The following is a 56663-nucleotide window of genomic DNA, read 5'->3' on the forward strand; positions in this document are numbered from 1 at the left end:
TGATGCCGACTGGTTCCGGGAAGCGTTGAAAGACAAGGGGATAAAGCCTTGCATCCCAGGTCGGAAGTCCCGAGGAAGGGCTGTCCGCTACGACCGACGCCGCTACAAACGCCGCAACCGGATCGAGATCATGTTCGGCAGGCTCAAGGACTGGCGCCGCATCGCCACCCGCTACGACAGGTGCCCCAGGGGGTTCCTCTCTGCCGTCACCCTCGCCGCTACCGTCCTGTTCCGGCTTTGACAATCAATGAGCCTGGAGCCTAAAGCGACAGTCCGATCCCCAGCCCCGCCGCCAGCGCCAGCGCTGCGATCACCGCCAGATCCCATCCCGACCGGCGGCGCGGGGTGCGCGCAGCGGCGGCCTGTTCGGGATGGGCGCGTTCCCACAGCGCCTGTTCCACGATGCGCGGCAGAAGCGGCCCATAGCGCCCGATGGTCTGCACGATCTGGCCCATATCGCCGATCGCGGCCCTGGGTCCGATGCTGGCCTTGATGTAATCCGACACGACGGGCTTTGCGGCCTGCCAGATGTTCAGTTGCGGGTCGATGGACCTGGCCACGCCCTCGACCACGACCATGGTGCGCTGCAACAGGATCAGTTCGGTCCGGGTGGGCATCCCGAAACGTTCCGTCACCTCGAACAGGTAGGCCAGCAGGTTGCCCATGCTGATGCGGCTGGCATCGGCGCCGAAGATCGGCTCGCCCACGGCCCGTAGGGCGCGGGCAAAGGCCGCCTCGTCGCGGTCGCGAGGGACATAGCCCGCCTCGAAATGGACGCGGGCGACCATGCGGTAATCACGCTGGATGAAGCCATAGAGGATCTGGGCATAGACGCGGCGGGTATAGTCGTCGATCTCGCCCATGATACCGAAATCATAGGCGATGATGTCGCCATTCGCGGCTACCTTCAGGTTGCCGTGATGCATGTCGGCGTGAAAGAAGCCGTCGCGCAGCGCGTGCGACAGAAACAGCTGGATCACCCGCCGCGCCAGATCGCGCGTGTCGTGACCCGCCGCGATCAGCGCCTCGCGGTCGCCCATCGGCAGGCCCTCGGCCCAGTCTGCGGTCATCACGCGGCGGCTCGACAGCGACCAATGCGGCAGCGGCACCCGAAAACCCGCATCCTGCGCCGTGTTCTCGGCGAATTCCGAAGCGGCGGCGGCTTCGAGCCGCAAGTCCTGCTCGGCCGTGACGGTCTGCTCGAAATGGCTGACCACATCGCGCGGGCGCAGGCGACGGGTGCCGGGAGACAGAAGTTCGATCAGCCGCGCGCCGAAATGAAAGGCGTCGATGTCGCGCTTGAAGGCCGCGCCGATGCCGGGACGCACGACCTTGACGGCGACTTCGCGGCCCGTGCTGCGCACACGGGCGCGGTGGACCTGCGCGATCGAGGCGGCGGCGACGGGATCGGAAAACTCGCTGAAAAGCTCATCGACCGGGGCGCGCAATTCGGCCTCGATCACGGCCTTGGCGATGGCGGTCGGGAAAGGTGGCAGGCGATCCTGCAACATCCGCAACTGTCCCGCCAGTTCCGGCCCGACCACATCGGCGCGAGTCGAGAGAATCTGCCCGAACTTGATATAGGCCGGTCCAAGCGCGGTAATCGCTCGCGTGATCGGCGGCAGGGTCGGATCGCCCTTGTAGCCAAGCCAGCGGAAGGGCCATCCCAGGACGCGGGCGGCGACCCGCAGCCGGATCGGCGCGTCCACCGCGTCCAGCACCGCGGCCATCGCGCCGGTGCGCTCGAACGTGGCGCCGGTGCGGATCAGGCGCCATATCTGGTGAGGACCGCGCATCAGGCTACAGCTTCCAGCCGGAATGGATTGCCGCAATGCCAAGCGACAGGTTGCGCCATTGCACGCGGCCAAAGCCCGCCTCGCGGATCATCTGGGCAAAGCTCTCCTGATCGGGGAATCTGCGGATCGATTCGACCAGGTATTGATAGCTGTCGCGGTCGCCCGTCACCGCCTGACCCATGGCCGGGATGATGTTGAAACTGTAGCGGTCATAGGCCCATTGCGCGGCCGGAACCGGGATCTGGCTGAATTCCAGCACCATCAGCCGCCCGCCGGGGCGCAGGACGCGGTAGGCCTCGGCCAGGGCGTCCGGGATGCGGGTGACGTTGCGGATGCCGAAGCTGATCGTGTAACGGTCAAAGCTGTCATCGGCGAAGGGCAGCGCCATCGCATCGCCCGTGACCCAGGCCAGCCGGTCGGCCTTTTCCATGGCCTCGGCGCGTTTGCGGCCCTCGACCAGCATCTGTTCGGTCATGTCGCAGACGGTGACACGCGCGCCCGGTGCCCGGTCCAGGAAGCGGAAGGCCACATCGCCCGTCCCGCCCGCCACATCCAGCAGGTGCTGGCCGTCGCGCGGCGCAAGCCAGTCGATCAGCGCAGCCTTCCACAGCCGGTGAATCCCCGCGCTCATCAGGTCGTTCATCAGATCATAGCGCGAGGCCACGGACGAAAAGACGCCATGGACCATCCGGGCCTTCTGATCCTCGTCCACGGTCCGGAAACCGAAATGGGTCTGTCTGCTGTCGGTCATGCGCTTGCCGTTTCCCCGTTGCGTTGCCAGATATGCCCGGCCCGCGCCCGGCACAATGGCCGGGGCACGCGGCAGGCACAATGCGACGAAAGGGACGGAATTGCCAGAACTGCCAGAGGTCGAGACAGTCCGCCGCGGCCTGGCCCCTCATCTGGAGGGTGCCCGCATCACCCGCGCCGAGGCGCGCCGCCCCGATCTGCGCTGGCCGCTGCCGCCCGATCTGGTGCAGGTGCTGACCGGCGCGACCGTGGTGGCGCTGCGGCGGCGGTCGAAATATCTGCTGGCCGATCTGGACCGCGGCGGCAGCGTCCTGTGGCATCTGGGCATGTCGGGCCGGATGCTGGTCGAGGGCGCGGCGCCCGGCCAGTTTCACCGCGACCCGGCCATCCATGCGCGCCACGATCATGTCGTGCTGGTGACGGAGGCGGGGACGACCATCACCTTCAACGACGCGCGCCGCTTCGGCATGGTGGACCTGATCCGCGAGGGGCAGGCCCATCCGCTTCTGGATCATCTGGGGCCGGAACCCTTCGATCCGGTCTTTGACGCGGCCTATCTGCGCGCGGTCCTTGCCGGGCGGCGCGTGCCGGTCAAGCAGGCGCTGCTGGATCAGCGCATCGTGGCCGGGCTGGGCAACATCTATGTCAGCGAATCCCTCTGGCGGGCGGGGATCGACCCTCGGCGCGCAGCGGGCCGGATCGGGCCTGCGCGCATCCAATCGCTGGTCGGCCATATCCGCGACGTTCTGGCCGAGGCGATCCAGGCCGGCGGCTCGTCCCTGCGCGATCACCGGCAGGCCAGCGGAGAACTGGGCTATTTCCAGCACAATTTCCGCGTCTATGGCCGCGCGGGCCAGCCCTGCCTGCGTCCGGGCTGCGGCGGGCAGGTGGCGCGGATCGTCCAATCGGGGCGCTCCAGCTTCTACTGCCCGGGCTGCCAGCGTTGAGGTCTTGGATTTCCGACCCCTGACCTGCTAGGGTCCGCGCCACTGACATTGTCAACGAGGTCCAAGGCCATGGCTTACGAAACCATCATCGTCGAGATCGAGGATGAGGTCGCCCTGATCCGGCTGAACCGTCCCGAGGCGCTGAACGCGCTGAACTCGACCCTTCTGGCAGAGCTGTCGCAGGCCGTGACCGAGGCCGACCGCAACGACAAGGTCCGCTGCATCGTGCTGACCGGCAGCGAAAAGGCCTTTGCCGCGGGCGCCGACATCAAGGAAATGTCCAGGAAAACCTTCGTCGATGTCTATGACGAGGATCTGTTCGGCCCCCAGATCGACGCGATCAGCCGTGTCCGCAAGCCGATCATCGCCGCCGTCAGCGGCTATGCGCTTGGCGGCGGCTGCGAATTGGCGATGGTCTGCGATTTCATCATCGCCGCCGAGAACGCCAAGTTCGGCCAGCCCGAGATCAATCTGGGCGTCGTCGCGGGCATTGGCGGCACGCAGCGCCTGACGCGGCTGATCGGCAAGTCCAAGGCGATGGACATGAACCTGACCGGCCGCTTCATGGACGCGGCCGAAGCCGAACGCGCGGGCCTTGTCAGCCGCGTCGTGCCGACCGCCAAGCTGATTCCCGAGGCGATGGCCGCCGCCCGCAAGATCGCCGAAAAGTCCCGGATCGCCGCCCGCACAGTCAAGGAGGCCGTGAATCGCGCCTACGAGACGACCCTGCGCGAGGGCCTTCTGTTCGAGCGCCGCGCCTTTCACGCGCTGTTTGCCACCGAGGACCAGAAAGAGGGCATGGCCGCCTTTCTGGAAAAGCGCGAGGCGCAGTTCCGCGACCGCTAGGGCGTTCTTGTGCCGATCGGGGGCTTTCCTTTTCGGCGCGCCTGCCCTATAGGCCTGCGTCACATGCGCGTGGGCCCGCTTAGGCAAGAATCATGGCTATCCCCGATCGGGGTGGCGCCTTGGGGCTTTTGTGCAACCGAAACGCAAGAAAAGACCGCAAGGAACCAGGATCATGGCCAATACGCCCCAGTCCAAGAAACGCGCCCGCCAGATCGAGCGCCGCACCAACATCAACAAGGCCCGCCGCTCGCGCATCCGCACCTTCCTGCGCAAGGTCGAGGCCGCGATCGCCTCGGGTGATGCCGATGCGGCGAAGCTGGCTCTGCAGAACGCCCAGCCCGAGCTGATGCGGGGTGTGACCAAGGGCGTCGTCCACAAGAACACTGCCGCGCGCAAGATCTCGCGCCTGGCTGCCCGTGTGAAGGCCCTGTCGGCCAGCTGATCGCACATCGCGCCATCAGCCACAGGACATTGAAAATCCGGCCCTTGCGGGTCGCCGACCATCCATGGGGCGCGCATCCATATGCGCGCCCTTTTTGCCTGCGCGACCGGCCACATTGCCGATAAATCGTTCAGAAACAGACGGCTCGGGAAATTGTCAGCAGAGTCAACGGCCTTGCAGATTCGCGCGCGAGTCGGGCCTGTCAAGCGCATAGTTCGGTTGCAGCGAGGCGCAGGCTGGGGCTAGTTTCCCTCCTGCGATTCACGTCGCCTTGGGGGATGGGTCGGCTGTCCGGCATCACGTCGGAAAAGCGGCCGGTTGCAATGCAACATGCATTTGCTGCTCTCGGGCCGTTGATTGCCGGCTGCCACCGGTTATCGACGTTCCAGTGCTTGTGAAGGGAACGGGCTTTGCCCCGGCAATCGGCCATTGGGCCGATCGGGTCGGCTTTTTCGTTTCGCACCCCGGGGACATTCGCAAGGGCCTGCGGATCAATCGCAGGTTTCGGGGACAGGTATGGGGCTAAGGGTCGGATGATGGACAGGATCTGGGTGGCGGCGTGCGCCGAGCTTGAGCAGAGCGTGGGGCCGAACAACTACAACCACTGGATCAAGCCTCTGCGTCTGACCGGCATCGAGGATGGCGCCGCGCGGCTTGCCAGCCCGACGCGCTTCATCTCGGACTGGGTGAACCGCCATTTCGCCAAGGATATCGTCGCCGTGCTGAACCGCGCCGGCGCCGAGGTCGAGCGCCTGCGGTTCGAGGTTGCTCAGGCAGCCCGCCCCTCGGCACAGTCGGCCCCGATCTCGACCGCAGAGGCTGCGCCCGCGCCCACCACCCGCGCACCGCGCGCGGATCTGGGCGCGCCGCTGGATCCGCGCTACACCTTCGCCAATTTCATCGTGGGCAAGCCCAACGAGCTGGCCCATGCCGCCGCCCGCCGCGTGGCCGAGGGCGGGCCGGTGGGCTTCAACCCACTGTTTCTCTATGGCGGCGTGGGTCTGGGCAAGACGCATCTGATGCACGCCATCGCCCATGAGTATCAATTCCGCCACCCTTCGGCGCAGGTTCTGTATCTCTCGGCCGAACAGTTCATGTATCGCTTCGTGCAGGCGCTGCGCGAAAGCGCGATCATGGATTTCAAGAGCATGTTCCGCAATGTGAACATGCTGATGGTCGATGACGTGCAGTTCATCGCCGGCAAGGACAGCACGCAGGAAGAGTTCTTCCACACCTTCAATGCCTTGGTCGATCAGGGCAAGCAGATCGTCATTTCCGCCGACCGCGCCCCGGCCGAGATCAAGGGCCTTGAGGAACGCATCAAGTCGCGCCTGTCCTGCGGGCTGATCGTGGACCTGCATCCCACGACCTATGAACTGCGCCTGGGCATCCTGCAATCCAAGACCGAGGTGTTCCGCGCCCAGCATCCCGACCTGGAAATCGGCGCGGGCGTGCTGGAATTCCTGGCCCACCGGATCAGCACCAACGTCCGCGTGCTGGAAGGCGCGCTGCAGCGGCTCTTTGCCCATGCCAGCCTGCTGCGCCGCGAGATCACGCTGGAGGTCGCGCAGGAATGCCTGACCGACATTCTGCGCACGAATGACCGCAAGGTCTCGATCGACGACATCCAGCGCAAGGTGGCCGAGCATTACAACATCCGCCTGGCCGACATGATCGGTCCCAAGCGCGCCCGCAATGTCGCGCGCCCGCGCCAGATCGCCATGTATCTGTCCAAGCAGATGACCAGCCGGTCCCTGCCCGAGATCGGCCGCCGCTTCGGCGGGCGCGATCACACCACGATCATGCACGGCGTGCGCAAGGTCGAGGAACTGATCGCCGAGGACAGCAGCCTGGCCGAGGATATCGCCGTGCTCAAGCGGATGCTGGAAGCCTGATCACGAAAATCTTGTGACCGCTTCGCCGGACCGCTAAAGATCAGGTCCGACGCATGGCCGCAGGGCCAAAGGGACAGGGGAAGCTGATGAAATTCGCCATCGAACGTGCCGTTCTGGTCAAGGCCGTGTCTCAGGCCCAGTCCGTCGTCGAGCGCCGCAACACCATCCCGATCCTGGCCAATGTTCTGATCGAAGCCAGGCCCGAGGGCGTCAGCTTCCGCGCCACCGATCTGGACACCGAGGTCGTGGACCGCGCCATGGCCCAGGTGGACCGCCCCGGCGCCACCACCGTCAGCGCCGTCATGCTGAACGAGATCGCCCGCAAGCTGCCTGATGGTGCGCTGGTCCAGATCAGCAACGACGATGCCTCGGGCCGGCTGTCGGTGCAGGCCGGACGGTCGTCCTTCAGCCTGGCGACCCTGCCACGCGAAGATTTCCCCGTGATGGCCAGCAGCGAATACAGCGCCAATTTCAAGGCCAAGGCCGGGCTGCTCAAACGTCTGTTCGACAAGTCGAAATTTGCCATTTCGACCGAAGAGACGCGTTATTACCTGAACGGCGTCTATATGCATGTGGCCCAGACCGAGGCCGGCCCGATGCTGCGCTGCGTGGCGACCGACGGGCACCGCCTGGCCCGCATCGACGCCCCTCTGCCTGTCGGCGCCGAAGAGATGCCCGGCGTGATCGTGCCGCGCAAGACCGTGGCCGAACTGCGCAAGCTGCTGGATGACGACGATGCCGATATCGCCGTCTCGGTCAGCGAGACCAAGGTCCGCTTCGCCACCGCCGAGATCACCCTGACCTCGAAGGTGATCGACGGCACCTTCCCCGATTACAGCCGCGTCATCCCCACGGCCAACCAGCGCAAGCTGGAGGTGGACGCGACCGATTTCGCCCGCGCCGTGGATCGTGTGGCCACCGTCAGCAGCGAACGCTCGCGCGCCGTCAAGCTGTCGCTGGATCAGGACCGGCTGATCCTTTCGGTGAACGCCCCCGATGCGGGCGCCGCCGAAGAGGAACTGATCGTGGCCTATGCCGACGACGCGCTGGAAATCGGCTTCAACGCCAAGTATCTGCAAGAAATCGCGGCTCAGGTCGATCGCGACAATGCGGTCTTTCTGTTCAACGGCCCCGGCGATGCCGCGTTGATCCGCGAAGGCAGCGACGACAGCGCGGTCTATGTCGTCATGCCGATGCGCGTGTGACGCTGTCGCGCCTGTCTCTGGCGCAGTTCCGGTCCTGGAGGCGGCTGGACCTGTCGCTGGACGCGCGGCCCGTGGCGATCTTCGGGCCGAACGGCTCGGGCAAGACGAATATCCTTGAAGCCGTCTCGATGCTGGCGCCCGGTCGGGGCTTGCGGGGCGCGCCCGCGCCCGAACAGGCGCGGCAGGGACTGGATGCAGGCTGGCGCATCCGTGCGAGGGCCGATGGACGCGCGGTCGAGACGGGTGCCCTGCCCGGCCAGCCGCGCATTGTCCTGCTGGACGACAAGCCCGTGCCACAAACCGCTCTGGCGCGGCTGCTGCGTGTCATCTGGCTGGTGCCGGCGATGGACCGGCTGTGGACCGACACGCCCGAGGGACGGCGCCGCTTTCTGGACCGGATCACGCTGTCGCTGATGCCCGATCACGCCGATCTGTCGCTGGCCTATGACAAGGCGATGCGCGAACGGAATCGTCTCTTGCGCGACCAGATCGGCGATCCCGGCTGGTATCGCGCGCTGGAATCGCAGATGGCCGAGGCAGGCGGCGCAATCACGCGCAACCGCCTGAAGGCGCTGGCCGCCATCATGGCGCATCAGCAGGGCGGCGACTTTCCTGCCGCGCGGCTGGTGCTGATGCCAGGCGAGGGCTTTGCCGACGATTCCGACCCCGCCAGCATCGCGGCACGCCTGGCCTCGATGCGGGGGCGCGATCTGGCGGCGGGGCGCACGCTGACGGGGCCGCATCGCGCCGATCTGGGCGCAAGCTGGGGGCCGCAGGACATGCCCGCCGCCCTGTCCTCGACCGGGGAACAGAAGGCGCTGCTGCTGTCGCTGATCCTGGCCAATGCACGGGCTTTGGCGGATCAGCCTGTCCTGCTGCTGCTGGACGAGGTCGCAGCGCATCTTGACGCCGACCGCCGCGCGGCGCTTTACGACCTGATCTGCGCGCTTCCCGCACAGAGCTTGCTGAGCGGCACGGGGGCCGAATTGTTCGAGGCGATGGGCAGCCGGGCGCGACGCCTGGCGGTGCACCGCGAGGACGGCGCATCCGTCGCAACCGAGGAAACGGAATGACCTTGGGCTTCGATGCGCCAAGACTCTGGGCAGGCGTCCTTGTGGCGATCATGGTGCAGGGCCTGCGGGACGCCTGACTGGGCCGGATCCATCCCGTCCGAAGGGCAGCGAATTGCGGGGTGACGGGAAAAACCCCGTGATCGCGTGACTTTGCCTTGGCAGGTGGCTATATCGGGACAGGATTTACAGGAAACCTGACGCATGAGCCAAGCCGCATCCCAGCCTGTCGAATATGGCGCCGATTCCATCAAGGTTCTCAAGGGCCTGGAAGCTGTGCGCAAAAGGCCCGGCATGTATATCGGCGATACCGATGACGGATCGGGCCTGCATCACATGGTCTATGAAGTCGTCGATAATGGCATCGACGAGGCGCTGGCCGGACATGCCGATTTCGTGCGCGTCAAGATCCATGCCGACAACAGCGTCAGCGTGCGCGACAATGGCCGCGGCATCCCGGTGGACATGCACCCGACCGAGGGGGTCAGCGCGGCCGAGGTCATCATGACCCAGCTTCACGCGGGCGGCAAGTTCGACCAGAACAGCTACAAGGTCTCGGGCGGTCTGCACGGCGTGGGCGTGTCGGTGGTAAACGCGCTCTCGGACTGGCTGGAGTTGCGAATCTGGCGCAACGGCAAGGAATATTACGCCCGCTTTGAAAAGGGCGACACGGTCGAGCATCTGCGGGTGGTGGGCGATGCGCCCGGCCAGTCGGGGACCGAGGTGCGCTTTCTGGCCTCGAGCAAGCAGACCGACCCGAACGGCACCTTCAGCAACCTGGACTACAGTTTCAAGACTCTGGAAAACCGCCTGCGCGAACTGGCCTTTCTGAACAGCGGCGTCCGCATCATCCTGGAGGACGAGCGTCACGCCGAGATCCAGAAGACCGAATTGTTCTACGAAGGCGGCGTCCGGGAATTCGTGAAATATCTCGACCGCTCGAAGACCGCGATCATGCCCGAGCCGATCTTCATCACCGGCGAGAGGGGCGGCATCGGGGTCGAGGTCGCGATGTGGTGGAATGACAGCTACCACGAGACCGTGCTGCCCTTTACCAACAATATCCCGCAACGCGACGGCGGCACCCACCTGGCAGGCTTTCGGGGCGCGCTGACCCGTGTCATCGGCAAATACGCGCAGGACAGCGGCATTGCGAAAAAGGAAAAGGTCGATTTCACCGGCGACGACGCGCGCGAGGGGCTGACCTGTGTGCTGTCGGTGAAGGTGCCCGACCCGAAATTCTCCAGCCAGACCAAGGACAAGCTGGTCTCGTCCGAGGTGCGCCCTGCGGTCGAGGGGTTGGTGAACGAAAAGCTGGCCGAATGGTTCGAGGAAAACCCGAACGAAGCCCGGCAGATCGTCGGCAAGATCATCGAGGCGGCCTTGGCCCGCGAGGCCGCACGCCGCGCGCGCGAGCTGACGCGGCGCAAGACCGCGATGGATGTGGCCTCGCTGCCCGGCAAGCTGGCCGATTGCCAGGAAAAGGATCCTGCGCTGAGCGAATTGTTCATTGTCGAGGGTGACTCGGCCGGCGGTTCGGCCAAGCAGGGCCGGTCGCGCCAGAACCAGGCCGTGCTGCCCCTGCGCGGCAAGATCCTGAACGTGGAGCGCGCGCGGTTCGACCGGATGCTGTCCAGTGACCAGATCGGCACGCTGATCACCGCGCTTGGCACCGGGATCGGTCGCGACGAGTTCGACCTGAAGAAGCTGCGCTATCACAAGATCGTCATCATGACCGACGCCGACGTGGACGGCGCGCATATCCGCACGCTGCTGCTGACCTTCTTCTTCCGGCAGATGCCCGAACTGATCGAAGCTGGCCATCTCTATATCGCGCAGCCGCCGCTCTATAAGGTCGGACGCGGCCGGTCCGAGGTCTATCTGAAAAACGAGGCCGCGCTGGAGGATTATCTGGTCCAGCAGGGGATCGAGGGCGCCAGCCTGCGCCTTGCCTCGGGTGAGGAGATCACCGGCAACGACCTTGCGCGCGTGGTGGACGAGGCCCGCACCGCCCGCCGCTATCTGCGCGCCTACCCCACGCATTACCCGCCCCATATCACCGAACAGGCCGCCATCGCGGGGGCGCTGGTGCCGGGCCGGGTGGACGAGGATGCGCAGGGCGTGGCCGATGCGATCGCTGCCCGTCTCGACATGATCGCCGCCGAATACGAGCGCGGCTGGCAGGGCCGCCCAACGCAAGATGGCGGCATCCGTCTGTCGCGCACCCTGCGCGGGGTCGAGGAGAACCGCAGCCTTGACGGTCAGATGCTGCGCAGCGGCGAAAGCCGTCGCCTGGGCGAGATGACCGCCAGCCTGCAAGAGGTCTATGGCCAATCGGCCAGGCTGATCCGCAAGGATCGCGAACAGGCAATCCACGGACCGCTGAGCCTGCTGCAGGCGATCTTCCTGGAAGGGGAAAAGGGCCTGTCGCTGCAACGCTACAAGGGTCTGGGCGAGATGAACCCCGAACAGCTCTGGGAAACCACCCTGGATCCGGCGGCGCGCACCATGTTGCAGGTGCGAATCGAGGATCTGGCCGAAGCCGAGGATCTGTTCACCAAGCTGATGGGTGACGTGGTCGAACCCCGCCGCGAATTCATCCAGCAGAACGCTCTCAGCGTCGAGAACCTGGATACTTAGCCTAACCTTGCGCATTTGTTGCCCAAATCACACGGGCGCGTTCTGAAGGCCGCGGTCGTGGCGCGGATCGGCTGAGGTTTCGTTTGCCTCCGGGGGGAAAACGGCGTTAATCTTTCGGCGATGTTTCCGCAGTTGTCCCGCATTCGTGCGGCCGTATTGTCCAAGGGGTTCTCCATGAAAATCAAAACCGTCCTTGCCGCTCTTGCCACATCGGTCGCCTTCGGCTCGACCGCGGCTCTGGCCGGTGGCGTCGTCGCGCCCATCGTCGAGCCGGCTCCGGTCGTCGCGCCAGTCGCCGAAATCGGTGCCTGGGAAGGCGCCTATGCCGGCGGCTCGCTGGGCTATTCGTTCCGCGGTAATGACCGCGTCGGCCTTGCGCTGCGCGAGGACGGTGTGCAGACCGGCCGCGAAACCGACCTGACGCGCCTGCGCGTGTCGGGTCCGACGGCTGGCCTGCATGTCGGCTATCGCTGGCAGCGCGACCGTTGGGTCTTTGGTCCCGAACTGGCCATCGAGGGCGGTTCGGTCAAGGATGACGGAGATTTCGTCGTGGACGGCGTGCCCGGCAATGCCGAAAGCCGCGTGAAGAACACCATCGCCCTGGTCGCCAAGACCGGCTATGCGATCGACCCGCAGACGCTGTTCTTCGGCACCTTCGGCGTCACCCGCATGAGCGGCGAATACACACTGACTGGCCCGGCTGGCTCGCAGAGCGAAAGCTACAGCGCCTCGGGCCTGACCGCAGGCTTTGGCGTCGAGCGCATGATCAACCCGACAACCTCGGTCTTTGCGGCCTATGAATATCGCGACTATGGCAGAACCGATGTGGATTTCCCGGTCGATGGCGCCGTGCTGCGCACCGTGGCCACGCCGCGCCACAACAACATCAAGCTGGGCGTGAACTTCCGCTTCTGATCCGCGAATGCCATGACGATGGAAGGCCGGTCCCCGTGGGGTCGGCCTTTTTCACGCCTTGCGCCTGTGGGAGTTGCGGCCCACGGGCACGGCAAGGGCACGCGCTGCGCAGACAATGGCCAGCCCCTCGGGGACCAGCGCGGCCAGGGCACGGTCTGTGACCTCGAGCCCGCCCGTATAGGTGCCGAAGGCCGGCAGGATCAGGTGGTCGCGCCCCACCAGAAAACAGCGCCGCCGCTGGCCCGCCAGGCGGATACAGGGATGGAAATGCCCCGAAATGTCAGGACCATGGCCTGGCAGGGCCTCGTGCCGCAGGGTCAGGCCGTCGCGGACCTGATCCAGGTTTTCGCCGGGCAGGCGCGGGCAGATCCGGCCCGGATCGTGATTGCCCGCCACCCAGATCCAGCGCCGCCCCGCGGCCATGGCGACCAGGCGGACGCAGTTGTCGTCATTCAGCCCGCGCCCCGCCGCGTCATCGTCGAAGCCGTCGCCCAGGCTGACCACGGTGCGTGGATCGGTGGCCGCGATCTCGGCTTCAAGGCGGTCCAGCGTGGCGCGGGTTTCATACGGAGGCAGCAGCGCGCCCCCGCGCCGCGCCATGCGCTCGGACTTGCCCAGATGCAGGTCAGCCAGGATCAGCCAGCGCCGCGCGGGCCAATAGAGCGCCCCGGACGGGCGCGCAAACAGCCTCTGTCCGCCGAAGTCGAAACCGTAATCCGTCATGTCAAGCCTGCCTCTGCCATCAGGGCCGCCGCCTCGGCTTCGGCCAGCCTTTCGCGACCCTGCCCGGCGATCGGCACCCGGCCGACCTCCAGCAGCAGGGGCGCCGCCAAGGGCGAGACCCTGTCCAGCATACGGTGATCGCGGCCGGGCGACCGGGCCAGCATCTCCTCGATCCGGTCGAAATCCACAAGGCCCCGCCGCGCCTCGTCGGCGGTGATCCGCAGCAGCAGATGATCGGGATCGTATTTCCGAAGCGTGTCATAGAGGATGTCGCTGGAGAAGGTCGCCTGCTTGCCGGTCTTGCGCTGGCCGGGCAGGTTCCGCTGGATCAGGCCCGCGACAATGGCCACGTTGCGGAAACTGCGCTTCATCACCGCATTGCCCGCCAGCCACTCGCCCAGCCCCTCGCGCAGGCCGACCGGGTCCAGCAGGGGCGCGGGATCGGTGACCGGGTCCAGAGACCAGATCAACAGCGCATAATCGGTGGCCAGAAAGCCCAGGGGGCCAAGCCCGGCATCTTCCATCAGCCGGGTCATCAACAGGCCAAGCGTCTGCAGCGCGTTCCGCCCGGCAAAGCCATAGAGCACGAATTGCCAGCGGCCCCGATGGGGAAAGGTCTCGCTGACCAGCACACCCGCGCGCGGCAGGGCGCTGACGCGCGCCTGTAACGCCAGCCAGTCGCGACAGGTCTGGGGCAGCGCGGCATGGGCGTCAGGATCGCCGATCAGCGCCTGCACCCGTCGCGACAACTGCGTCGATGTCGCCAGTTTCAGCCCCGAGAACACCGCGATGCGCGGCTCTTTCGAAGGCTGTTTCGTCACTTCGACGACCATATCGCGCAGGCCGTCATAGCGCACGGTCTGGCCGCCGATCAGGAAGGTGTCACCCGGCAGGAGGGTCGCGGCAAAGCTTTCCTCGACCTCGCCCAAAGGCGCGCCACCCCGCCCCCGAAGCCGGACCTTGAGCATCCCGGCCTCGATGATGGTGCCGATATTCATGCGGATGTCGCGCGCCGCGCGCGGATCGCGCAGCCGCCACAGCCCGTCGCGCTGCATCAGCCGCTGCCAGCGGTCATAAGCCCGCAGCGCATAGCCGCCCGTGGCCGCGAAATCCAGGCAGGCGTCGAAATCCGCGCGGCTGAGTCCGGCATAGGGCCCCGAGCGCGTGACCTCGGCGTAAAGCGCATCCGCATCGAAGGGCCCCGCGCAGGCGGTCAGCAGGATATGCTGGCAGAGCACATCCAGCGGCCCCGGTCCGCGCGGATCGCCGTCAAGGTCGCGTTCGGCCACAGCCTGGAGGGCCGCGACACATTCCACGACCTCGAACCGGTTGGCGGGCACGATCCGGGCCCGGCTGGGAGCGTTGTAGCGATGATTCGCCCGCCCGATCCGCTGGACCAGCCGCTTGACGTTGCGCGGTGCGCCGACCTGGATGACCAGATCGACCGCGCCCCAGTCGATGCCCAGGTCCAGCGACCCCGTCGCCACCACGGCGCGCAGCGCGCCGGCGGCCATCGCGGCCTCGACCCGTTCGCGCGCCTCGCGCGAGAGGCTGCCGTGATGCAAGCCGATCGGCAGGTTCTGGTCGTTCGCCGCCCAGAGCGCGTGAAAGAACAGCTCGGCCTGTGCGCGGGTGTTGATGAAGATGATCGTCGTCGTCGCCTCGGCCACGGCCTTCAGCACGTCGGGAATGGCGTAATGCCCGCCCGCGCCGGACCAGGGCGGCGGCTTGGCCGTGTCCAGCATGGCGATGTCGGGATCGGGGCCGGGATCGGCATGGATCACCTGCGCGCCCCCCATGAATCGGGCCAGCGCGGCGGGATCCTCGACCGTGGCCGAAAGGCCGGTGACGACCAGATGCGGCGCAAGGCTCCGCAATCGGGCCAGCGCCAGCATCAGCTGATCGCCCCGCCGGCTTTCGGCCAGAGCGTGCAATTCGTCCAGCACGACGCGCCTGAGCCCGCCAAAGATCAGGGGCGCCTGTTCGTAGGACAGCATCAGCGCCAGCGATTCCGGCGTGGTCAGCAGGATGTCGGGCGGATCGACGCGTTGGCGGGCGCGCTGCGCGGGGCGGGTGTCGCCAGTGCGGTCCTCGATGCGGATCTGAAGACCCAGATCAGCCACGGGCCGCGCCAGATTGCGCGCGATATCCGCCGTCAGGGCCTTGAGGGGCGAAACATAGAGCGTGTGCATCCCCCGATGCGGCACGGTCAGATCGACCAGCGAGGGCAGAAAGCCTGCCAGCGTCTTGCCGCCCCCGGTCGGCGCGATCAGCAGGCTGTCGCCGGTGGCCTCAAGCAGCGCAAGCTGATGCGGGTGGGGCTGCCAGCCCTGACGCACGAACCAGTCCTGAAAGGCGGGGGGCAGGGTCACGGGATCAGCGCCCTCAGGCTGTCCAGCCGGTCGGCCTCGGCTGCGGGCTTGTCCCACCGGATGCGATTGATGCGGGGAAAACGCATGGCCAGGCCCGATTTGTGACGCGCCGAAGCGTTCAGGCCCTCGAACGCTATTTCCAGCACCAGCCGAGGCGCGACCGCGCGGACCGGGCCGAAGCGGTCCACCGTGTTCTGGCGCACGAAGCGGTCAAGCTGGCGCAATTCCTCATCGGTGAAGCCGAAATAGGCCTTGCCGACCGGCACCAGATCGGGCCCATCCCACAGCCCAAAGGTGAAATCGCTGTAGAACCCCGAGCGCTTGCCATGGCCGCGCTGTGCGTAGAGCATGACCGCATCCACCACCATCGGATCACGCTTCCACTTGAACCACGGCCCGCGCGGGCGACCGCCGACATAGGTCGAGTCGCGGCGCTTGATCATCACGCCCTCGATCACCGGGTCGGGAGGATTGGCCCGCAAGGCGGCCAGATCGTCCCACGTGCTGAAGGGCAGCAGCGGCGAAAGGTCGATCCGGTCGCTGCCGAAATCGGCATCCTCCAGCAGCGCGCGGCGGTCCTGCAAGGGCCGGTCGCGCAGGTCGGCGCCCTGCCAGATCATCGCATCATAGACGCGCAGCGCGGCAGGGTGGCTGTCCAGCAGGGCGCGGGTGACGGTCTTGCGGTTCAGACGCTGTTGCAGGTCGCCGAAACTGCCCAGAGCGCCAACGCGGCGGACCAGCAGTTCCCCGTCCAGCGCGCCGTCGAAATTCAGCGCCTCCAGCAGGTCGGGGAAGGCTTGACCCAGATCCTCGCCCGTGCGGGAATAGAGCCTGCGCGTCCCGCCGTCATTGATCGCCTGGACCCGGATTCCGTCCCATTTCCACTCGGCGACATGGTCGGCTGGGTCCAGCGCGCGAAGTTGGTCCAGATCGACGGGCGTGGACAGCATGACCGGACGGAAGGGCGCGCGGGCGGCCTGTTCCGGGCGCTCGCCCCCCGCGATCCAGTCGAAAAGCGGCTGATAGGGGGGGGTCAGGCCGTGCCAGATTTCCTCGATATCCCTGACCTCGGGCGCGCCCATCTCGGCCAGTGCCATCCGGGCCATCCGCGCCGAAAGACCCACGCGCATGTTGCCCGTAGCCAGCTTCAGGAAGGCCAGGCGCTGCGATGGCCCCAGCCGGTCCAGCATCGCCGCGATGGCGCCGGGCAGCGCCGCCCGGCCCGTATCGCGCAGGACCGCAACCGCCTGGTGCAGCGGAACGTCCTCGTCGCCATCACCCTGCCAGAGCAGCGCAATCGTCTCGGCCAGATCACCCACGAAATCGTAGGACAGCGCGAAAAGCTGCGCGTCGATCCGGTCGGCCATCAGCCCGCGCAACAGGCCCGGCGTCACCGCGCGCAGCTTCAGATCGCCGGTCAGCGCCGCCAGCGCATAGCCGCGATCCGGGTCGGGCGTCTGTTCCAGGTAATGCCGCAGCAATCGCAGCTTGGCATTACGCGCCGCCGTGAAGGCGAGCCGCTCCAGAAGACGCGCAAAGGCTCTCATTCCGGCTCGTCCTCGTAGCCGACCAGGCGCAGGGGGCGGGCGGTGCGGCCCTCGATCTCGCACCAGCGCAACAGCCCGTCCTCGGTGCCGTGGGTGATCCAGACCTCTGCGGGGTTCAGTTCGCGGATGGTCTGCGTGACCTGCGGCCAATCCACATGGTCGCTGATGACCAGCGGCAGTTCCACACCGCGCTGGCGGGCGCGGGCGCGCACCGCCATCCAGCCCGAGGCAAAGCCGATCACCGGGTCGCGGAAACGCTGCACCCAGGCACTGGCAAAAGCCGATGGCGGGGCGATGACCAACTGCGCATCCACGCGGTCGGCCGTCGCCGGGACCAGGGGGCCAAGGTCGATGCCCTGTTCCACGTGGAACCGGCAGAGCCGCTCAAGCGCGCCGTGAATGGCGATAGGCCCGTCGATCCCGGCCTGACGTGCCAGCGCGATGACGCGCTGCGCCTTGCCAAGCGCATAGGCGCCGATCAGATGCGGGCGCTCGGGAAATTCGGCCATGCTGGCGCGCAGGCGGGCCATTTCGGACAGCGGATCGGGATGGCGAAAGACAGGCAGGCCGAAGGTCGCCTCGGTCACGAAGATGTCGCAGGGCACGGGCTCGTAGGGCGCGCAGATCGGGTTCGGGGCGCGGCAGTAATCGCCCGAAACGACAATCTTCGGACCGCGGTCGGGCATGACCGCGATCTGGGCCGAGCCAAGGATATGCCCCGCGGGGTGAAAGCTGACGCTGACACCGTCGATGCGGATGACGCCCTGGGCGACCTGGCGGCTGCCGGTAAAATCCGCACCATAGCGGATTGCCATGATGTCCAACGTCTGAGCGGTGGCCAGAACGGCGCCATGGCCCGCGCGAGCGTGGTCGCCATGCCCATGCGTGATCAGCGCGCGCGGCACCGGGCGCACCGGGTCGATATGGAAATCGCCGGGCGGGCAGTAAAGCCCGGCCTCGGTCGGGTGCAGGATCTGATCGGCGCGCATGGATGCAAGATGGCAAGCATTTTCGCGAAATCAACGCGACATCGGCGCCCGCGTTCCGCCTCAGCTGGGCAGAGGCCGCTTGACCGGTTGCGCCTTGGACAATTGCACCATCAGGATGCCCGCCATGATGATCGCCACACCCAGCACGTCGCCCGCGCCAAGCGCCTCACCCAGAAACAGCGCCGCGATGGCGACCCCGAAGAACGGCGTCAGAAAGTGGAAGGTCGCGGCGCGGACCGCGCCGATGCGGCCGACCAGCAGGAACCAGATCCAGGTGGCCAGCAGCCCCGGCGCGATGACGGTGTAAAGAAATGCCCAGACCAGGCGCGGCGACCAGTTGACCTGCCATGTCTCGAAGAAGGGCGCGATCATGCCAAGCGTGACGGACCCGACCAGCATCTGCAGGCCCACGATCATCATCACGTTGCCGCCCGAACTGGCGCCCCGCACGGTCAGCGTGGCCACGGCCAGCGCCAGGGCGGCGCCGAAGCACATCAGAATACCCGCCAGGTTGCTGCCGCCATCCAGCCGCGCGCCCATGATGATGGCCACGCCCAGCACGCCCAGAGCCAGCCCGACAATCCCCATCGGACGCAGCCTCTCGCCCAGCAGTGCCCAGCCAAGCGCGCCCACCATCAGCGGCATCGTCGCCGCGATGATCGAGGCCAGCCCCGCCTCGATCCACTGCATGGCCACCCAATTGAGGCCAAGGTAAAGCGCATTCTGGCACAGGCCCAGGACGATCACCGCCCGCCATTGCCGCGCGTTCAGACCGCGCCAGGTCTGACCCATGGCCAGCGCGATCAGGATGCCGATGCCGCCCGACAGGGCGAAACGCAGCGACAGCGCCATCAGGGGCGGCGCATCCGTCACGATCATCCGCGTCGAGGTGAAGGCCGAAGCCCAGATAATGGCAAAGCCCAGACCCATCAGGATCGCGCGAATGTCCATGAACCGGCCCCTCTTGCACATGCTGCAACAAGGGCTAGCAGAGCGTCACGGCCTCGTGAAGTCACAAAGCAAAAGGGCCGCGCCCTGTGGCACGACCCCAGTCTTCAGCGCGTGGCTGTGGATCAGCTATTCACGCTGTCCTTCAGAGCCTTGGCGATGGTCACGCGCACCTGCTTGTCGGCGGGCTTGGTCATCATTTCCTGGGTCTGCGGATTGCGGACCTGACGCTCGGGACGGGCGCGGCAGGCGATCTTGCCGATGCCGGGCAGGGTCACGGCACCACCGGCCGACACTTCGCGGGTCACGACGGCGACCAGCGCGTCCAGCGCGGCGGCGGCCGATTTCTTGTCCGAGCCCATTTCCTCGGCCAGGGTTGCGACCAGCTGGGTCTTGGTCATCGGTTTGGCAGAAGCCGTAGCCATGTTTCTGTCTCCTCTTGCCCTGTTCCACCGGGCCACAATTAGCGCCTTTCGCGGCATATCGTCTGCTACACACGGTTTTTCCGGGCAGATCAAGCGTTTTTCGCCCGATGCGCGAAAACCGGCGTCTTGTCGTCGTCACCACACCCTCAGAGGAACGCCGTTTCACTGAAGGACCGCAATTTGCGCGAGTGAATCCGCTCCAGTGGCATGTCACGCAGCTTCTCCATCGCCCGGATGCCGATCAGCAGGTGGCTGGCGACCTGGGTGCGGTAGAAATCGGTCGCCATGCCTGGCAGCTTCAGCTCGCCATGCAGCGGCTTGTCGCTGACGCAGAGAAGCGTCCCGTAAGGCACGCGAAAGCGAAAGCCGTTGGCCGCAATGGTCGCGCTTTCCATGTCCAGCGCGACCGCGCGAGACAGCGACAGCCGGTGAACCGGGCCGGACTGGTCGCGCAATTCCCAGTTACGGTTGTCGATCGTGGCCACGGTTCCGGTCCGCATGATGCGCTTCAGCTCGTAGCCTTCCAGCTGCGTGACCTCGGCTACGGCTTCCTGCAGGGCCACCTGCACCTCGGCCAGGGCGGGGATGGGCACCCAGACCGGCAGATCGTCGTCCAGAACGTGATCCTCGCGCAGATAGGCATGGGCCAGCACGAAGTCGCCCAGGCTCTGGCTGTTGCGCAACCCCGCGCAATGGCCGACCATCAGCCAGGCATGGGGGCGCAGCACCGCGATGTGGTCGGTCGCGGTCTTGGCGTTGGACGGACCCACCCCGATATTGACCAGCGTGATCCCCTGCCCGTTCGGTCGTGTCAGGTGATAGGCTGGCATCTGCGGCATCTTGGGCAGCACCGCAATGGGCGCGTCCGGGTCGGTGATGCACTGATTGCCCGGCGCAACGAAGCCCGTATAGCCCAGCGCCGGATCGGCCAGCGCGCGGCGGGCATAGGCTTCGAACTCGTCCACATAGAACTGGTAGTTGGTGAACAGGACAAAGTTCTGGAAATGCTCGGGCAGGGTCGCCGTGTAATGCGCAAGCCGCGCCAGCGAATAATCGATGCGCTGTGCGGTGAAGGCCGCCAGATGCTGGCTGCCATCAGGCATGGGGCCTGCGACGCCGTTCACGATGTCGTCGTTGACCGTGTTCAAATCCGGCACATCGAACACGTCGCGCAGGCTGAAATCCAGCACGCCCTCTTGCGGGACGGCCAGATCGGTCTGGGCGGCCACGGCGAAATGGACCGGGATCGGCGTGTCGCTGGCGCCGATGGTCACCGGAACGCCGTGATTGCGGATCAGCAGCGAAAGCTGCTCGGTCAGGTAATTGCCGAACAGGTCCGGCCGGGTGATCGTCGCCACATAGCTGCCGGGGCCCACCACGTGGCCAAAGGACAGGCGGCTGTCGATCTTGGCGTGGTTTGGCACGGTCAGCCGCACCTCGGGGTAATAGGCGCGATAGCGGGCGCGAGGCTTCTGTCCACCCAGGACAGCGGTGAAATGCTGCACCAGGAACCCCGTGGCCTGATCGTAAAGCGCGCGCAGCCGCGCGACCGCCTCTTGCGGATCGGTGAAAGAGGCTCTGGGCAGCGGCTCGGGGGTCTCGACCGGCAGGAAACGGGTGTTCATCGTCATCGGGCTGTCCTTGTTCATCGCGCAAAACTGCCAGCAGCCGGGCGGTCAGGCAAGGCGTCTGGCGCAGCGCGGCGTGCCGGGTTACGGTCCCGTCATGGAAATGCTGGTATTCGGACATGGTTATTCGGCGGCCGCGCTGACACCCCTGCTGATATCGCAGGGCTGGCGCGTCACCGGCACGACGCGCAGCGATCCGGCTCGCGTGGCGGCCAGCGGCGCAGAGCCACTGCTCTGGCCGGGTCAAGAGGACGCGCTGCGCGCGACGCTGGCGCGGGCCGATGCGGTGCTGATCTCGGCCGCACCGGGGCCACAGGGCGACCCGGTTCTGGCCGAGTTCGCCGACGATCTGGCCCGCGCGCGGCTGCGCTGGCTGGGCTATCTGTCCACCACCGGCGTTTATGGCGACCGTCAGGGCGGTTGGGTCGATGAGGACAGCGTTCTGGACGGGTCAGGCCCGCGCGGTCAGGCCCGCATCCGCGCCGAGGCCGCGTGGCAAGCCTTGGCGCGCGATCATGACTTGCCCCTGCACATCTTCCGGCTGGCGGGGATCTATGGCCCCGGTCGCGGCCCCTTCGAAAAGGTCAGGGCCGGCACCGCGCGCCGGATCGTCAAGCCCGGTCAGGTCTTTTCGCGCATCCATGTCGAGGATATCGCGCAGGTGCTTCTGGCCTCGATCAACGCGCCGCAGCCGGGGGGCATCTACAATGTCTGCGACGACGACCCCGCCCCGCCGCAGGACGTGATCGAACATGCCGCGCGCCTGCTGGGCCTGCCCGTCCCGCCAACGGTCGATTTCGACGAGGCCGCGCCCCTGATGTCGCCCATGGCGCGGTCCTTCTACGCCGACAGCAAGCGGGTGCGGAACGACCGGATCAAGCGCGATCTGGGCGTGCGCCTGCGTTACCCCGATTACCGCAGCGGCCTTGCCGCGCTGCTGGAAGCCGAGGGATGAGGCCCGCCGCCGCATTGCCATTGCCGCCGCCCCGTGACTAGATCGCGCCATGAGACATGATTTCGACGTGGTGATTGCCGGGGGCGGGCTGAACGGCCCGACGCTGGCGCTGGCGCTGGCCGGGGCCGGGCTGTCGGTCGCCGTGGTCGATCCGCGCCGCGTCGATGACCGGGCGGGCGACACGTTCGACGGTCGTGCCTATGCGCTGGCGCTGGCCTCGGTCCGGCTGCTTTCGGCCTTGTCGCTATGGCCCGGGCTGGCAGGCGAAAGCCAGCCGATCCGGCAGGTCAAGGCCTCGCAGGGCCATCCCGGAGAAGGCGCCGCGCCCTTCTTCCTGCATTTCGACAGCGCCGAGATCGAGGAAGGCCCCGTCGGCCACATGCTCGAGGACCGCTTTCTCTATCGCGCGCTGATCGGCGCGATGGAGGGTCGCGTCACCCATCTGCCGGGCCTTGCCGTGACCGCGCAGGATCCGGGACCGCACGGCATCACGGTCACGCTGTCGGACGGGCGCCAGATCGCCGCGCGCCTTCTGGTGGGCGCGGACGGGCGCGGATCGGGTGTCGCCGCGCGGGCCGGCATCAGGCGGCAGGGCTGGGATTACGGCCAGACCGCGCTGGTCGCGGTGGTCGATCACGACCTGCCCCATCACGGGATCGCGCATCAGTATTTCATGACGACCGGACCGCTGGCGATCCTGCCCCTGCCCGGCAATCGCAGCAGCGTCGTCTGGTCCGAGACGCGCACCAATGCAGCCGCCATCGCCGCGCTAAAGGATGACGCCTTCCTGTCGGTGCTGCGGCCCCGCTTTGGCGATTTCCTCGGACCGATTGCGCTGGCCGGGCCGCGTTTCGCCTATCCGCTCAGCCTGTCCCTGGCCGAATGCTATATCGCACCGCGTGTTGCGCTGATCGGCGATGCGGCGCATGGGGTGCATCCGATCGCCGGGCAGGGGCTGAACCTGGGCCTGCGTGACGTGGCGGCTTTGGCCGAAGTGGTGGTCAAGGCGGCGCGACGGGGCGAGGATATCGGCAGTCCGCTGGTGCTGGAGCGCTACCAGGGCTGGCGGCGGCCCGACGCCACGGCGATGGCTCTGGGCATGGACACCGTGAATCGGCTTTTCGCGACCGGCAATCCCGTCATCTCGGCGCTGCGCGGGGCGGGGATGGGGCTGGTCAGCGCCCTACCCGGCCTGAGACGCGGTTTCATGCGGCAGGCGGCAGGCCTTTCGATCCACCCGATGCCGCAGCTTCTTGAGGGGCGCCCGCTCTAGGCCGTTCCCGCCTGTGTTCTTCACGCCACGGGCTTGCACGCCGCAAGAGGGAAGAATCCACTGGTGATCGCGTCGGCCCAAGCCCCGATCGCGATCTGGCCGCCCAGGCTGGGCGGGGCAGTTCGCTGGCGGGATATTGACGACCCAACGGCCGGGCCAGATCACCCGCTGGCCTGTCTCTGGTCAAGAGGTCTCCAGGGTGGCCGCCTGCCCCCTCTTGGCCTGCGGCCAATTCACCCCCCGGGGATCTCTGGACCAAGGCAAAATCAGGCGATGTGGTTCGCGGCCAGGCCGAGGTCGGCACGGAATTCGGCGAGGGCGGTGCGAGCGCGATCAGAGGGCAGACGCAGGATCAGGCTGGGATGCCAGGTAATGAGGACTGGCCCGCCGTCCAGGCCGCGCTCGATCCGGCCGCGGCGGGGGGTCAGGGGCTTGCGGCTGCCGGTCAGGGCATAGGCTGCTGTCGCGCCCAGGGCGAGGGTCAGGCGCGGCGCGATCAGGCGGCGTTCCAGGTCAAGCCACCAGCGGCAATGTTGGATATGGCTGCCGTCAGGAGATTGGTGCAGTCGGCGTCTGCCGCGCGGAGTGAAACGAAAATGCTTCACCGCATTGGTAAGCCATATGCGTTCGGAGTCGAGACCGGTTTCGGCCATGGTCTTGCGCAGCAACTGGCCGGCCGGACCGACGAAGGGGCGACCCTGAAGATCCTCGTGATCGCCCGGAGCCTCGCCCACGATCATCAGGAAGGCATCGGGGGCGCCTTCACCCCAGACGGTCTGGGTGGCCGCGTGACAGAGCTCGCAGCGGGTGCAGCGAGCGGCCTGAGTGCCGGCATCCGCCAAGGTCGCGGGACTAGCCTCGGAAATGGGTTGGCGGATACGCGCCGTGACTTTGGGGGCAAAGGCGGGGGCGGTGCTGGCGCCCGCCTCGCGCATGGCCTGGACGCGGCGGGGCGCGTCGGCCAGCATATCGGGGATCAGCCGCGTCTCGGGCAGGTTCTTCCAGTATTTCAAGGGCATTTCGGACCGCATGGCCTGGGTCTTGATGCGGGCCGGGTTGAAGATATTGGCGAAGTAGGTCTGCCACAGGTCATGGCTGTGATCGTCGGGCAAGTGGGGCCTCGGCTCGGGCGGGGCATAGTCGATCGCGCCGCCCGTGAAGCGGGCGACGCCTTCGGGCGTGGCGATCAGCCAGTCCATATCCGCGAAACGTCTGGCGAAGAAAGGCGTGCCCGCTTCAAGGATCAGGTGTTCGGGTTCGAACCAGGCGGCAAAACGGCGGCGGGGGCCGTCCGATGGCAGTTCGTGAAAGCGGACGAAAGCGTGCATCTTGTGAATGTCGCGGCGGACCGATTTGGCCATGCGCGACAGGCGGTCCAGCATCGGGTCGGCGGGGTTCGACAGAAAGCGACGGTCTGTCTGCGCTCGCATCAGCGCGGCATAGAGCAGCGACCACCGTTCCGGGTCGGAATGGCTGGCGACCTGCCGGGCCAGTTGCAGGAAATCCTGCGTGGCCCTGACCTGATGCGGACCGCGGCGCGGCAAGGGTTCGGCGCCGAAGAGGTCGGACGGCATGTCGGGATCGGCCCAGATCACCCCGCCCGGCGGGATGCGGGCCGAGGCAAGGTCGCGGGCGGCCGCGCGCCATGCCTCGAACCGGGCGAAACGCGGCAGCGTCACGCGGATCATCAGAAAAGGCTCAGTTGTTCGGGCGGGGGCGCGAAGCGGGCGCGCAGCCCGGCGCTGTCGGTCAGCGCGCCGGGCGACCAGTCGGGCAGCGTCACGAAGGGCTGTGCCTTGGACATGATCGCCCCCATCCGCAGCAGGTCGCCATAGCGCACCGGCCCGTTGCGCCGCGCCGACAGGATGCGCGCCACGGTCCTGGTGCCGAAGCCCGGCACGCGCAGCAGCATCTCGCGGCTGGCGCGGGCGACATTCACGGGGAAGTGCGCGCGATTGGCCAAGGCCCAGGCCAGTTTGGGGTCGATGGCAAGGTCGAGATTGCCCGAAGGATGCGCGGCGCCGATCTCGTCGGCCTCGAACCCGTAGAAGCGCATGAGCCAGTCGGCCTGATAGAGCCTGTGTTCGCGCATCAATGGCGGCTTGATCAGCGGCAGCGCCGCCGAGGCGTCCGGGATGGGCGAAAAGGCCGAGTAATAGACCCGCTTGAGCCGGTAGCCCGAATAGAGATTGGCCGAGGTCTTCAGGATGTCGCGGTCGGTGGCCTGATCGGCGCCCACGATCATCTGCGTGGATTGCCCCGCCGGCGCGAAGCGCGGCGGGCGCCGGCCGGTATGGCTGCGGTCCTTCGCGGCCTCGCGCTTCAGGCGGACATCGGCCATGGTCGCGCGGATCGTTTCGGGGCGCTTCTCGGGGGCCAGATGGCGCAGGCTGGCGTCCTGCGGCAATTCGATGTTGACCGACAGGCGGTCGGCGTAGAGTCCGGCCTCGGCCACCAGATCGGGTGCGGCGTCGGGGATGGTCTTGAGGTGGATATAGCCCTTGAAGCCGTGATCCACCCTCAACATCCGCGCGATGCGGACCATGTCGCCCATCGTCTGGTCGGGGCTGCGGATGATACCCGAGGACAGGAACAGCCCCTCGATCATGTTGCGCCGGTAGAATTCCAGCGTCAGGGTCACGACCTCTTCGGGGGAAAACCGGGCGCGTTCGACATTGCTGCTGACGCGGTTGATGCAATAGGCGCAGTCATAGATGCAGAAATTCGTCATCAGGATCTTGAGCAGGCTGATGCAGCGCCCGTCCGGCGTATAGGCGTGGCAGATCCCCGTCCCGCCCGCCGAGCCGATCCCGCCCGAGCGCGAATCGCGCCGCGTCGTCCCGCTGGACGCGCAGGAGGCATCGTATTTCGCCGCATCCGACAGGATGGCCAGCTTCTGCTGCAAGGTGAGTCGTCCCATGGGTCCGAAGATATGTTCACTTTGTGTTCCGAACAAGGGTGCGCCGGTGAAACAATCGCCCCGGAACCGTCACGGCGCCGCGATCATTCCCTGCCATCGCCATCCGCCAGTCGTGATGTGCAAGAAATCCCGGAAAGGATAAGAATGGCGCCATGAACATCAAAGCCCTCGCACTTGCGCCCGTCCTCGCCCTCGCCATGGCCATCCCGGCCTTTGCCGAGAGAATTTCACTCAACGAGATCTCGCGTTATCTCAACAGCCTGACCACGGTGACATCCGAATTCACGCAGGTGAACCCGGATGGCACGATCTCGACCGGGACGGTCTATATCCAGCGCCCGGGCCGGGTGCGGTTCGAATACAACAACGACCGCACGCTGGTTCTGGCCTCGGGCGGGACCGTCGCGGTCTTCGACGGCAAGTCGAACGCCGGACCGCATCAATACCCGCTGTCGCAGACACCGCTGTCGATCATCCTGGACGCCAATATCGACCTGTCGCGCCCGAACATGGTGATCGGCCATACCGAGCAGAACAATGCCACCATTGTCACCGCACAGGATCCTCAACGGCCGCAGAACGGCAATATCCAGATGGTGTTCTCGTCTCCGACCGAGCTGCGCCAGTGGATCGTGACCGACGATACCGGCGCCAAGACGACCGTGATCCTGGGCGAGATGCAGAAGGGCGGCTCGATCCCGGCCTCGCGCTTCTCGATCCAGGCGGCGATGGGGCAGTGACGCCCGATTGCGCCGATACAATCGCGTGATTGACCGGGCGCGCATCGCGCGGCAAGGCTGAGGCTCCGTTCACCCGGAGCCTCTTTCATGTCCACCAATGCGCGCCTGTTCACCCCCGTCCTGATCGGCGGCTCGCTGATCCTGCTGATCAACTTTGCGCTTCGCGCCAGTTTCGGGGTGTTCCAGATCCCCATCGCCGAGGATTTCGGCTGGCCGCGCGCCGAATTCTCGCTGGCCATCGCGATCCAGAACCTGGCCTGGGGAATCGGGCAGCCCATCTTCGGTGCGCTGGCCGAGCGATGGGGCGACCGATGGGCGATCATCCTGGGGGCATTCCTCTACAGCGCTGGGCTGATCCTGACGGCCTTTGCGACCACGCCCGCCGGTGTGCAGCTGCTGGAGATCATGGTGGGCTTCGGCATCGCCGGGACGGGCTTCGGCGTGATCCTGGCGGTGGTCGGTCGCGCGGCCAGCGACGAGAACCGCAGCCTGGCCCTGGGCATCGCCACGGCGGCCGGATCGGCCGGGCAGGTCTTTGGCGCGCCCCTGGCCGAGATTCTGCTGGCCTTCTATGCGTGGCAATCGGTCTTCATCATCTTCGGGGTGATCATCCTTGGCACGCTGGCCTTTCTGCCGATGCTGGGCAGCGGACGGCCCGCCAGCCCCGCCGTGCTGGAGGCCAGCATGGGCCAGGTCGTGGGCCGCGCCTTCCGCGACCCGTCCTTCCTGATGATCTTCGCGGGGTTCTTTTCCTGCGGCTATCAGCTTGGCTTCATCACCGCGCATTTCCCCGCCATGATCACCGAGATGTGCGGCCCGATCGCGCCGGGCGGCATATTGGCGGGGCTGGGCATCACCACGACCTCGGCGCTTGGGGCGGTGGCCATCTCGCTGATCGGGCTGGCCAACATCGCGGGGGCGATCCTGGCCGGGTGGCTGGGCAAGCGCTATAGCCGCAAGTATCTGCTGGCGGGCATCTACACGATGCGGACCATTGCCGCCGCCGCCTTCATCCTGACGCCGATCACGCCTGCGACGGTCATCGTCTTTTCGCTGGTGATGGGGGCGCTGTGGCTGGCGACGGTGCCGCTGACCTCGGGGCTGGTCGCCTATATCTACGGCCTGCGCTACATGGGCACGCTTTACGGCTTTGTCTTCCTGTCGCACCAGATCGGATCGTTCATCGGCGTCTGGCTGGGTGGCTGGCTTTACGATGTATCGGGCGATTACCTGCTGGTCTGGTGGATCGGCGTGGGCGTGGGCGCGTTCAGCGCGCTGATCCACCTGCCCGTGCGCGAGGCCCCCTTGCGGATGCCCGCCCCCGCCGCGGCCTGATCAGCCCGCCTTGGCAACGGGCTGATCGGCGGGCCGAGCCGCGTTCTGATCCGCCGCTTCGGGCGCAGCATCCAGACCCAGGCGGCGGCGCCAGAAGGCGTCGCTGGCCAGGCGCCGATAGCCCTCGCGCCAATCGGCGCGGATCGCGTCGTGATGGCGCCACAGATGCCACATGTTGCGGGTCATCCGCCAAAGCTGGCGCGCCGCCTTGCGCTTGGAATGGTGGACGGTGAAGGCGTTGCCCTTGCCGTCCAGATAGGTGACCTGCGCGGCGGCCCAGGTCTGGCGGATCTCGCCCCGGCGGCCTGCGGGCAGGACGCGGCGATTGCCGATCCGGTGCCAGAACGGGATCAGATGCCCGTTCAGCGTCAGCTTCATCACCAGCCGCACCAGGGGGCTGTGCGGATTCCAGCGGATATGGTCGGCGGGCGGAGGGCCTGCCAGCGGGCGGAAGGCCTCGACATCCCTGATCCGCGCCAGATCGGCGCGGCGGGCGGCCATATCGGCATTCTTCTCGAAAAAGTCGGGGCCGCGCATCACGTCCTCGAAGGACAGGTTCAGCGCCTCCATCGTCTCGTAATGGCATTGCAGCATACTGCGCGCGAAGAAACGCAGCGGGATCGAGGCCAGCGTGGTGCGCGGGATCTCGACCGCGGGGATGGCGATGTGATTCGCCATATGGCTGCGCAGGTCCAGATACAGCGTGTTCAGCGATTCCTTGTCCGCGAAATTCGCATCCTGGAACGAGACCACACCGGGCAGCGTCGTGATGCTGAAATCGTTGGCCAGCGAAAAGCCGACATCGTCGCCGCGCACGAAATAGGGGAAAGGCCGGAACCGGGTCGCGGCGATCGGAAAGGCGAAATACCACCAGCCGCCGTAATAATTGCCCGGCTTGTCTCCGGTCGAGGCGAATTCCATCGCCGCCACCTGATGAAAATTGATGAGGTCGGTGCCCAGACCCTGAGGCTGACAGTAGATTCGGAAGATTGCGCCGTTTTCCCAGATCACGTGCTTGAACTGCGCGTTCGTCAACGCGCCGGCCACGGCGGCATTGTCGGCCTGGGCATGGGCAAGCCACGCCCAGGTGCGTTGCAGCGCGTCCATATGCACCGAGGCGTCGTCATCCATGAACAGGACATGGGTGGCGCCGCGGGCCTCGGCCTCGATCAGGCCGCGGGCAAAGCCGCCCGCCCCGCCCAGATTCTCGTTCGGGATGGGGGTGACATGGGCGCAGGGCTCGATCCCCGCGCTCTGGCCGTTATCGACGACCTGAAGATGCAGATGCGCCGCCAGCGGGCTGGTGGCCACGTAATCGCGGAAGCGGCGGACGCTGGCCTGCACGGCCTCTTCACGGCGAAAGGTCGTGATCGACAGCGCGATCTGCGGCTGGCGGCGGGGCGCCTGACGGGTCAGCCAGGCGATGTCGTCCAGATGGCCCGTGCCGAAACTGGTCAGCCAGAAGGTCAGGATGCCGCCCAGGGCGTGCTGAATATGATCGGTCAGATCGACGATCAGCGGCTGGTCCTCGGTCAGGGTCACGATCTCGGTCAGGATCGTCTCGTCCGAACGGTGCGGCGCGTGCTGTCGGACGACCAGCGCGAATTCGCCCTGCCCGCGCAGCGACAGCGACAGGTCGGACAGGCCCGCGCCATGCTGCCACTTGCCCAGATTGAACAGGTTGAAGGCCGTGTCGAAACCCAGTCCCGCCCCCGCGCCCACCTGGATGCGGCGTCGGCTGGCTACCAGACCGGCCGGACCCACAAGCCGCACATACAGCGCGGGCTCGGACGAGATGCCTGGTTCGGGCCATAGCATCCCTTGCAACAGATGCAGCGAAGGCGGGTAATCACTTTGCGTCGGAAGGGACAATGTCAGACCTCGGTGGGGTTCGGGGTTGCGCGCAGATGAGCCAGAAACTCGCGGGGCCGCGCTTGCAGCGGCGCGATCCTGTCATCGCTCAGCGCGGCCAGGGCGGCGCGCATCGCCTCGGCCTCGGGCAACGGGCGGCAGGTCAGCATGTCGTCGATATCGGGAAAGAACGCCGCCTGCCCCGTGATGCCCGACAGCCAGGCATGAGAGGGCAGAAAGGCCTGGAACATGGCGCGGCGGCTTTCGGGGCCGAAAAATTCGATATCCGAGGCGGGCGGCAGATCAAGAGACGCCTGATTCTTCATCAGGAACTGCGCCAGAGTATTTGCTTCGGGCGGGGTCAGGACATGATTGGCCTGACGCACGATCTCGACCAGGGCCGGATGCAGGCTTTTGTTCGCGCGCCGCGCGGGGATCATGCCGTCGGGAAAGTCGATGCCCGAATGCGTCATGAAATCGGCCTCGGACCCGCCTGCGGCCAGAATATCGGCATAGTTCCGCAGCACCTTCGCGTCGCCCGGGACGCGGATCAGCCAGTCCTCGACGGCAAGGCGATAGTTGAAGTGGATTGTCGCCTCGTAAGACCGCCAGCCCTCGCCCGCCAGAAGCCCCGCCCGCTCGCCGACCTTGACGCGCTGATTGTGCCAGGACGCCAGATATTCGTCAGGCCGCCTGAGCGCGCCATAGACCGAAAAGGTCGCATCGGGAAAGATCTGCGTCACGGCGTCGATCAGCTCTGGCTTGACGGCCCCGAAATTGGCGAAGGCCTCGGAACACAGGATCACCGCCTTGGGCTTCAGCTCGGCAACCTGCATCCGGATCGCGCGAATCATCTGCTGGCGCGCGGGCAACAGCGTAAACTGCCGCGGTATGGGGAAGTTTGCCGCCTCGGACATGAACTGATAGGCCAGCGCGCTATGGGGTTCGCGAACATTGGCGGTCAGCGCGGAAGCCCGGTCCCCCGACAGCATCCGTGCCGCGACCGAAGCCGCGCCCTGCATCTCGGTATAGGGATAGAGGATGCCGTTCCGGATCAGGCGGACCACGTTCTGCGACAGGAAGACCTGAAGCGACGTCGATCCGACCTTGTGATGACCGATATAGAGGCTGACATGCATCTTGCCTGTTCGTCTCCGATTCTGCGCGCGCTTCGTCTGGCCAAAGCCCACCCGACCCGAGGCACCTACAGGCCTGGGCGGCCTGTCGCAAGCCATCCAGCGCTGCGTCGGCGGAAAAGCGACGGGCATTGCCGGGCCGGTCGGCGGCTGTTATGCACCCCCGTCCTTTTTGCATACAAGGCAAGTGCGCGTGATCCAAAGCCCCCCTGCCGCGCCGGCGGCCCGCCCCGTCATCGGCGCCATCGTGGTGACGCATAACCGCCTGCCAAAGCTGCGCGACACCTTGGCGCGGCTGCTGGCCGAGGATCTGGACCGGGTGCTGGTTTTCGACAACGCCTCGACCGACGGGACGGCGGAACATCTGGCGGGGCTGGACGATGCCCGGCTGATCGTCCACCGCAGCGCCGACAACCTGGGCGGCGCAGGGGGCTTTTCGGGGGCGATGGCGCTGATGCGCGACCAGGTGGACCCGGACTGGATGCTGCTGATGGACGATGACGGCCGCCCCGCGCCGGGCGCCATCGCGGCCTTTCGCAAGGCCGATCTGACGGGCTGGGACGCCGTAGGGGCTGCGGTCTTTCACCCCGATGGCCGCATCTGCGAGATGAACCGCCCCTATCGCAACCCGTTCTGGCGGCTACCGGAATTCCTGCGGACCCTGTCAGGCAAGGGGCGGCGCGGCTTTCACCTGACCGACGCGGCCTATGAGCCGGCCGCCGGGCCGGTGGCTGTTGACATGACCTCTTTCGTGGGCTTCTTCATCTCGCGCGCGGCGGTGGCGCAGGCGGGGCTGCCAGAGGCACGATTGTTCGTCTATGGCGACGACCAGCTTTACACACTGACCATGAGGCGCATGGGATTGCGGATCGGTTTTCTGCCACAGGTCCGCTTCGAGCATGACACCGAGGCTGCGCAAGGGGCGACCGGCCTGGTTCTGCGCCCGCTCTGGAAGGTGTATTACATGTATCGCAACGCGCTGATCGCCTATCGCGTGGCGGCGGGGCCGCTCTTCTGGCCGCTGGTGCCGCTGCTGGTGGTGAAGTGGCACCGCAAGGCGCGCGATTACGGCCCGGATGCACCGGTCTTCCGCCGGATGCTGGCGCTGGCCCTGCGCGACGGGCTGGCCCGGCGGCTGGGACGCGCCCATGCCGAGGTCGTCACACAGGCGTCGCGGCGCTGAAACCTGGGCGAGCAACGGCTTTCGCTTGCCCGCCCCCCGCCCAAGGCGATATGGCCAGACAAACCCTGCGGGCAGAAACGACAGGAAACGACGAGGCTGTGATGCGATTTCTTCTGGTGGGTGCCGGTCTTTCGGGCGCGGTGATCGGGCGCAAGCTGGCCGAGGCGGGGCATGATTGCCGCATCATCGACAGCCGCGATCATGTCGCAGGCAATTGCCATACCGCGCGCGACCAGGCGACGGGCGTGATGATGCATGTCTATGGCCCGCATATCTTCCACACCGATGATCAGGGCGTCTGGGATTACGTCAACCGCTTCGCGACCTTCATGCCGTTTCAGAACCGCGTGAAATCGACGACGCAAGGGGCCGTCTATTCGCTGCCCATCAACCTGCTGACGATCAACCAGTTCTTCGGCAAGACCATGCGCCCCGACGAGGCCCGCGCCTTCATCGCGGAACAGGCCGACCTGACGATCGAGAATCCGCAAAGTTTCGAGGAACAGGCCCTGCGCTTCGTCGGCCGCCCCCTCTACGAGGCGTTCTTCAAGGGCTACACCGAAAAGCAATGGGGGTGCAGCCCGACGGAACTGCCCGCCTCGATCCTCAAGCGGCTTCCGGTGCGCTTCAACTACGACGACAACTACTTCTTCCACCGCTTCCAGGGGATGCCGCGCGACGGCTATACGCCCATGGTCGAAGCGATTCTGGACCATCCCCGCATCACGGTCGATCTTTCGACACCCTACAATCCGGCCATGGCCGAGGGCATGGACCATGTCTTCTGGTCCGGCCCGCTGGACGGGTATTTCGATTACCGGCTGGGCCGTCTGGGCTATCGCACGCTGGATTTCGAGCGGTTCGAATATCAGGGCGATTACCAGGGCTGTGCGGTGATGAATTACGGCGACCGCGAGGTTCCCTATACCCGCATTACCGAGCACAAGCATTTCAGCCCCTGGGAAAGCCACGAGGGCAGCATCTGCTACCGCGAATACAGCCGCGCGGCCGAGCCGGACGACATCCCCTATTACCCGATCCGGCTGGTCCGGGAAAAGGCGCTGCTTGAAGACTATATCGCGCTGGCGGAACGCACGCCAGGCGTGACCTTCGTGGGCCGGCTTGGCACCTATCGCTATCTGGACATGGACGTGACCATCCGCGAGGCTCTGGACGCGGGCGACGCCTTCCTTGCCTGTCTGAACTCGGGCCGGTCCGTGCCGGCCTTCCTGACCTCTCCCCGGTGATCCGCGTCCGATCAAAAACCCGCCATGACCAAGCCACGCCCCTTTGAACCGGATACCCGAATGCGCCCGATGCTGGACGAAATCCGGCAGCAGGATCGGCACGGGGTGGTCGGACCCGGGGACAATCCGGTGGGCCATCACGCCTTTCTGTCGCTGGACCCAGAGGCGGGGATCACCGGCCGCTTTGCCTCGCGTCCCGGTCAGATCATCGAGCTGGAGCTACAGCCCGCGCTTGGCGCCAAACCCCGCTGGCAGGGATTGCATCTGCCGCTTGGTCCGGTCGATCTGACCGATTCGGCGGCTCTGGGACTGATCGCGCGCAGCCTGGCCCCCTTGTCGATGACGACAAGGATCTGCCTGCGCTCGGGCGTGGGGGACGAGGTGATCGACGTGTTCATGCCGCGCCTCATGGTGTCCTACGATCAACCGAGCCTTCACCACGACCTGATCGAGCCCGCCGCCATGCCCCAACTGCCGAAGCGGGCCGATTGGCGCGATATGATCCTGTTCTTCCGCCCAGGCCCGGTCAAACTGACGGTGCTGGACCTGCGGCTGTTCCTGGTCTGAGCATCAGGCCAGCCGTTCGGCGTGCCAGAAAACATGGTCGGCCATGAAGCTCTGCACGAACCAATAGCTGTGGTCGAAGCCGGGCTGCATCCGGAACTGTCCGGGTTGGCGGCGGGCGATCATTGCATGAGCCAGCGCCTCGGGGCGCAGCAGATCAAGAAACTGGTCGGTGCTGCCCTGGTCGATCAACACCTCTCCGGGATAGCCTCTCTCGGCCATCAGGATACTGGCATCATGGGCGCGCCACGTCGCCCGATCCTCGCCCAGATAGGCGCTGAACTGCTTGCGGCCCCAGTCGGATTCGGTCGGATTCGCGATCGGCGCAAAAGCAGAGACCGAACGATAGCGGTCAGGATGCGTCATCGCGATGGTCAGCGCGCCATGGCCGCCCATGGAATGGCCGGTGATGCCCATGGCCTCGGGATCAACGGCGAAATTCTCGCAGACAAGAGCGGGCAGTTCCTCGGTCACGTAATCCCACATGCGGAAATGCGGCTTCCAGGGGTCTTGCGTGGCGTTGACGTAGAAACCTGCGCCCTGGCCCAGATCAAAGGCCTCGTCATTGGCAACCCCTTCGCCGCGCGGTGACGTGTCGGGAAAGACGATGGCGATTTCGGCCTCGTCGCACCATTGCTGGGCGCCGGCCTTGGTCATCGCATTCTCATGCGTGCAGGTCAGGCCTGACAGATACCACAGGACCGGCACCTTGCCGAATTGCGCGGCCTCGGGAAGAAAGATCGCAAAGGTCATGTCTGTGCCGGTGGCCCGGCTGCGGTGGCGATAGACACCCTGCGTGCCGCGAAAGCTGCGGCTCTCGGAGATCGTTTCAAGGCTCATCCAAGGCTCCTTTCAGCGTCTGGAACATGACCAGGGCATCGACCGGACCGTAATCGGGATGCATGAAGGCACCGGGCAGCCGACCGACAATCTGGAAGCCCGCCTTTTGCCAAAGGTGAATGGCATCTTCATTGGTCGAGACGACAAAATTGAACTGCATCGCGAGAAATCCCTGCCCTGCGGCCCATTCCTTTGCATGTTCGACCAATGCCCGGGCGATGCCCCGCCCGCGCGCCGCCGGCGCGGTGGCAAACGAGGCATTGGCAACATGCGACCCGCCGCCCGCGCGGTTGCGCCCGACATGGCTGGTGCCCAGCACGGCGCCATCAACCTCGGCCACAAAGGCGGTGAAGGGCTCGGCGAACCAATCCGCGATCGCTTCGTCGCGGGTGACATCGCGGGGCATGCAGTAGGTCTGACCGGCCCGATAGACAGGTTCGAGGATGGACCAGATCGCGTCCTGATCGTCAGGGGTGGCGGGGCGAATGGCCACCCCGCTGGTCGCCGTCATTTCAGGTCGTCCACGCTGTGGATGACGCGGCCCAGCAGGCCGTAATCCAGCGCCTCGGCCGTGTTCAGCCAGAAGTCACGCTGCGTGTCCTTTTCGATCCGCTCGACGCTCTGACCGGTCGCCTCGGCGAAAATATGGTTCAGCCGATCGCGCATCAGGCGCACCTGTTCAGCCTGGATCATCATGTCCGAGGACGTGCCGCCGATCCCGCCCGAGGGCTGGTGGATCAGAAAGCGCGTGTTCGGCAGGCAGAAGCGATTTTCCTTTTTCGCAGCCACGAAGATCAAGGCGCCAGCACTGGCGACCCAGCCCGAGCCGATGGTGCGCACGGTGGGGCGGATGAACTTGATCACGTCATGAATCATGTCGCCCGATTCCACATGCCCGCCGGGCGAGGAAATCAGCATGTTGATCGGGTCATTGCTGTCTTCGGCCAGGGCCAGAAGATGCGCGACGGTGCGCTGCGCGAGCTTGTCGGTGATCGCGCCGGCGACGATCACCGTGCGCGACTTGAAATAGAGCTTGGCGATCCTGTCGCCTTCGGGCAGCCCGAGGCCGTTATCCCTGTCGCCCTTGTGGCGGCGGTCGTCTTCCTGATGGTCATCGTCATCGTCCAGCCACTGATGGCGCATCGCCCTGCTCCTTCGTTTGTTCTTGCGGTAACGGCGGCGCATCAGCACCGCCGTTCTTTTACCTAAGCAGAGGTGAAGGATCAGTAAAGAACGACCGAGCGGATCGATTCGCCGTGATGCATCAGCTCGAAGCCCTTGTTGATGTCTTCAAGCGGCATCGTGTGGGTGATCATGGGGTCGATCTCGATCTTGCCATCCATATACCAGTCCACGATCCGCGGAACGTCGGTGCGGCCGCGCGCCCCGCCAAAGGCTGTGCCTTTCCACACGCGGCCGGTGACAAGCTGGAAGGGGCGCGTGCTGATCTCGGCCCCCGCAGGGGCCACGCCAATGATGATCGACTGGCCCCAACCCCGATGCGTGCATTCCAGCGCGTCGCGCATGACCTTGACGTTACCCGTCGCGTCAAAGCTGTAATCGGCGCCGCCGATCTGGTCGAAGGGCGTCTTGGTCAGATTCACGATCTCTTGCACGACGTTATCGACATTCTTCGGATTGATGAAATGAGTCATGCCGAAACGCTCGGCCATCGCCCTTTTGTCATCATTCAGATCGACGCCGATGATCATGTCGGCACCTGCCAGACGCAGGCCCTGGATCACGTTCAGCCCGATCCCACCCAGACCGAAGACGACGGCCTTGGCGCCGATTTCCACCTTGGCGGTGTTGATGACGGCGCCAATCCCGGTGGTCACGCCACAGCCGATATAACAGATCTTGTCGAAAGGCGCGTCCTCGCGGACCTTGGCCACGGCGATCTCGGGCAGGACCGTGTGGTTGGCGAAGGTCGAACAGCCCATGTAATGGTGAATCGGCGTGCCATCCAGCATGGAAAACCGGGTCGTGCCGTCGGGCATCAGCCCCTGCCCCTGCGTCGCACGGATCGCGGTGCACAGATTCGTCTTGCCCGACAGGCAGGACGCGCATTGGCGGCATTCCGGGGTGTAGAGCGGAATGACATGATCGCCCGGCTTGACCGAGGTGACGCCGGGGCCGACCTCGACCACCACGCCCGCGCCTTCATGGCCGAGGATCGCGGGGAAAATGCCCTCCGGGTCGGCACCCGAGCGGGTGAATTCGTCTGTGTGGCAGATTCCTGTGGCCTTGATCTCGACCATGACCTCGCCGGCTTTCGGGCCTTCGAGGTTCACCTCCATCACTTCCAGCGGCTTGCCTGCCTCCAGGGCCACGGCGGCACGGGTTCTCATCGTCTGCATCTCCTCTGGCGGATCGGTCATGGCCAGCGCGGGCCGTCATGGCAGGGTTGCCGCCATGACAGGGATCTGCAAGTCGGAAGAAGGTTGTAGCGGCGTCAGGAAGCAGGCATCGACGACACACCGACCTTGGCCGGGCGCAAGAGACGGTCATGCAGGCGGAAGCCATTATCCATCACCTGGATGATGTGCCCGGCAGCCGTTCCGGGCACGGCCGCCTCGAACATGGCTTCGTGCAAGGCCGGATCGAACTTCTCGCCGGTGGCGGGGCGGATAACGGTCACACCGTGCCTGGCAAAGACATTGTCCAGCTCGCGCAGGGTCAGCTCGACCCCTTCGATCAGGGCTGCGGCGGCGGCACGCTGTTCCTCGGTTGCGGCCTCCAGCGCACGGGTCAGCGCATCATGCACGGGCAGCAGATCGCGGGCCAGACGCGAGCCGCCATATTGTTCGGCATCGCGGCGATCCTTGTCGGCGCGCTTGCGGGCATTTTCCGCGTCGGCCAGCGCGCGCATGAACTTGTCGCGCAGCGCGTCGCGCTCGGCGGTCAGACGCGCGATCTCGTCTGCGGGATCGGCCAGAGGATCGGCCAGGGTGTCTTCCACGGTGTCGTCCAGGGGCTGCTCGTTCTGCTCGGTCATGGTTTTCATCATCCTTTCCGGCCGGACAGAACCCGCCCGACCAGTTGCGCGGTATAATCGACGATCGGCACGATCCGGCCGTAATTCAGCCGCGTCGGGCCGATCACGCCAACCGCGCCTACGATCTTTCGGTCGGCATTCATATAGGGGGAAACGACCAGAGCGGAACCCGAAAGTGAAAAAAGCTTGTTTTCCGAACCGATGAAGATGCGGACGCCATCGCCCTGTTCGGCCAGTTCCAGGAATTCCACGATGTCGCGCTTGCGTTCCAGATCGTCGAACAGCACCCGCACCCGGTCCAGATCGGCGATCTCGCTGGCCAGCAGGTTGGACCGTCCCCGCACGATCAGGCGGGGGTCGCTGCTTTCCTGATCCCAAAGCGCGATCCCCGACTGCACCAGTTCCGCAGCCATGACATCCAGCTCGGCCCGACGCGCCTCTATCTGCTGGACAACCTCGTTGCGCAATTCCGACAGGGTGCGCCCCTCGGCCATGGCATTCAGGAAATTCCCCGCCTCGCGCATCGAGGACGGCGTCTGGCCCGGAGGCGGGGTGAAGATGCGGTTTTCCACATGGCCGTCGGCAAAGACCAGCACGACCAGCGCGCGGTCTGCGCCAAGGCTGACGAATTCGATATGGCGGATCGGCGCCTCGCGCTTGGGCATCAGCACCAACGACGCCCCGCGCGTGATCGTGCTGAGCGCGGTGCTGACCCGGTCCAGAAGCACATTCGTGTCAGGCTCGTCCGTGCCAAGCGTCTGGTCGATGATTGCGCGGTCCTGGGGATCGACGGCATCGACCTCCATCATCCCGTCCACAAAAAGCCGCAGCCCCAGTTGCGAGGGCAGCCGGCCGGCCGAAACATGCGGGCTGTCCAGAAGGCCCAGATATTCCAGATCCTGCATCACGTTGCGGACCGTCGCCGCGCTGAGCTTTTCCGACAAGGCGCGCGTCAGGGTGCGAGAACCGACAGGCTCGCCCGTTTCCAGATAGGCTTCGACGACCCGGCGAAACACCTCGCGGGACCGTTCGTTCAGTTCATCCAGTAACGATTCGTGGCTCATGGCCCTGTCTTGTGATCCCCGTCGGGGTTGCGTGAAGGTGCCCTCGGGCGGTATGGGCAGGCAGTTTCACGAAAAGGATGAATCATGCGCCCTTCCGGCCGGAATCTAAGCCAAATGCGTCCGATTTCAATTGAAACCGGGGTGATGCGCCATGCCGAGGGATCTTGCCTGATCCGCTGCGGCGACACGCATGTTCTCTGCACCGCTTCGATCGAGGACAGCACGCCGCGTTTCCTGAAAGGCACCGGGCTTGGCTGGGTCACGGCGGAATACGGGATGCTGCCGCGCGCGACGAATACCCGCAACCGTCGCGAGGCCGCGGCGGGTAAACAATCCGGTAGAACGCAGGAAATTCAAAGGCTTATAGGTCGTAGCCTGCGCGCGGGGATCGACCGCAGCGCATTGGGCGAGCGTCAGATCACCGTGGATTGCGATGTGATCCAGGCCGATGGCGGGACGCGCTGCGCCTCGATCACCGGGGGCTGGGTGGCGCTGCGCCTGGCGGTGAACAAGCTGCTGAAGGCGGGCGCGATTACCAGCGATCCGATCATCGACCATGTGGCGGCGGTGAGCTGCGGCATCTATGCGGGCCAACCCGTTCTGGATCTGGACTATGCCGAGGACAGCGAGGCCGGAACCGATGGCAATTTCGTGATGACCGGCGCGGGTCGCCTGATCGAGGTGCAGATGTCGGCAGAAGGCGCGACCTTTTCGCGCGACGAGATGGCACAGCTTCTGGACATGGCCGAGGCCGGGATGGCCGATCTGATCGCAGCCCAGAAGGCGGCGTTGGCATGAGGGCTTTCACCGAAAAGCGTCTGCTGGTCGCCACGCATAACGCCGGCAAGCTGGACGAGATGCGGGCGCTTTTCGCCCCCTACGGCGTCGAGGTGATCGGTGCCGCCGAGGCCGGTCTGGCGGAACCTGCCGAGACCGAGGACAGCTTTGTCGGCAATGCCCGCATCAAGGCGCGAGCCGCGGTCGCGGCGACCGGCTTGCCGGTTCTGGCCGATGACAGCGGGATTTCGGTCGATGCTCTGGATGGCGCGCCGGGTGTGCATACGGCCGATTGGGCCGAAACCGGCTCGGGCCGCGATTTCCGCATGGCGATGGAGCGGACCTGGGCTGCGATCCAGGCTACGGGCAAGCCCGCCCCCTATGGCGCGCAGTTCCGCTGCACGCTGGTGCTGATGTGGCCCGATGGACATGACGAAGTTTTCGAGGGCATCCTGCCGGGTCAAGTCGTCTGGCCTCCGCGCGGGACCGAAGGGCACGGCTATGATCCGATCTTCATGCCAGACGGTCATGACATCACTCTGGGCGAAATGTCGGCCGAACTGAAGAATAGCCTGAGCCATCGCGCGATTGCTGTCGAAAAGATGATCGAGGCCATCCTTGCATAGGTCCACCACCGGATTACCCTTTGAGGTGCCGCCGGCCCTGCGCGAGGCATTGGGCGATGTGCCGTCAGAAGCGGCGATGATGGTCGCAAGGTTGATCCGAGCCGAACCGAAAATCGAGATCGAAGACTCGTCGTTTTGCGAATGATCGTTCAGGACGACTGGCGCCATGGCGGTTTCGGACTGTATGTCCACTGGCCCTTTTGCGCGGCCAAATGCCCCTATTGCGACTTCAACAGCCATGTCTCGGCCTCGGTCGATCAGACGCGGTGGGCGCGGGCGCTGGCGTCGGAAATCGCCCGTCTGGCCGAGGAATTGCCGGGGCGGCATCTGGACAGCATCTTTTTCGGGGGCGGCACGCCTTCGCTGATGCTGCCCGAGACAGTGGATCATGTCCTGCGCGCCGCCAGGGCCGCTTGGGGCTTTGCCAACCACATCGAGATTACGCTGGAGGCCAACCCGACCAGCGTGGAACGCGCGCGCTTTCGCGGCTTTGCCGAAGCGGGGGTCAATCGCGTCTCGATGGGAATCCAGGCGCTGAACGACCGCGATCTGCGGGCGCTTGGCCGGACGCATGACGTTGCCGAGGCACGGGCCGCCTTTGAGGTGGCGCGGAGCGTCTTCCAGCGCGTCAGCTTTGACCTGATCTATGCGCGTCAAGGTCAGGATCGCGCCGCCTGGCAGGCCGAACTGCGCGAGGCGCTGGCGATGGCAGCGGACCACCTGTCGCTTTACCAGCTGACCATCGAGCCGGGCACCGTCTTTGGCCGCCGTGCCCAGGCCGGGACATTGCGGGGCCTGCCGGACGAGGATCTGGCGGCGGATATGTATCTGGACACGCAGGACATCTGCGAGAAAGCAGGGCTGCCGGGATACGAGATCTCGAACCATGCCGCTCCGGGCGCCGAGAGCAGACACAACCTGATCTATTGGCGTCAGGGTGACTGGGCTGCGATTGGACCTGGCGCCCATGGCCGGATCACCCTGCCCGGAGGCCGCTTCGCAACCGAGGCACATCTTTCGCCGGGAGCATGGCTGAACGCTGTCGAGACATCCGGCAACGGCGAATCCCTGCGGGAGGCCGTGCCCTCGTGCGAGCAGGCAGCCGAACTTTTGCTGATGGGGCTGCGCCTTTCGGAAGGGATCAGCGAAAGCCGTCACGCGAGGCTCTCCGGTGCTTCGCTGTCGTCCGACGCGGTCGCGCGATTGGAGGCTCTGGGCATGATCACGCGCGCGTCGGACCGGCTGCGCGTGACCGAGGCCGGGCGACCGGTTCTGAACGCGATCCTGCGAGAACTGGTGGCCTGACATGCGACGTGTATGGTTGGCCGTCGGTTGGGTTTTCGTGCTTCTGGCAATCATCGGCACCGCCCTGCCCATCATGCCGACCGTGCCTTTTCTGTTGGTCGCAGCCTGGGCTTTTGCGCGGTCATCGCCACGATTGAAGCGGCGCATCCTGCGCCATCCGCGCTATGGACCTCCGGTGCGCGCCTGGCAAGAACGGGGCGTCGTCGGACCTTGGGCCAAAGCCTGGGCGATCAGCGCCATGAGCAGCGGCGTCGTTCTATCATGGTGGCTGGGTTTGCCGAAAGGGGCGGTTATCGCCCAGGCAGGCATTTGCCTGTTGGTCGCAGTCTTTCTGCTGACCCGCCCCTCTCGCTAGATATAGTGACTTCTTGACCTACCACGACATAATGCTGTGTCAGTGGCCTCCCAATAGCTGACATAATTTATCGAGCTGGTCGAGATCCTTATAGGTGATGATGACCTGGCCGCCATCCATGCCCGCATGGCGGATCTGGACGCGCATCCGAAGATTGGCAGACAGATCGTCTTCCAGCGCACGGGTGTCGCTATCGCCGGCTTCCGCTTTTGGCTTGCGTGGGCGCGGAGCCTCCGAGGCTTCGCCTTGGGCGAGCTTGCGGACCATATCCTCGGTCTCGCGCACGGAGAGGCCCTTTTCAATGACCTTGCGCGCCAGGTGTTCCGGGTTCGGTGCCGTGACCAGCGCCCGGGCATGACCGGCTGTCAGCCGACCTTCCTTGACAAGTTCCTGAACGGGCTGGGGAAGGTTCAAAAGGCGCAGAAGATTGGCGATATGGCTGCGGCTTTTGTTCAAGGCCTCGGCCAGACGTTCCTGTGTGTGGCCGAACCGCTCCATCAATTGCTTGAATGATGCAGCTTCCTCGATCGCATTGAGATCGGCGCGTTGGATGTTCTCGATGATCGCAACCTCGAGCATCTCGGTGTCCGAGAATTCGCGGATGATCACCGGCAATTCGTGCAATTGCGCCATCTGTGCTGCACGCCAGCGGCGTTCACCCGCAACGATCTCGTAAAGATCCTTGTCGCGCGGATGGGGCCGGACGATCAGTGGCTGAAGGACACCTCTGCTCCGCAGCGATGCGGCGAGCTCGTTCAACGCCTCTGGGTCAAAATTACGGCGCGGCTGGTTTGGGTTGGCTGTAATCTGCTCGATCGGTAGCGTCACACGCTCACGCTCTGGTCGGTTTGTTGCAGGATCGTCAACCACTGCTATGTCAGCCATGAGCGCCGAGAGGCCGCGCCCGAGCCCGCGCTTGATGGATTTGGGATCAGTCATGAAACAACCTCTGGCAATTTCAGTCGTGCCGCAAACTCGGCCGCAAGTTGGCGATAGGCCAGACTTCCCTTGGATTGCGGATCATAGTTCAGCACCGGCATGGCGTGAGAGGGCGATTCCGAGACACGAACGTTGCGGGGAATGACGGTCGCATAGACAAGATCGCCGAGGGTCGCCCTGGCATCCGCTTCGACCTGCTGGGACAGGTTGTTGCGGTTGTCGGACATGGTCAGCACGACACCATTGATCCGAAGCGTCGGATTTGCGCTGGAGCGAACCTCGCGCACCGTGGTCAACAACTGGGACAGCCCCTCGAGGGCGTAGAACTCGGCCTGAAGCGGGACGAGCACCGCGTCAGCAGCGACCATGGCATTCACTGTCAGAAGGCCAAGCGCAGGAGGACAGTCAATCAGGATAATGGTTTCAGCGGGTGCGGATCGCAGAGCCTGAGACAGCAATCGCAACCGATCACTTCGCTGTGAAAGTTGAGCATCCGCGGATGACAGATCAGACGTTGCCGGAACGATAGAGAGGCGGGGAAAAGCAGTCGGACAGCGTCCTGCCTGCAGAGTGACATCCCCCGTAAGCAGGTCAAATGAGGACAGGGAGCGCTTTTTGGGATCAATTCCAAGACCAGTCGATGCATTCCCCTGTGGATCGAGGTCGATCAGAATGACCTCATGCCCCATTTCCGAGAGGGCTGCACCAAGGTTGATTGCTGTGGTAGTCTTCCCTACCCCGCCCTTCTGGTTGGCAATGGCCAGAATGTGAGCATCAGGCATCGTTGATGTCCCTCAGGTTGAGAATTGCGGCCTCGGGGTCTGTTCTACTGGTAAACGCTTGGCAACTGAAACGCCAGTGTTTCGCAGCTTCATCGACCTCTTCTTGCCATTTTCGTCCCTTGAACAACCACGCCTGCCCTTGCGGGGCAAGATGCCTCTGCACATAAGGCAAAAGCTTGTCGACAGGTGCAAGCGCGCGGGCGGAAAGATAATCCGCATTCTGAGGTTGAAGCTGCTCGATCCGGCATCCGCGGACCCCAACCTTCGTCAGCGACAGCTCGCGAATAGCCGAGCGAAGAAAAGCGCATTTTCTCAAGTCGCTTTCCACCAACGAGATATGGAGGTCGTTTTCGGCCCATACAATCGCAAGGACAAGACCCGGCAGACCGCCACCGGAACCGATATCGAGCCAGGTTCCGTGTGGGTTTTTCACGTGATCAACGAGCTGGAGGCAATCCTTGATATGGCGGTTTTCGAGTTCGGCCAGGGTAGAAGATGCGACAAGGTTGATCGCTTGATTCCACTTGCGCAGAAGGTCTCCGTACAACTTGAGCCGCTGTTCGGTTTCACGTGAAACAATCATGCGGAATGTGCCTTGGCGCTGCGTTTGGCGGCAAGGAGAATAACAGAAAGTGCCGCAGGGGTCATGCCCTCGATTGCGGCGGCCTGCGCAAGAGTAGCGGGCCGATACTCGGCAAGCTTGCGCGCCAGTTCTGCGGATAGGCCGCCGATCGAGGCGTAATCAAGGCAGGCCGGCAAAGCAATTCGCTCATTCTGCCTCAATGCCTCGATGTCCCGCTGCTGCCGATCCGTATACTGGGCGTAAATCGCGTCATTGCGGATCTGTTTCCAGGTTTCGGCAGATATAGCCGGCAGAGACGGGCACAACTTGGTGACGATGGCTTGCGATAGATCGCCCGATCCGATGAGAGTAAAGAGTGATCGCTTTTGCCCATCTTGCCGTTTCTCAATACCTGCCTTGGCCAAGTCGCTCGGGCTGAAAAACGCGGCCTCCAAGGCCCTTCGAGCATTGGTATAACGAGATTGTCGATCAACGAAAGCGCTCCGTCGCTCGTCCGATACGCAGCCAATGCGGATCCCGATGGGTGTAAGGCGTTGATCAGCATTATCCGCGCGAAGCGATAACCTGAATTCTGCGCGAGAGGTGAACATGCGATACGGCTCGGTAACGCCTTTGGTCACAAGGTCGTCCACCATGACCCCGATATAACTGTCGGAGCGGCTGAATATGATTCCCTGCGATTCACCAAATGCATATAGGGCCGCATTGAGGCCTGCGACCACACCCTGTGCGGCAGCCTCTTCATAGCCCGTGGTGCCGTTGATCTGCCCTGCCAGAAAAAGTCCAGCCGCTGCCTTGACTGCCAGTCTGTGGTCCAAGGCCCGAGGATCGACATAACTATATTCGACGGCATATCCAGGCTGAACAATCTCAGCTTGCTCCAGTCCGCGAATCGAACGGACGTAGGCCAGTTGCACATCCTCGGGCAGAGATGTCGAAATACCATTAGGATAGACCAATTCAGATGCGATTCCCTCAGGCTCCAGAAAGACCTGGTGCGACGTCTTGCCTGCAAACCGCGTAACCTTGTCTTCGATGGATGGGCAATAGCGGGGCCCACGACCGGAAATATGTCCGCCGTACATCGCCGAGTGTTGGATATTTTCCGAGATGATACGATGTGTCTCCGGATTCGTATGCGTTATGGCGCAGGACACCTGTGGTGCCTCTACGCGCGTGCTGAGATACGAAAACAGCGTAGGTTCATCGTCACCAGGTTGTTGCTCCAGTTCGTCCCAATCAATACTATTTCGGAGCAGTCTAGGAGGGGTTCCTGTTTTAAGCCGACCAAGTGGGAGATCGAATCGCCGCAGAGATTCGGCCAGTCGATTTGAAGACGCGCCACCCAAACGGCCGGCAGCACTGCTTCGATCGCCGATATGGATGCGGCCGTCAAGGAATGTGCCAGTCGTCAGGATGACTGCGCCAGATTCGAACTGCCCGTGTTGCTCAAGTTCGACCCCTGCGACTCGTTTACCGTCGATTATCAACGAGATGACCTCATCAACAATCAACTTTACATTGTCGTATTCGGCAAGCAGACTGATCGCATGTCTCTTGTAGAGAGCCCGGTCCATCTGGGCGCGAGGCCCCTGAACTGCGGGCCCCTTGCTTCGATTGAGCAATCTGAACTGAATCCCTGCCTGGTCAGCGATTTTGCCCATGACACCATCGAGTGCATCCACTTCCCGCACCAAATGCCCTTTTCCGAGTCCGCCTATGGCCGGATTGCACGACAGCGTTCCAACATCTTCTGCACGCATCGTCACCAGAGCAACCCGCGCCCCCATGCGGGCAGCCGCCGCCGCCGCCTCAACCCCCGCATGACCGGCCCCGACAACAATGACATCATAGTGTTTCACGTGGAACACTCCTACTTCCCGATGCAAAATTGTTTGAATATCACGTCCAGATAATCTTCCGAACTGATTCGGCCAAGCAAACGGTCAAGTGATGTCGCCGCAGACCTGATCTGTTCAGCGGCCAACTCCGCTGGAAGAGAAGCCAGATTCGAAAGGGCGAGAGCAGCCGCCTCGATCTCTCCCCGTTGTCGCTCATGGCTTATTACGCCTGCCTGACTGACGCGCTGTTTCAATAGCTCAGAGAGTTCGTGAAGCAGCGCATCAAGGCCCTCTCCCGTTACCGCCGAGATACCGCCTTGCCCGCCAATGTCGGCTTTACTTCGCACCACAAGATCCCCGGTCTGCCACAAATCAGCAACGCGACGCCCGTCCGGCGAGAGATGAATTCGCAAATCCGCAAGCTGCGCGCGCTCCTTGGCCAAGGCTATTCCGATTTCCTCGACCCTATCCGCAGCGTCACGGATGCCTGCTGTATCCAAAAATGTCACAGCCAAGCCGTTCAAGTCATAGCGCAACTCGATCACATCGCGGGTCGTCCCGGCAACCTCTGACACAATCGCCACTGTCCGGTCAGCCAACCGGTTCATCAATGTGGATTTTCCGGCGTTGGGTGGCCCGATGATCGCGACCTCAAAACCCATTCTCACGCGTTCTGCAGCGACAAAGCCTGACAATTCACGCTGGAACTCGGCGACCAGCTGATCGGTAAGCGCAAAAACCTCGGTCGGGATCTCGTCGGGCACATCCTCATCGGCAAAATCAATGCTCGCCTCGATCAAGGCACCCGCCCTGACCAACTTTTCGCGCCAGCCAGCAGCCCGCCTTGCAAATTCGCCACTGGCAGTTCGCATCGCAAGCTGCCTCTGCGAATCGGTCTCGGCAGCCAACAGATCGCCAAGTCCCTCGACCTCCACCAGATCCAAACGTCCATTCAGCAAGGCACGCCGGCTGAATTCACCCGCATCGGCCAATCGCGCACCACCTCGTTCGAGGGCGCGCGCGACGCGACGCACGACCACAGGTGCGCCGTGAAGATGCAATTCGACAGATTCCTCACCCGTAAAACTGGCACCCGGGTCAAAGCGAACAAGAACCGCTTGGTCAAGCGCCTCGCCCTCTTCCGCCAAAGTCCGCAGATACATGCGCCGCGCCTCGGGTAACGCCCCGCCAAGACGCTCTGCCAGTCGCCGCGCGCCATCGCCGCTTAGCCTTATAATGGAAATGCCACCCCGCCCGGGCGGAGTGGCTTCAGCATAAATCAGGTCCATTTAAGCCTCGTCAGGCGTTCATAGAATCGAAGAATTCCGCGTTGCTCTTTGTCTGCTTCAGCTTCGAGATCAGGAACTCGATAGCATCCGTGGTGCCCATCGGGTTGAGGATACGCCGCAACAGATAAGTTTTCTGCAGATCTTTCGCATCAACCAGCAGCTCTTCCTTCCGCGTCCCGGATTTGAGAATATCCATCGCCGGGAAAACGCGCTTGTCTGCAACCTTACGGTCCAGGACGATCTCGCTGTTCCCCGTGCCCTTGAATTCCTCGAAGATGACCTCATCCATGCGCGAACCGGTATCGATCAGCGCTGTCGCAATGATGGTCAGGCTTCCACCCTCCTCGATATTCCGCGCGGCGCCAAAGAATCGCTTGGGCCGTTGCAGCGCATTCGCGTCAACACCGCCGGTCAGAACCTTCCCCGAGCTTGGCACGACCGTATTGAACGCCCGACCAAGTCTGGTGATCGAATCAAGCAAGATAACAACATCTCGTTTGTGCTCGACCAAACGCTTGGCCTTTTCGATCACCATTTCCGATACCGCAACATGGCGGCTGGCCGGCTCGTCGAAGGTCGAGGATATGACTTCGCCCTTCACCGAACGCTGCATGTCGGTGACCTCTTCAGGACGTTCATCAATCAGCAGCACGATCAGATAACATTCCGGGTGATTGCGCTCGATCGAATGTGCGATGTTCTGCAACAGCACGGTCTTGCCCGTGCGCGGAGGCGCGACAATCAGCGAACGCTGCCCTTTTCCGATCGGAGCGACCAGGTCGATGATCCGTGCGCTGCGATCCTTGATGGTCGGATCCTCGATCTCCATCTTCAACCGCTCGTCAGGATAAAGCGGTGTCAGGTTGTCAAAGGCCACCTTGTGGCGCGCCTTTTCGGGATTCTCGAAATTGATCCGCTCGACCTTCGTCAGCGCAAAATAGCGCTCATTCTCGCCGGGTGCCCGGATCACGCCTTCGACCGTGTCGCCGGTGCGCAGCGAGTGCTGCCGGATCATATCCGGGCTGACATAGATGTCGTCTGGACCCGGCAGATAATTCGCTTCGGTCGAACGCAGAAAGCCGAAACCGTCCTGAACAACCTCCAGCACGCCTTCGCCTCCGATTTCCCAGCCTTCCTCGGCATGTTCCTTGAGGATCGAGAACATCATCTCGCCCTTGCGCATCGTCGAGGCGTTTTCGATTTCCCATTCCTCTGCCATCGACAGCAGATCGGCGGGGCTCTTGGCCTTGAGATCGGACAGGTTAAGGCGTTCTTCGGTCATGCGTCTGCAATCTTTCACTGGCGCTGGCCGAAGCTGCGCAAGGAGGATGATCGTCGGAGAGTCCCGCACCGGACGGTCAGGTTTGACGGCGCACATACGCGCGAACCGGCTCCGAGTCAATCTTGGGCATCAGAACTTGATGATCACCGCACTGACAATTGCCACCATCAGCAGCGTCGGCACCTCGTTCATGATCCGGTAATGGCGTCCCTTTCTTGGCTCGCCCGTTGTCAGCCGGCGCGTTTCGCGCACGCACCAGACATGAAATGTCGTCATCCCGAGAACACCAGCCGCCTTGACCCAGGGCCAGGCGAAATCCCAGCCAACGATACCGGGAACCGCGACCAGCGTCAGCCCGCTCAGCCACGTGGCGATCATTGCGGGACGCATGATCAGACGCATCAGCTTGTCTTCCATGATGACGAAGCTCGCCACAGGCTCGGTCTGACCGGCGTTTCGTTCCGAATGATAAACGAACAGACGCGGCAGATAGAACAGCGCTGCCATCCAGGCGATCACGGCCATCACGTGAAATGCCTTCACATAGGGATAGGCCAGCACAAGCAAGTCCATCATCAGAACCTCTTTCGTTTTCATTCAAATATAAGAAGGAAAGAAAAGAATGTTGTAGATGTAGGCTCTGTGCACAGCGGGATTGCGGCACAAGACCGGCAGGCATCCCCAGATCTGGCCGATGTGGACATATTTCGGAAATCCCTGCAACAGAGAAAAAAAATCTTTTGGATTCAATATCCAATACTGTGGATAAGTTCGTGGACGAAACGCGGCGGCCTGATTTGTCCACATATCCTTTGGATTAGGGCGATGCTTCTTCCACATGTGGATCGCCTTGTGGTGTTCCTGCTTTGTCTGTCGCGATCTCGGCGCTTCTTCGTGCCGAAGCCGATTCCTGCCCATGATTCGACCCGATTCCTGCGCAGATTCGTCCACAGGCTGCGCCGTCCTTGCCACAGGGCGATCACTCTGCGCGCTCGGCAGGCTTTTTTCCCATGCCGAAGCCGCTTAACCTGCCGTCATGTCAGCACGTTCAGAGAACACGATGTCAGCAGCGGTCCCTATCCGACACGCACCCCTGGCCGGGGTGATAGGAATGCCGATTGCACATTCCCGCTCGCCCCGACTGCATGGGCATTGGTTGCGCCGATACGGTTTGCCGGGGCACTATGTTCCGATCCCTGTCCTGCCCGAACATCTGGCCGAGGTGCTTCGCGTCCTGCCACAGGCGGGTTTCGTTGGGCTGAACGTCACGATTCCGCACAAGGAGGCCGTTCTGACCCTGGCCGACACCGTGACCGATCGCGCGGCCCTGATCGGGGCGGCCAACACGCTGATCTTCCGCCCTGACGGCAAGGTTCACGCCGATAACACCGATGGCTACGGCTTTATCGCCAATCTCCGTCAGAACGCCCCCGACTGGCAGCCCGAAGCCGGCCCCGCTGCCATCATCGGCGCGGGCGGTGCTGCGCGCGCGGTCGTTGCCTCGCTTCTCGATTCCGGTGTCCCCGAACTTCGGATCGCCAACCGCACCCGGCTGCGGGCCGAACAGATCAAGGCCGAATTCGGTGCGCGCCTTGTCGTCTATGAATGGGCGCAGCTGGGCAACATGCTGGACGGGGCGGCGACCGTGGTGAACGCGACCTCTCTGGGGATGGAGGGCAAACAGCCGCTTCGTGTGCCGCTGGACGCATTGTCGCCTGATGCCTTGGTCACTGATCTGGTCTATACGCCGCTGATGACCCCCCTTCTGACCGAAGCGCAGCAACGTGGTTGCCGCATCGTGGACGGGCTTGGAATGCTGCTGCATCAGGCCGCGCCCGGTTTTGAACGATGGTTCGGCCACCGACCCGAGGTCGATGACGAAACCCGCCAGGTCGTTCTGGAATGAGCTTCCGTCTGGGCTTGACCGGCAGCATCGGCATGGGCAAATCCACCACAGCCGCGATATTCCGTGATCTGGGTTATCCGGTCTGGGATGCCGATCAGGCGGTCCATCGGCTCTACGGTCGGGGAGGTGCGGCCGTTCAGCCCCTGCGGGAAGCCTTTCCTGGCTGCATCACCGGCGAAGCCGTGGACCGTGGTCTTCTGAAACAGGCTCTGATTGCCGATCCGGGCGCCTTGCCGCGGCTTGAGGGAATCGTTCATCCGCTGGTCGCCGCAGACCGGGAAACCTTCATCGCTGACCACCGCGACGCCCCATTGATCGTCCTGGACATCCCCCTGCTGTTCGAGACGGGTCGCGACCTCTCGCTTGACGGCATCGCCGTGGTCTCGACCGATGCCGAAACGCAGCGTGCCCGTGTTCTGGCGCGGCCCGGCATGACGCCGCAGATGCTGGACATGATCCTGTCGCGCCAGATGCCAGATGCCGAAAAACGCGCCCGCGCCGATTGGGTCATTCCAACCGATGACCTCGCCACCACCCGACAGGCGGTCCTGTCCCTGATCGAGGATATCCGTTCCCATGCGTGAGATCGTCCTGGACACCGAGACCACAGGTTTCGACGCCGAAGGCGCCGATCGCATTGTCGAGATCGGCGCGCTGGAACTGGTCAATCACCTGCCGACTGGCCGCAGCTTTCATGTCTATATCAATCCCGAACGCGCCATGCCCAAAGAAGCGTTCGAGGTTCACGGCCTTGGCGATGACTTCCTGCGCGACAAGCCGACATTCGCGCAGGTGGCACGGGATTTCCTGGACTTCATCGGCCCGGATTCGCGGCTGGTGATCCATAACGCTACCTTCGACATGCGCTTCCTGAACGCGGAACTGACCCGCGCGGGCCATCCCGCCCTGCCCATGGCGCGCGCGGTGGACACTCTTGAAATCGCCCGACGGCGCTTTCCCGGTGCGCCGGCCACGCTCGACGCCCTGTGCCGACGCTTCGGTGTGGATAATTCCGGCCGAGAGCTGCACGGTGCCCTGCTGGATTCCCAATTGCTGGCCGAGGTCTATCTGGAACTGGTCGGCGGACGACAGCCCGATCTGGTTCTGGTCGGGCCGGCGGGCGGGCCATCCGACGCGCCTGGCCTGCGGATGCAGAGCCGAGGTCCAAGGACTCGCCCCCTGCCCTCCCGCCTGACCCAGGCCGAAGCGGAAGCCCACGCCGCCTTTGTCGAGAAACTGGGCGACGGCGCGGTCTGGCGGCGTTTCGGCGACGCGTGATCCCGGCACGCCACGCCACCATTGCGGCCCGGCCCTATCCTCCGGCATGGTCAGAAAAACAGAGCAGAGGCCGATATTGACGATGCTGCGCGAGTTCTGGTCCTTCTGGGCCGCGATCCTTGAACGGATGGACAAGACCCACATGACGCTGATTGCGGCGGGCGTGGCCTTCTACGCCATGTTCGCCGTCTTTCCCGGACTTGGCGCCATCATCGCCTTGTGGAGCCTCTGGTTCGATCCGGCGGTCGTGTTGACCTATCTGGATGTCGCGCATGAATTCATACCCGACGGTGCCGCCGAGATCGTGGACGACCAGGTTCTTTCCCTGACCCAGGGCGGGCAGACCGCCATAGGCTGGACCTCTTTCCTGTCCTTCCTGATTGCGACCATCGCGGCGCGGGCAGGGGTGGATGCGCTGATCCGGGGATTGAACGCAGCTTACGGTGTGCGTGCGCATCCCACGATCTTCGGCTTCATGCTGGCCTATCTGCTGACGCTGGTAATCGTCGGCATTTCCCTGGCGGGTCTGGCCACCATCGTGATCGTGCCCATCCTTTTGAACTTCTTCGTCTTTGCGCCGGTGCGCGGATTACTGGTCACTGCCTTGCCTTGGGCCGGCATGTTCGCGCTGGTCATCGTGACCATCGGCATCCTTTACCGCTATGGGCCGAACGTGAAGACGCCGCGCACGCCGATCTTTACCGTAGGTGCGTTCTTTGCCGCGCTGCTCTGGTCGGCAGGCTCGATCGCCTTTTCGGCCTATCTGTCCAGCTTCAACAGCTACAACCGCATCTACGGTTCGATCGGAACCGTTGTGGCGCTGCTCATGTGGTTCTATCTGGCGGGTTTCTCGGTCCTGCTGGGCGCGCTCATCAATGTCGAACGCGCCCGCCGACGCCGGATAAACGAGGTCCGTGCCCTGCGTCGGCAGGCCGATCAGGCCGCACAGAACGGTGTCAGACAGTAATCAGGCTTCCAGCCCTTCGGTCGAGGCGAAGAACATCGCCTGACTGACGGCGGAACGCACCTGCTCCTCGCTGTAGGGTTTCGAGATCAGGAAAGCCGGCTCGGGCCGCTCTCCGGTCAGCAGACGCTCGGGGAAAGCGGTGATGAAGATGACCGGAATGTCGCCCATGTTGCGCAGCAACTCGTTGACCGCTTCCAGACCGGACGAGCCGTCGGCCAGCTGGATGTCGGCCAAGATGAGGTCGGGGCGATGTTTGCCGGCAAGCTCGATGGCTGCGGCATGTGTGCGCGCGACGCCCGTGACCTCGTGACCCATCGCCTGGACGATGCCTTTCAGGTCCATCGCGATGATCATCTCATCCTCGATCACCATGACCTTGCCGCGGATCGCGTTGCCCATTTCGTTCAGCGCGATCTGCACCAGTTCCTCGGCCTCGGACGGCTCGACCTGCATCACGCGGGCAATCTGATCGGGGCGCAATTCCTCGATGGTGCGCAGCAGCAGCGCCTCGCGGGAATTGGGCGTCAGGTTGCGCAGGTGATCCTGGGCGCGCCGTTCGCGCGAGGACAGGTCGTGATCCTCGACCGGCTGGCCCGAGCTTTGCCAGATGACATGAAAGGCGCGGAACAGGCCGATTCGGATGTCATCTTCGTTCTCCAGAACCGAACGGTCGGTCAGGATGGCCTCCAGCGTGGCGGCGGCGTAGTTGTCGCCAGCGGTTTGACTGCCGGTCAGCGCACGCGCGTAACGGCGCAGAAAGGGCAGCTCGCGCCCGATGGATTGGGCCAGATCGGCAGCAGTCATGGAACGGTCCTCATATTTCGCAACTTGCAAGGAACTAACCTGACGACCTATCGGTTGCATCACGTGCGCACAAGAGTTTCAGGATCAGCAACACGATGCCAGGCAAACGCGACGACCGTCGGAGAGCAGCGGTGGAGAAGCAGATAGACGAAAACCTGAAGCGGGTTTACGAACAGGACGTAACTGACGAGATCCCCGACCGCTTTCTGGAACTGCTTCAGAAGCTGAAAGAGCAGAAATGAGCTCCGGCGCGACAGCGTTTCGGCACAAGGCCATCCGATGAATAACCCCCTTCAGGACGATCCGCGGGATCAGCTGGTTTCTCATCTGCCGGCGTTGCGGGCCTTTGCCCTGTCGCTGACGCGAGAGGGCGCGGCGGCCGACGATCTGGTGCAGGATACCATCGTCAAGGCCTGGACCAACATGGACAAGTTCCAGACGGGCACGAACCTGCGTGCATGGCTGTTCACGATCCTGCGCAATACCTTCTATTCGTCGCGCCGCAAGACCCGGCGCGAGGTCAGCGACACCGACGGGTTGCACGCCGCGCGGCAGGCGACCAAGCCCGATCACGACGGTCGCCTGGCCATGAACGATTTCCGCGCGGCCTTTGCGCTTCTGCCGGACGAACAGCGCGAGGCGCTGATCCTTGTCGGGGCTTCCGGCTTCTCATACGAGGAAGCGGCCAGCATGACCGGCGTCGCCGTCGGCACGGTCAAGTCGCGCGCCAATCGCGGGCGCCGCAAGCTGGCAGAACTGCTGCACCTCGCGGATGGAGAGGAAATGCAGATGACAGACCAGGCCACGCTTGCCGTCATGGCGCAGAACCACGCTGCGTCCCGCTGAACGGGGCGCATATGCGAAGGATTACCGAACGGCTGGACTTCACGCGTCGCCTGGGCTTTCGCCTGGGCGCTCTCTTGTCCATCGCCATCCTGCCGATCGGTCTGATCTCGTTGCTCCAGAACCTGCACCTGTCGCGCGAAGCCGAACGCAACGCCGAACTTGCCCTGCTGAGCCGCACCGCGTCGGCAGCCGCGGGCGAACGCGTCTTGCTGCAAAGCGCCATGCGGTCAGCCGAGGCGCTTGGCCCGGCTGTGCTGGATACGCTGGACCAGCCGCGGCGATGTTCCGAGCTGATGGGCAATTTCGTACAGCGAAGCGCCATCTATGTGGCTGCGGCCTTCATTCCCGCCGATGGCATGGCGCGTTGCATGTCTGACGCCGACCATGTCCCGCCGATGGATCTGGGCGCGCTGATTTCAGGCATGGTTGAGCGGCCGATGACGCATGTCATTTCGCTTCGCGAAGGTCCGATCAGCGGCCAACCCGCGGTGGGCGTGTTTCAACCCCTGTTCGATGGCTCGCGATTCCTGGGTTATACCGCGCTCTCGATCAGCCAGGATCTGCTGCGCTCGACCCATCTCTCGGATGGCCTCACCGAAGGGGCGCATGTCGTCAGCTTCAACATCCAGGGCGAATTGCTCACCTCGGACAGCGTGCTGGGCACGACAGCGGCCTCGATCCTGCCGCGCGGGCTGGATCTGGCGGCCTTGGCACGACAGGCCGAGACCTCGTTCCGCGCTTTGTCCGAAGGGGGCGAACGGCGCGTCTTTACCGTCGTTCCAGTCGTTCCGGATCAGGTTTATGCTTTGGGATCATGGACCCCGCGCATGGCGGGATTCGGTGTGTTCCAGCTATCGCGCGTGGGTGCCATCGTCCTGCCCGTCGCGCTTTGGGCTGTTTCCCTGGCGGTTGCCTACCTGGCGGTGTTCCGCCTGGTTCTGCGCCATATCAGCGTGTTGCGCGGCCAGATGCGCCGTTTCGCCATCGGCGCCCGCGACACCGCGCCCCCGGTGCTGGAGAATGCTCCGACCGAAATCGCGGATGTCAGTCAGACCTTTCACAACATGGCCCGCATCCTGATCCGCGACGAAGAGGCGATGGAGCGTGCCGTCGCCGAAAAGACCGTCCTGTTGAAGGAAGTCCATCACCGGGTCAAGAACAATCTGCAGCTGATCGCCTCGATCATCAACATGCAGGGCCGCCTGATCGATGACCAGGATGCCAAGCGCGTGCTGCGGTCGGTCCAGGACCGGGTCGCGGCGCTGGCGACGATCTATCGCAATCTTTATCAGGCCGAACAACTGGACGCGGTGCAGGCCGACACGCTTCTGGGCGATATCATCGGGCAGATGGGCACCAGTGCCGCCGCAAGCGGGCGTGATCTGGACATCCGCACCCGGATCGATCCGCTTCGCATGGTGCCCGACCAGGCCGTTCCCCTGACATTGCTGGCGACCGAGGCCTTCACCAACGCGCTGAAATATGCCCGCCCCCGCCCCGGCGAGGATCGTGCTGTCGTTACCGTCACTCTAAGCGAGCCCAGGCCGGGCATCGGACATCTGGAAGTGACGAACTCGGTCAGCGAACAGTCGAAGGCCAGGGTCGGAACCGGTCTGGGGACGCAGTTGATCGAGGCTTTCGCCATGCAGCTTGAAGCGCAGGTCGAACATGATGCAACAGAAGGGATGCACCGCATCGCGGTCAGCTTCGATCTGGCGCGCGTCAGCCAGCCGACCGGTCAGGATCCGCGCAAGGTGGTGCTGACATCGGCTGCGCGGGCGGGGTCGCGTCACTAGCCGCTTGCGTCCACGAGGAACGGGCCTATCATTCCGCAATGAG

56 protein-coding genes (1 of these 56 running past the window's edge) are annotated in these 56663 nt (G+C 64.5%); 28 read left to right on the forward strand and 28 right to left on the reverse strand.

The window, feature by feature from the left end:
* Positions 1–241 (forward strand): transposase (locus tag KY389_RS01070; protein ID WP_219828874.1); only part of this gene is annotated, 241 nt, incomplete at its 5' end.
* Positions 242–260: 19 nt separating this feature from the next.
* Here the strand turns inward: KY389_RS01070 and ubiB are convergent.
* Positions 261–1796, reverse strand: a complete 1536-nt coding sequence (ubiB, locus tag KY389_RS01075) for a 2-polyprenylphenol 6-hydroxylase (RefSeq protein WP_219828875.1) — start codon at positions 1794–1796, stop codon at positions 261–263.
* A gap of 4 nt (positions 1797–1800) precedes the next feature.
* The gene (gene ubiE, locus KY389_RS01080) at positions 1801–2547 is read right to left on the reverse strand and encodes a bifunctional demethylmenaquinone methyltransferase/2-methoxy-6-polyprenyl-1,4-benzoquinol methylase UbiE (RefSeq protein ID WP_219828876.1); all 747 of its coding nucleotides are present in this window, start codon (positions 2545–2547) and stop codon (positions 1801–1803) included.
* Positions 2548–2647: 100 nt separating this feature from the next.
* Between ubiE and mutM the strand changes: the two genes are divergently transcribed.
* From mutM to KY389_RS01120, 8 genes are all read left to right on the forward strand, one after another.
* Complete coding sequence (gene mutM / locus KY389_RS01085) at positions 2648–3493, forward strand: bifunctional DNA-formamidopyrimidine glycosylase/DNA-(apurinic or apyrimidinic site) lyase (RefSeq protein ID WP_219828877.1); 846 nt, start codon at positions 2648–2650, stop codon at positions 3491–3493.
* A 69-nt stretch (positions 3494–3562) separates the two neighbouring features.
* Positions 3563–4339 carry an enoyl-CoA hydratase gene (locus KY389_RS01090; protein WP_219828878.1) on the forward strand — a complete coding sequence of 259 codons (777 nt, stop codon included), beginning with the start codon at positions 3563–3565 and terminating at the stop codon, positions 4337–4339.
* Between the two features lie 172 nt (positions 4340–4511).
* A complete protein-coding gene (gene rpsT, locus KY389_RS01095) occupies positions 4512–4781 on the forward strand; it encodes a 30S ribosomal protein S20 (protein WP_219828879.1) in 270 nt (89 codons plus the stop codon).
* A 533-nt stretch (positions 4782–5314) separates the two neighbouring features.
* Positions 5315–6676: a chromosomal replication initiator protein DnaA gene (gene dnaA, locus KY389_RS01100; RefSeq protein WP_425517130.1), complete on the forward strand. Its 1362-nt coding sequence runs from the start codon at positions 5315–5317 to the stop codon at positions 6674–6676.
* A gap of 86 nt (positions 6677–6762) precedes the next feature.
* Positions 6763–7881, forward strand: coding sequence for a DNA polymerase III subunit beta (gene dnaN / locus KY389_RS01105; protein WP_219828881.1), 1119 nt, complete (start codon positions 6763–6765; stop codon positions 7879–7881).
* Positions 7878–8954, forward strand: a complete 1077-nt coding sequence (recF, locus tag KY389_RS01110; protein ID WP_219828882.1) for a DNA replication/repair protein RecF — start codon at positions 7878–7880, stop codon at positions 8952–8954. Before dnaN ends, recF begins: the two co-directional genes overlap by 4 nt.
* A gap of 201 nt (positions 8955–9155) precedes the next feature.
* Positions 9156–11591 (forward strand): DNA topoisomerase (ATP-hydrolyzing) subunit B, encoded by a 2436-nt coding sequence (gyrB, locus tag KY389_RS01115; RefSeq protein WP_219828883.1) that lies wholly within the window; start codon positions 9156–9158, stop codon positions 11589–11591.
* A gap of 174 nt (positions 11592–11765) precedes the next feature.
* Positions 11766–12506 carry an outer membrane protein gene (locus tag KY389_RS01120; protein WP_219828884.1) on the forward strand — a complete coding sequence of 247 codons (741 nt, stop codon included), beginning with the start codon at positions 11766–11768 and terminating at the stop codon, positions 12504–12506.
* A gap of 51 nt (positions 12507–12557) precedes the next feature.
* On the opposite strand, the gene pdeM is transcribed toward KY389_RS01120, so the two are convergent.
* The 7 genes from pdeM to KY389_RS01155 all read right to left on the reverse strand — a co-directional run bounded on the left by pdeM (position 12558) and on the right by KY389_RS01155 (position 21141).
* Positions 12558–13229, reverse strand: a complete 672-nt coding sequence (gene pdeM, locus KY389_RS01125; RefSeq protein WP_219828885.1) for a ligase-associated DNA damage response endonuclease PdeM — start codon at positions 13227–13229, stop codon at positions 12558–12560.
* Positions 13226–15601: a ligase-associated DNA damage response DEXH box helicase gene (locus tag KY389_RS01130; protein ID WP_219828886.1), complete on the reverse strand. Its 2376-nt coding sequence runs from the start codon at positions 15599–15601 to the stop codon at positions 13226–13228. Before KY389_RS01130 ends, pdeM begins: the two co-directional genes overlap by 4 nt.
* On the reverse strand, positions 15598–17148 hold the full coding sequence (locus KY389_RS01135) for a cisplatin damage response ATP-dependent DNA ligase (protein WP_219828887.1): 1551 nt from the start codon (positions 17146–17148) through the stop codon (positions 15598–15600). The genes KY389_RS01130 and KY389_RS01135 overlap by 4 nt, the downstream gene beginning before the upstream one ends.
* Positions 17145–18137, reverse strand: coding sequence for a ligase-associated DNA damage response exonuclease (locus KY389_RS01140; RefSeq protein ID WP_219828888.1), 993 nt, complete (start codon positions 18135–18137; stop codon positions 17145–17147). The genes KY389_RS01135 and KY389_RS01140 overlap by 4 nt, the downstream gene beginning before the upstream one ends.
* A gap of 60 nt (positions 18138–18197) precedes the next feature.
* Entirely contained in the window at positions 18198–19088 is an 891-nt protein-coding gene (locus KY389_RS01145) for a DMT family transporter (protein ID WP_219828889.1), read from the reverse strand.
* 122 nt (positions 19089–19210) lie between these two features.
* Positions 19211–19510 carry an HU family DNA-binding protein gene (locus tag KY389_RS01150; RefSeq protein WP_219828890.1) on the reverse strand — a complete coding sequence of 100 codons (300 nt, stop codon included), beginning with the start codon at positions 19508–19510 and terminating at the stop codon, positions 19211–19213.
* 146 nt (positions 19511–19656) lie between these two features.
* On the reverse strand, positions 19657–21141 hold the full coding sequence (locus KY389_RS01155; RefSeq protein ID WP_425517131.1) for an AMP nucleosidase: 1485 nt from the start codon (positions 21139–21141) through the stop codon (positions 19657–19659).
* A 94-nt stretch (positions 21142–21235) separates the two neighbouring features.
* Here KY389_RS01155 and KY389_RS01160 point away from each other — a divergent pair, with 94 nt between their 5' ends.
* Both KY389_RS01160 and KY389_RS01165 read left to right on the forward strand, forming a co-directional pair.
* On the forward strand, positions 21236–22093 hold the full coding sequence (locus KY389_RS01160) for an SDR family oxidoreductase (RefSeq protein WP_219829017.1): 858 nt from the start codon (positions 21236–21238) through the stop codon (positions 22091–22093).
* A 49-nt stretch (positions 22094–22142) separates the two neighbouring features.
* The gene (locus KY389_RS01165; RefSeq protein WP_219828891.1) at positions 22143–23366 is read left to right on the forward strand and encodes a UbiH/UbiF/VisC/COQ6 family ubiquinone biosynthesis hydroxylase; all 1224 of its coding nucleotides are present in this window, start codon (positions 22143–22145) and stop codon (positions 23364–23366) included.
* Between the two features lie 266 nt (positions 23367–23632).
* On the opposite strand, the gene KY389_RS01170 is transcribed toward KY389_RS01165, so the two are convergent.
* Positions 23633–25054: a UdgX family uracil-DNA binding protein gene (locus KY389_RS01170; protein ID WP_219828892.1), complete on the reverse strand. Its 1422-nt coding sequence runs from the start codon at positions 25052–25054 to the stop codon at positions 23633–23635.
* Positions 25054–26286, reverse strand: a complete 1233-nt coding sequence (locus KY389_RS01175; protein ID WP_219828893.1) for a putative DNA modification/repair radical SAM protein — start codon at positions 26284–26286, stop codon at positions 25054–25056. The genes KY389_RS01170 and KY389_RS01175 overlap by 1 nt, the downstream gene beginning before the upstream one ends.
* 152 nt (positions 26287–26438) lie before the next feature.
* On the opposite strand from KY389_RS01175, the gene KY389_RS01180 reads away from it, so the two are divergent.
* Both KY389_RS01180 and KY389_RS01185 read left to right on the forward strand, forming a co-directional pair.
* Positions 26439–27026 (forward strand): LolA family protein, encoded by a 588-nt coding sequence (locus tag KY389_RS01180; RefSeq protein WP_219828894.1) that lies wholly within the window; start codon positions 26439–26441, stop codon positions 27024–27026.
* Between the two features lie 87 nt (positions 27027–27113).
* On the forward strand, positions 27114–28361 hold the full coding sequence (locus KY389_RS01185) for an MFS transporter (protein WP_219828895.1): 1248 nt from the start codon (positions 27114–27116) through the stop codon (positions 28359–28361).
* On the opposite strand, the gene KY389_RS01190 is transcribed toward KY389_RS01185, so the two are convergent.
* Positions 28362–30233, reverse strand: coding sequence for a glycosyltransferase family protein (locus KY389_RS01190; protein ID WP_219828896.1), 1872 nt, complete (start codon positions 30231–30233; stop codon positions 28362–28364). It lies immediately after the preceding gene.
* Positions 30234–30235: 2 nt separating this feature from the next.
* Positions 30236–31351, reverse strand: coding sequence for a hypothetical protein (locus KY389_RS01195; protein WP_219828897.1), 1116 nt, complete (start codon positions 31349–31351; stop codon positions 30236–30238).
* A 190-nt stretch (positions 31352–31541) separates the two neighbouring features.
* Between KY389_RS01195 and KY389_RS01200 the strand changes: the two genes are divergently transcribed.
* The 3 genes from KY389_RS01200 to KY389_RS01210 all read left to right on the forward strand — a co-directional run bounded on the left by KY389_RS01200 (position 31542) and on the right by KY389_RS01210 (position 34345).
* Positions 31542–32531, forward strand: a complete 990-nt coding sequence (locus KY389_RS01200) for a glycosyltransferase (RefSeq protein WP_343222880.1) — start codon at positions 31542–31544, stop codon at positions 32529–32531.
* A gap of 101 nt (positions 32532–32632) precedes the next feature.
* Positions 32633–33778 (forward strand): UDP-galactopyranose mutase, encoded by a 1146-nt coding sequence (gene glf / locus KY389_RS01205; RefSeq protein ID WP_219828898.1) that lies wholly within the window; start codon positions 32633–32635, stop codon positions 33776–33778.
* A gap of 24 nt (positions 33779–33802) precedes the next feature.
* Entirely contained in the window at positions 33803–34345 is a 543-nt protein-coding gene (locus tag KY389_RS01210) for a hypothetical protein (RefSeq protein ID WP_219828899.1), read from the forward strand.
* Positions 34346–34348: 3 nt separating this feature from the next.
* Here KY389_RS01210 and fghA read toward each other — a convergent pair whose 3' ends face one another.
* The 6 genes from fghA to hrcA all read right to left on the reverse strand — a co-directional run bounded on the left by fghA (position 34349) and on the right by hrcA (position 39244).
* Complete coding sequence (gene fghA / locus KY389_RS01215) at positions 34349–35182, reverse strand: S-formylglutathione hydrolase (protein WP_219828900.1); 834 nt, start codon at positions 35180–35182, stop codon at positions 34349–34351.
* Complete coding sequence (locus KY389_RS01220; RefSeq protein ID WP_219828901.1) at positions 35172–35693, reverse strand: GNAT family N-acetyltransferase; 522 nt, start codon at positions 35691–35693, stop codon at positions 35172–35174. Before KY389_RS01220 ends, fghA begins: the two co-directional genes overlap by 11 nt.
* Complete coding sequence (locus KY389_RS01225) at positions 35690–36325, reverse strand: ATP-dependent Clp protease proteolytic subunit (protein WP_219828902.1); 636 nt, start codon at positions 36323–36325, stop codon at positions 35690–35692. The genes KY389_RS01220 and KY389_RS01225 overlap by 4 nt, the downstream gene beginning before the upstream one ends.
* Positions 36326–36405: 80 nt before the next feature.
* Positions 36406–37533, reverse strand: a complete 1128-nt coding sequence (locus KY389_RS01230) for an S-(hydroxymethyl)glutathione dehydrogenase/class III alcohol dehydrogenase (RefSeq protein WP_219828903.1) — start codon at positions 37531–37533, stop codon at positions 36406–36408.
* Positions 37534–37637: 104 nt separating this feature from the next.
* Positions 37638–38180 (reverse strand): nucleotide exchange factor GrpE, encoded by a 543-nt coding sequence (locus tag KY389_RS01235; protein WP_219828904.1) that lies wholly within the window; start codon positions 38178–38180, stop codon positions 37638–37640.
* A gap of 8 nt (positions 38181–38188) precedes the next feature.
* A complete protein-coding gene (gene hrcA, locus KY389_RS01240) occupies positions 38189–39244 on the reverse strand; it encodes a heat-inducible transcriptional repressor HrcA (RefSeq protein ID WP_219828905.1) in 1056 nt (351 codons plus the stop codon).
* 84 nt (positions 39245–39328) lie between these two features.
* Here hrcA and rph point away from each other — a divergent pair, with 84 nt between their 5' ends.
* From rph to KY389_RS01260, 4 genes are all read left to right on the forward strand, one after another.
* Positions 39329–40042: a ribonuclease PH gene (rph, locus tag KY389_RS01245; RefSeq protein ID WP_219828906.1), complete on the forward strand. Its 714-nt coding sequence runs from the start codon at positions 39329–39331 to the stop codon at positions 40040–40042.
* Positions 40039–40647 (forward strand): non-canonical purine NTP pyrophosphatase, encoded by a 609-nt coding sequence (locus KY389_RS01250; protein ID WP_219828907.1) that lies wholly within the window; start codon positions 40039–40041, stop codon positions 40645–40647. The genes rph and KY389_RS01250 overlap by 4 nt, the downstream gene beginning before the upstream one ends.
* 141 nt (positions 40648–40788) lie before the next feature.
* Positions 40789–41952 (forward strand): radical SAM family heme chaperone HemW, encoded by a 1164-nt coding sequence (hemW, locus tag KY389_RS01255; protein WP_219828908.1) that lies wholly within the window; start codon positions 40789–40791, stop codon positions 41950–41952.
* Between the two features lies 1 nt (position 41953).
* A complete protein-coding gene (locus KY389_RS01260; RefSeq protein ID WP_219828909.1) occupies positions 41954–42307 on the forward strand; it encodes a YbaN family protein in 354 nt (117 codons plus the stop codon).
* Positions 42308–42346: 39 nt separating this feature from the next.
* On the opposite strand, the gene KY389_RS01265 is transcribed toward KY389_RS01260, so the two are convergent.
* The 8 genes from KY389_RS01265 to KY389_RS01300 all read right to left on the reverse strand — a co-directional run bounded on the left by KY389_RS01265 (position 42347) and on the right by KY389_RS01300 (position 49863).
* Positions 42347–43246 carry a ParB/RepB/Spo0J family partition protein gene (locus KY389_RS01265; RefSeq protein WP_219828910.1) on the reverse strand — a complete coding sequence of 300 codons (900 nt, stop codon included), beginning with the start codon at positions 43244–43246 and terminating at the stop codon, positions 42347–42349.
* The gene (locus KY389_RS01270) at positions 43243–44028 is read right to left on the reverse strand and encodes a ParA family protein (protein WP_219828911.1); all 786 of its coding nucleotides are present in this window, start codon (positions 44026–44028) and stop codon (positions 43243–43245) included. Before KY389_RS01270 ends, KY389_RS01265 begins: the two co-directional genes overlap by 4 nt.
* Positions 44021–44611, reverse strand: a complete 591-nt coding sequence (rsmG, locus tag KY389_RS01275; RefSeq protein WP_219828912.1) for a 16S rRNA (guanine(527)-N(7))-methyltransferase RsmG — start codon at positions 44609–44611, stop codon at positions 44021–44023. Before rsmG ends, KY389_RS01270 begins: the two co-directional genes overlap by 8 nt.
* Positions 44608–46473 (reverse strand): tRNA uridine-5-carboxymethylaminomethyl(34) synthesis enzyme MnmG, encoded by a 1866-nt coding sequence (mnmG, locus tag KY389_RS01280; protein ID WP_219828913.1) that lies wholly within the window; start codon positions 46471–46473, stop codon positions 44608–44610. Before mnmG ends, rsmG begins: the two co-directional genes overlap by 4 nt.
* Positions 46474–46484: 11 nt before the next feature.
* Positions 46485–47741 carry a tRNA uridine-5-carboxymethylaminomethyl(34) synthesis GTPase MnmE gene (mnmE, locus tag KY389_RS01285; protein WP_219828914.1) on the reverse strand — a complete coding sequence of 419 codons (1257 nt, stop codon included), beginning with the start codon at positions 47739–47741 and terminating at the stop codon, positions 46485–46487.
* Between the two features lie 10 nt (positions 47742–47751).
* A complete protein-coding gene (rho, locus tag KY389_RS01290) occupies positions 47752–49023 on the reverse strand; it encodes a transcription termination factor Rho (protein ID WP_219828915.1) in 1272 nt (423 codons plus the stop codon).
* Positions 49024–49152: 129 nt separating this feature from the next.
* Positions 49153–49599, reverse strand: coding sequence for a CopD family protein (locus tag KY389_RS01295; protein ID WP_219829019.1), 447 nt, complete (start codon positions 49597–49599; stop codon positions 49153–49155).
* A 21-nt stretch (positions 49600–49620) separates the two neighbouring features.
* Positions 49621–49863, reverse strand: coding sequence for a hypothetical protein (locus tag KY389_RS01300; RefSeq protein WP_219828916.1), 243 nt, complete (start codon positions 49861–49863; stop codon positions 49621–49623).
* A gap of 220 nt (positions 49864–50083) precedes the next feature.
* Here KY389_RS01300 and KY389_RS01305 point away from each other — a divergent pair, with 220 nt between their 5' ends.
* From KY389_RS01305 to KY389_RS01320, 4 genes are all read left to right on the forward strand, one after another.
* On the forward strand, positions 50084–50929 hold the full coding sequence (locus KY389_RS01305; protein ID WP_219828917.1) for a shikimate dehydrogenase: 846 nt from the start codon (positions 50084–50086) through the stop codon (positions 50927–50929).
* On the forward strand, positions 50926–51513 hold the full coding sequence (gene coaE / locus KY389_RS01310; RefSeq protein WP_219828918.1) for a dephospho-CoA kinase: 588 nt from the start codon (positions 50926–50928) through the stop codon (positions 51511–51513). The genes KY389_RS01305 and coaE overlap by 4 nt, the downstream gene beginning before the upstream one ends.
* Positions 51506–52207: a DNA polymerase III subunit epsilon gene (dnaQ, locus tag KY389_RS01315; protein ID WP_219828919.1), complete on the forward strand. Its 702-nt coding sequence runs from the start codon at positions 51506–51508 to the stop codon at positions 52205–52207. The genes coaE and dnaQ overlap by 8 nt, the downstream gene beginning before the upstream one ends.
* A gap of 82 nt (positions 52208–52289) precedes the next feature.
* Positions 52290–53174: a YihY/virulence factor BrkB family protein gene (locus KY389_RS01320; protein WP_219829020.1), complete on the forward strand. Its 885-nt coding sequence runs from the start codon at positions 52290–52292 to the stop codon at positions 53172–53174.
* Here the strand turns inward: KY389_RS01320 and KY389_RS01325 are convergent, their stop codons facing one another.
* The gene (locus tag KY389_RS01325) at positions 53175–53978 is read right to left on the reverse strand and encodes a response regulator (RefSeq protein WP_219828920.1); all 804 of its coding nucleotides are present in this window, start codon (positions 53976–53978) and stop codon (positions 53175–53177) included.
* A 131-nt stretch (positions 53979–54109) separates the two neighbouring features.
* Between KY389_RS01325 and KY389_RS15235 the strand changes: the two genes are divergently transcribed.
* The 4 genes in view from KY389_RS15235 to KY389_RS01345 are tightly spaced (at most 38 nt apart) and all read left to right on the forward strand, a layout consistent with a single transcriptional unit that may run on beyond the window.
* Positions 54110–54220, forward strand: coding sequence for a NepR family anti-sigma factor (locus tag KY389_RS15235; RefSeq protein ID WP_343222881.1), 111 nt, complete (start codon positions 54110–54112; stop codon positions 54218–54220).
* A gap of 37 nt (positions 54221–54257) precedes the next feature.
* The gene (locus KY389_RS01335) at positions 54258–54824 is read left to right on the forward strand and encodes an RNA polymerase sigma factor (protein WP_219828922.1); all 567 of its coding nucleotides are present in this window, start codon (positions 54258–54260) and stop codon (positions 54822–54824) included.
* 11 nt (positions 54825–54835) lie between these two features.
* Positions 54836–56620, forward strand: a complete 1785-nt coding sequence (locus KY389_RS01340) for a sensor histidine kinase (RefSeq protein ID WP_219828923.1) — start codon at positions 54836–54838, stop codon at positions 56618–56620.
* A gap of 38 nt (positions 56621–56658) precedes the next feature.
* Positions 56659–56663, forward strand: the beginning of a protein-coding gene (locus KY389_RS01345; protein WP_219828924.1) for a paraquat-inducible protein A. 721 nt of this gene lie beyond the right edge of the window; 5 of the gene's 726 nt are visible here — the first part of the coding sequence; it begins with the start codon at positions 56659–56661; its stop codon lies beyond the right edge, outside the window.

Origin of the sequence: Paracoccus bogoriensis, from assembly GCF_019431455.1 — a bacterium.
GTDB classification, from domain to species: Bacteria; Pseudomonadota; Alphaproteobacteria; order Rhodobacterales; family Rhodobacteraceae; genus Paracoccus; species Paracoccus bogoriensis.

Coding starts and splice junctions, on each gene's coding strand:
- ubiB (WP_219828875.1), bottom strand. CDS start 1,796: ATGCGCGGTCCTCACCAGATATGGCGCCTGATCCGCACCGGCGCCACG.
- ubiE (WP_219828876.1), bottom strand. CDS start 2,547: ATGACCGACAGCAGACAGACCCATTTCGGTTTCCGGACCGTGGACGAG.
- KY389_RS01090 (WP_219828878.1), top strand. CDS start 3,563: ATGGCTTACGAAACCATCATCGTCGAGATCGAGGATGAGGTCGCCCTG.
- rpsT (WP_219828879.1), top strand. CDS start 4,512: ATGGCCAATACGCCCCAGTCCAAGAAACGCGCCCGCCAGATCGAGCGC.
- dnaA (WP_425517130.1), top strand. CDS start 5,315: ATGATGGACAGGATCTGGGTGGCGGCGTGCGCCGAGCTTGAGCAGAGC.
- dnaN (WP_219828881.1), top strand. CDS start 6,763: ATGAAATTCGCCATCGAACGTGCCGTTCTGGTCAAGGCCGTGTCTCAG.
- gyrB (WP_219828883.1), top strand. CDS start 9,156: ATGAGCCAAGCCGCATCCCAGCCTGTCGAATATGGCGCCGATTCCATC.
- KY389_RS01120 (WP_219828884.1), top strand. CDS start 11,766: ATGAAAATCAAAACCGTCCTTGCCGCTCTTGCCACATCGGTCGCCTTC.
- pdeM (WP_219828885.1), bottom strand. CDS start 13,229: ATGACGGATTACGGTTTCGACTTCGGCGGACAGAGGCTGTTTGCGCGC.
- KY389_RS01135 (WP_219828887.1), bottom strand. CDS start 17,148: ATGAGAGCCTTTGCGCGTCTTCTGGAGCGGCTCGCCTTCACGGCGGCG.
- KY389_RS01140 (WP_219828888.1), bottom strand. CDS start 18,137: ATGCGCGCCGATCAGATCCTGCACCCGACCGAGGCCGGGCTTTACTGC.
- KY389_RS01145 (WP_219828889.1), bottom strand. CDS start 19,088: ATGGACATTCGCGCGATCCTGATGGGTCTGGGCTTTGCCATTATCTGG.
- KY389_RS01150 (WP_219828890.1), bottom strand. CDS start 19,510: ATGGCTACGGCTTCTGCCAAACCGATGACCAAGACCCAGCTGGTCGCA.
- KY389_RS01155 (WP_425517131.1), bottom strand. CDS start 21,141: ATGACGATGAACACCCGTTTCCTGCCGGTCGAGACCCCCGAGCCGCTG.
- KY389_RS01160 (WP_219829017.1), top strand. CDS start 21,236: ATGGAAATGCTGGTATTCGGACATGGTTATTCGGCGGCCGCGCTGACA.
- KY389_RS01165 (WP_219828891.1), top strand. CDS start 22,143: ATGAGACATGATTTCGACGTGGTGATTGCCGGGGGCGGGCTGAACGGC.
- KY389_RS01170 (WP_219828892.1), bottom strand. CDS start 25,054: ATGATCCGCGTGACGCTGCCGCGTTTCGCCCGGTTCGAGGCATGGCGC.
- KY389_RS01175 (WP_219828893.1), bottom strand. CDS start 26,286: ATGGGACGACTCACCTTGCAGCAGAAGCTGGCCATCCTGTCGGATGCG.
- KY389_RS01180 (WP_219828894.1), top strand. CDS start 26,439: ATGAACATCAAAGCCCTCGCACTTGCGCCCGTCCTCGCCCTCGCCATG.
- KY389_RS01185 (WP_219828895.1), top strand. CDS start 27,114: ATGTCCACCAATGCGCGCCTGTTCACCCCCGTCCTGATCGGCGGCTCG.
- KY389_RS01195 (WP_219828897.1), bottom strand. CDS start 31,351: ATGCATGTCAGCCTCTATATCGGTCATCACAAGGTCGGATCGACGTCG.
- glf (WP_219828898.1), top strand. CDS start 32,633: ATGCGATTTCTTCTGGTGGGTGCCGGTCTTTCGGGCGCGGTGATCGGG.
- KY389_RS01210 (WP_219828899.1), top strand. CDS start 33,803: ATGACCAAGCCACGCCCCTTTGAACCGGATACCCGAATGCGCCCGATG.
- fghA (WP_219828900.1), bottom strand. CDS start 35,182: ATGAGCCTTGAAACGATCTCCGAGAGCCGCAGCTTTCGCGGCACGCAG.
- KY389_RS01220 (WP_219828901.1), bottom strand. CDS start 35,693: ATGACGGCGACCAGCGGGGTGGCCATTCGCCCCGCCACCCCTGACGAT.
- KY389_RS01225 (WP_219828902.1), bottom strand. CDS start 36,325: ATGCGCCATCAGTGGCTGGACGATGACGATGACCATCAGGAAGACGAC.
- KY389_RS01230 (WP_219828903.1), bottom strand. CDS start 37,533: ATGAGAACCCGTGCCGCCGTGGCCCTGGAGGCAGGCAAGCCGCTGGAA.
- KY389_RS01235 (WP_219828904.1), bottom strand. CDS start 38,180: ATGACCGAGCAGAACGAGCAGCCCCTGGACGACACCGTGGAAGACACC.
- hrcA (WP_219828905.1), bottom strand. CDS start 39,244: ATGAGCCACGAATCGTTACTGGATGAACTGAACGAACGGTCCCGCGAG.
- rph (WP_219828906.1), top strand. CDS start 39,329: ATGCGCCCTTCCGGCCGGAATCTAAGCCAAATGCGTCCGATTTCAATT.
- KY389_RS01250 (WP_219828907.1), top strand. CDS start 40,039: ATGAGGGCTTTCACCGAAAAGCGTCTGCTGGTCGCCACGCATAACGCC.
- hemW (WP_219828908.1), top strand. CDS start 40,789: ATGATCGTTCAGGACGACTGGCGCCATGGCGGTTTCGGACTGTATGTC.
- KY389_RS01260 (WP_219828909.1), top strand. CDS start 41,954: ATGCGACGTGTATGGTTGGCCGTCGGTTGGGTTTTCGTGCTTCTGGCA.
- KY389_RS01265 (WP_219828910.1), bottom strand. CDS start 43,246: ATGACTGATCCCAAATCCATCAAGCGCGGGCTCGGGCGCGGCCTCTCG.
- KY389_RS01270 (WP_219828911.1), bottom strand. CDS start 44,028: ATGCCTGATGCTCACATTCTGGCCATTGCCAACCAGAAGGGCGGGGTA.
- rsmG (WP_219828912.1), bottom strand. CDS start 44,611: ATGATTGTTTCACGTGAAACCGAACAGCGGCTCAAGTTGTACGGAGAC.
- mnmE (WP_219828914.1), bottom strand. CDS start 47,741: ATGGACCTGATTTATGCTGAAGCCACTCCGCCCGGGCGGGGTGGCATT.
- rho (WP_219828915.1), bottom strand. CDS start 49,023: ATGACCGAAGAACGCCTTAACCTGTCCGATCTCAAGGCCAAGAGCCCC.
- KY389_RS01295 (WP_219829019.1), bottom strand. CDS start 49,599: ATGATGGACTTGCTTGTGCTGGCCTATCCCTATGTGAAGGCATTTCAC.
- KY389_RS01300 (WP_219828916.1), bottom strand. CDS start 49,863: ATGTGGAAGAAGCATCGCCCTAATCCAAAGGATATGTGGACAAATCAG.
- KY389_RS01305 (WP_219828917.1), top strand. CDS start 50,084: ATGTCAGCAGCGGTCCCTATCCGACACGCACCCCTGGCCGGGGTGATA.
- coaE (WP_219828918.1), top strand. CDS start 50,926: ATGAGCTTCCGTCTGGGCTTGACCGGCAGCATCGGCATGGGCAAATCC.
- dnaQ (WP_219828919.1), top strand. CDS start 51,506: ATGCGTGAGATCGTCCTGGACACCGAGACCACAGGTTTCGACGCCGAA.
- KY389_RS01320 (WP_219829020.1), top strand. CDS start 52,290: ATGCTGCGCGAGTTCTGGTCCTTCTGGGCCGCGATCCTTGAACGGATG.
- KY389_RS01325 (WP_219828920.1), bottom strand. CDS start 53,978: ATGACTGCTGCCGATCTGGCCCAATCCATCGGGCGCGAGCTGCCCTTT.
- KY389_RS01335 (WP_219828922.1), top strand. CDS start 54,258: ATGAATAACCCCCTTCAGGACGATCCGCGGGATCAGCTGGTTTCTCAT.
- KY389_RS01340 (WP_219828923.1), top strand. CDS start 54,836: ATGCGAAGGATTACCGAACGGCTGGACTTCACGCGTCGCCTGGGCTTT.